General features: G+C 64.5%; 54 protein-coding genes and 1 tRNA gene (2 of these 55 cut by a window edge). 29 read left to right on the top strand and 26 right to left on the bottom strand.

Annotated elements, in window-relative coordinates; translation table 11 throughout:
- Window positions 1-885, top strand: partial view of an amidohydrolase family protein gene (locus tag J2X38_RS08545; RefSeq protein WP_310253165.1) — the 3' portion only. Its footprint begins 423 nt before the window's first position; only the last 885 of its 1,308 coding nucleotides appear in the window; its start codon lies beyond the left edge, outside the window; the stop codon is at window positions 883-885.
- Here the strand turns inward: J2X38_RS08545 and J2X38_RS08540 are convergent.
- Window positions 882-1,643 (bottom strand): HPP family protein, encoded by a 762-nt coding sequence (locus J2X38_RS08540; protein ID WP_310253163.1) that lies wholly within the window; start codon window positions 1,641-1,643, stop codon window positions 882-884. The two genes, J2X38_RS08545 and J2X38_RS08540, sit on opposite strands and share 4 nt — an antisense overlap.
- Before the next feature lie 162 nt (window positions 1,644-1,805).
- Between J2X38_RS08540 and J2X38_RS08535 the strand changes: the two genes are divergently transcribed.
- From J2X38_RS08535 to J2X38_RS08515, 5 genes are all read left to right on the top strand, one after another.
- Window positions 1,806-3,872: a S9 family peptidase gene (locus J2X38_RS08535; protein ID WP_310253161.1), complete on the top strand. Its 2,067-nt coding sequence runs from the start codon at window positions 1,806-1,808 to the stop codon at window positions 3,870-3,872.
- Window positions 3,873-4,041: 169 nt separating this feature from the next.
- The gene (locus tag J2X38_RS08530) at window positions 4,042-6,864 is read left to right on the top strand and encodes a valine--tRNA ligase (RefSeq protein WP_310253159.1); all 2,823 of its coding nucleotides are present in this window, start codon (window positions 4,042-4,044) and stop codon (window positions 6,862-6,864) included.
- A gap of 95 nt (window positions 6,865-6,959) precedes the next feature.
- Window positions 6,960-8,318, top strand: a complete 1,359-nt coding sequence (locus tag J2X38_RS08525; protein ID WP_405053455.1) for an MATE family efflux transporter — start codon at window positions 6,960-6,962, stop codon at window positions 8,316-8,318.
- A 95-nt stretch (window positions 8,319-8,413) separates the two neighbouring features.
- Complete coding sequence (locus J2X38_RS08520) at window positions 8,414-9,586, top strand: sensor histidine kinase (protein ID WP_058538233.1); 1,173 nt, start codon at window positions 8,414-8,416, stop codon at window positions 9,584-9,586.
- Complete coding sequence (locus tag J2X38_RS08515) at window positions 9,586-10,317, top strand: LytTR family DNA-binding domain-containing protein (RefSeq protein WP_056374183.1); 732 nt, start codon at window positions 9,586-9,588, stop codon at window positions 10,315-10,317. The genes J2X38_RS08520 and J2X38_RS08515 overlap by 1 nt, the downstream gene beginning before the upstream one ends.
- A gap of 65 nt (window positions 10,318-10,382) precedes the next feature.
- Here the strand turns inward: J2X38_RS08515 and J2X38_RS08510 are convergent, their stop codons facing one another.
- Window positions 10,383-10,733, bottom strand: a complete 351-nt coding sequence (locus J2X38_RS08510) for a UrcA family protein (RefSeq protein ID WP_310253152.1) — start codon at window positions 10,731-10,733, stop codon at window positions 10,383-10,385.
- 244 nt (window positions 10,734-10,977) lie between these two features.
- Here J2X38_RS08510 and J2X38_RS08505 point away from each other — a divergent pair, with 244 nt between their 5' ends.
- Window positions 10,978-11,466 carry a hypothetical protein gene (locus J2X38_RS08505; protein ID WP_058538085.1) on the top strand — a complete coding sequence of 163 codons (489 nt, stop codon included), beginning with the start codon at window positions 10,978-10,980 and terminating at the stop codon, window positions 11,464-11,466.
- Window positions 11,467-11,470: 4 nt separating this feature from the next.
- Here J2X38_RS08505 and J2X38_RS08500 read toward each other — a convergent pair whose 3' ends face one another.
- Complete coding sequence (locus J2X38_RS08500) at window positions 11,471-11,872, bottom strand: hypothetical protein (protein WP_156419681.1); 402 nt, start codon at window positions 11,870-11,872, stop codon at window positions 11,471-11,473.
- A gap of 182 nt (window positions 11,873-12,054) precedes the next feature.
- On the opposite strand from J2X38_RS08500, the gene J2X38_RS08495 reads away from it, so the two are divergent.
- Window positions 12,055-13,551 carry a BCCT family transporter gene (locus J2X38_RS08495; protein ID WP_310253148.1) on the top strand — a complete coding sequence of 499 codons (1,497 nt, stop codon included), beginning with the start codon at window positions 12,055-12,057 and terminating at the stop codon, window positions 13,549-13,551.
- A gap of 16 nt (window positions 13,552-13,567) precedes the next feature.
- On the opposite strand, the gene J2X38_RS08490 is transcribed toward J2X38_RS08495, so the two are convergent.
- Window positions 13,568-15,646 (bottom strand): M13 family metallopeptidase, encoded by a 2,079-nt coding sequence (locus J2X38_RS08490; protein ID WP_310253146.1) that lies wholly within the window; start codon window positions 15,644-15,646, stop codon window positions 13,568-13,570.
- A gap of 242 nt (window positions 15,647-15,888) precedes the next feature.
- On the opposite strand from J2X38_RS08490, the gene uvrA reads away from it, so the two are divergent.
- The 3 genes from uvrA to J2X38_RS08475 all read left to right on the top strand — a co-directional run bounded on the left by uvrA (window position 15,889) and on the right by J2X38_RS08475 (window position 20,189).
- Window positions 15,889-18,780, top strand: a complete 2,892-nt coding sequence (uvrA, locus tag J2X38_RS08485) for an excinuclease ABC subunit UvrA (RefSeq protein WP_310253143.1) — start codon at window positions 15,889-15,891, stop codon at window positions 18,778-18,780.
- Window positions 18,781-18,864: 84 nt separating this feature from the next.
- The gene (locus J2X38_RS08480; protein ID WP_310253140.1) at window positions 18,865-19,626 is read left to right on the top strand and encodes a hypothetical protein; all 762 of its coding nucleotides are present in this window, start codon (window positions 18,865-18,867) and stop codon (window positions 19,624-19,626) included.
- A 122-nt stretch (window positions 19,627-19,748) separates the two neighbouring features.
- Window positions 19,749-20,189: a nuclear transport factor 2 family protein gene (locus J2X38_RS08475; RefSeq protein WP_310253138.1), complete on the top strand. Its 441-nt coding sequence runs from the start codon at window positions 19,749-19,751 to the stop codon at window positions 20,187-20,189.
- Between the two features lies 1 nt (window position 20,190).
- Here the strand turns inward: J2X38_RS08475 and J2X38_RS08470 are convergent, their stop codons facing one another.
- Window positions 20,191-20,739, bottom strand: coding sequence for a hypothetical protein (locus tag J2X38_RS08470; RefSeq protein WP_310253136.1), 549 nt, complete (start codon window positions 20,737-20,739; stop codon window positions 20,191-20,193).
- A 321-nt stretch (window positions 20,740-21,060) separates the two neighbouring features.
- Window positions 21,061-21,369 carry an antibiotic biosynthesis monooxygenase gene (locus J2X38_RS08465; protein ID WP_310253134.1) on the bottom strand — a complete coding sequence of 103 codons (309 nt, stop codon included), beginning with the start codon at window positions 21,367-21,369 and terminating at the stop codon, window positions 21,061-21,063.
- A gap of 154 nt (window positions 21,370-21,523) precedes the next feature.
- Between J2X38_RS08465 and J2X38_RS08460 the strand changes: the two genes are divergently transcribed.
- The 8 genes from J2X38_RS08460 to J2X38_RS08425 all read left to right on the top strand — a co-directional run bounded on the left by J2X38_RS08460 (window position 21,524) and on the right by J2X38_RS08425 (window position 29,885).
- The gene (locus J2X38_RS08460; RefSeq protein ID WP_310253132.1) at window positions 21,524-23,134 is read left to right on the top strand and encodes a P-loop ATPase, Sll1717 family; all 1,611 of its coding nucleotides are present in this window, start codon (window positions 21,524-21,526) and stop codon (window positions 23,132-23,134) included.
- A 134-nt stretch (window positions 23,135-23,268) separates the two neighbouring features.
- Window positions 23,269-24,330, top strand: coding sequence for a substrate-binding domain-containing protein (locus J2X38_RS08455; RefSeq protein WP_310253130.1), 1,062 nt, complete (start codon window positions 23,269-23,271; stop codon window positions 24,328-24,330).
- 174 nt (window positions 24,331-24,504) lie between these two features.
- On the top strand, window positions 24,505-25,881 hold the full coding sequence (pstC, locus tag J2X38_RS08450) for a phosphate ABC transporter permease subunit PstC (protein ID WP_310253128.1): 1,377 nt from the start codon (window positions 24,505-24,507) through the stop codon (window positions 25,879-25,881).
- On the top strand, window positions 25,874-27,130 hold the full coding sequence (pstA, locus tag J2X38_RS08445; protein WP_310253126.1) for a phosphate ABC transporter permease PstA: 1,257 nt from the start codon (window positions 25,874-25,876) through the stop codon (window positions 27,128-27,130). The genes pstC and pstA overlap by 8 nt, the downstream gene beginning before the upstream one ends.
- A gap of 4 nt (window positions 27,131-27,134) precedes the next feature.
- Window positions 27,135-27,917, top strand: a complete 783-nt coding sequence (gene pstB, locus J2X38_RS08440; RefSeq protein ID WP_058538096.1) for a phosphate ABC transporter ATP-binding protein PstB — start codon at window positions 27,135-27,137, stop codon at window positions 27,915-27,917.
- A gap of 24 nt (window positions 27,918-27,941) precedes the next feature.
- Window positions 27,942-28,661 carry a phosphate signaling complex protein PhoU gene (gene phoU, locus J2X38_RS08435; protein ID WP_058538097.1) on the top strand — a complete coding sequence of 240 codons (720 nt, stop codon included), beginning with the start codon at window positions 27,942-27,944 and terminating at the stop codon, window positions 28,659-28,661.
- Window positions 28,661-29,359 (top strand): phosphate regulon transcriptional regulator PhoB, encoded by a 699-nt coding sequence (gene phoB / locus J2X38_RS08430; protein ID WP_058538098.1) that lies wholly within the window; start codon window positions 28,661-28,663, stop codon window positions 29,357-29,359. Before phoU ends, phoB begins: the two co-directional genes overlap by 1 nt.
- Window positions 29,360-29,555: 196 nt before the next feature.
- On the top strand, window positions 29,556-29,885 hold the full coding sequence (locus J2X38_RS08425; protein WP_197411444.1) for a multidrug efflux SMR transporter: 330 nt from the start codon (window positions 29,556-29,558) through the stop codon (window positions 29,883-29,885).
- Window positions 29,886-30,183: 298 nt separating this feature from the next.
- Here the strand turns inward: J2X38_RS08425 and J2X38_RS08420 are convergent, their stop codons facing one another.
- Complete coding sequence (locus tag J2X38_RS08420) at window positions 30,184-31,548, bottom strand: porin (RefSeq protein WP_310253120.1); 1,365 nt, start codon at window positions 31,546-31,548, stop codon at window positions 30,184-30,186.
- 203 nt (window positions 31,549-31,751) lie between these two features.
- Here J2X38_RS08420 and J2X38_RS08415 point away from each other — a divergent pair, with 203 nt between their 5' ends.
- Together J2X38_RS08415 and J2X38_RS08410 are read left to right on the top strand one after the other, a co-directional pair.
- The gene (locus J2X38_RS08415) at window positions 31,752-32,654 is read left to right on the top strand and encodes an SDR family oxidoreductase (protein ID WP_058538100.1); all 903 of its coding nucleotides are present in this window, start codon (window positions 31,752-31,754) and stop codon (window positions 32,652-32,654) included.
- 236 nt (window positions 32,655-32,890) lie between these two features.
- Window positions 32,891-33,964 (top strand): hypothetical protein, encoded by a 1,074-nt coding sequence (locus J2X38_RS08410; protein WP_310253118.1) that lies wholly within the window; start codon window positions 32,891-32,893, stop codon window positions 33,962-33,964.
- Here the strand turns inward: J2X38_RS08410 and J2X38_RS08405 are convergent.
- From J2X38_RS08405 to J2X38_RS08375, 7 genes are all read right to left on the bottom strand, one after another.
- Complete coding sequence (locus J2X38_RS08405) at window positions 33,942-34,289, bottom strand: DUF2794 domain-containing protein (protein ID WP_310253116.1); 348 nt, start codon at window positions 34,287-34,289, stop codon at window positions 33,942-33,944. The two genes, J2X38_RS08410 and J2X38_RS08405, sit on opposite strands and share 23 nt — an antisense overlap.
- Entirely contained in the window at window positions 34,289-35,005 is a 717-nt protein-coding gene (gene cysE / locus J2X38_RS08400; protein ID WP_058538103.1) for a serine O-acetyltransferase, read from the bottom strand. The genes J2X38_RS08405 and cysE overlap by 1 nt, the downstream gene beginning before the upstream one ends.
- An 83-nt stretch (window positions 35,006-35,088) precedes the next feature.
- The gene (locus J2X38_RS08395; protein ID WP_310253114.1) at window positions 35,089-35,688 is read right to left on the bottom strand and encodes a hypothetical protein; all 600 of its coding nucleotides are present in this window, start codon (window positions 35,686-35,688) and stop codon (window positions 35,089-35,091) included.
- 28 nt (window positions 35,689-35,716) lie between these two features.
- The gene (locus J2X38_RS08390; RefSeq protein ID WP_310253112.1) at window positions 35,717-37,126 is read right to left on the bottom strand and encodes a pyruvate dehydrogenase complex E1 component subunit beta; all 1,410 of its coding nucleotides are present in this window, start codon (window positions 37,124-37,126) and stop codon (window positions 35,717-35,719) included.
- Window position 37,127: 1 nt separating this feature from the next.
- Window positions 37,128-38,198, bottom strand: coding sequence for a pyruvate dehydrogenase (acetyl-transferring) E1 component subunit alpha (pdhA, locus tag J2X38_RS08385; protein ID WP_058538106.1), 1,071 nt, complete (start codon window positions 38,196-38,198; stop codon window positions 37,128-37,130).
- Between the two features lie 261 nt (window positions 38,199-38,459).
- Entirely contained in the window at window positions 38,460-38,786 is a 327-nt protein-coding gene (locus J2X38_RS08380) for a septum formation initiator family protein (RefSeq protein WP_056374132.1), read from the bottom strand.
- Between the two features lie 109 nt (window positions 38,787-38,895).
- The gene (locus J2X38_RS08375) at window positions 38,896-39,477 is read right to left on the bottom strand and encodes a helix-turn-helix transcriptional regulator (protein ID WP_058538107.1); all 582 of its coding nucleotides are present in this window, start codon (window positions 39,475-39,477) and stop codon (window positions 38,896-38,898) included.
- Between the two features lie 98 nt (window positions 39,478-39,575).
- Between J2X38_RS08375 and J2X38_RS08370 the strand changes: the two genes are divergently transcribed.
- Complete coding sequence (locus J2X38_RS08370) at window positions 39,576-40,874, top strand: S41 family peptidase (RefSeq protein WP_310253109.1); 1,299 nt, start codon at window positions 39,576-39,578, stop codon at window positions 40,872-40,874.
- 42 nt (window positions 40,875-40,916) lie between these two features.
- On the opposite strand, the gene eno is transcribed toward J2X38_RS08370, so the two are convergent.
- Window positions 40,917-42,191, bottom strand: a complete 1,275-nt coding sequence (eno, locus tag J2X38_RS08365; protein WP_137887688.1) for a phosphopyruvate hydratase — start codon at window positions 42,189-42,191, stop codon at window positions 40,917-40,919.
- 204 nt (window positions 42,192-42,395) lie between these two features.
- Between eno and J2X38_RS08360 the strand changes: the two genes are divergently transcribed.
- The 5 genes from J2X38_RS08360 to J2X38_RS08340 all read left to right on the top strand — a co-directional run bounded on the left by J2X38_RS08360 (window position 42,396) and on the right by J2X38_RS08340 (window position 44,439).
- A complete protein-coding gene (locus J2X38_RS08360; RefSeq protein ID WP_058538110.1) occupies window positions 42,396-42,944 on the top strand; it encodes a hypothetical protein in 549 nt (182 codons plus the stop codon).
- A gap of 7 nt (window positions 42,945-42,951) precedes the next feature.
- A complete protein-coding gene (locus J2X38_RS08355; protein WP_310253107.1) occupies window positions 42,952-43,416 on the top strand; it encodes a phage holin family protein in 465 nt (154 codons plus the stop codon).
- Window positions 43,417-43,444: 28 nt separating this feature from the next.
- The gene (locus tag J2X38_RS08350; protein ID WP_310253105.1) at window positions 43,445-43,789 is read left to right on the top strand and encodes a hypothetical protein; all 345 of its coding nucleotides are present in this window, start codon (window positions 43,445-43,447) and stop codon (window positions 43,787-43,789) included.
- The gene (locus tag J2X38_RS08345) at window positions 43,770-44,141 is read left to right on the top strand and encodes a hypothetical protein (protein ID WP_310253103.1); all 372 of its coding nucleotides are present in this window, start codon (window positions 43,770-43,772) and stop codon (window positions 44,139-44,141) included. Before J2X38_RS08350 ends, J2X38_RS08345 begins: the two co-directional genes overlap by 20 nt.
- A gap of 82 nt (window positions 44,142-44,223) precedes the next feature.
- Window positions 44,224-44,439 (top strand): DUF4170 domain-containing protein, encoded by a 216-nt coding sequence (locus tag J2X38_RS08340; RefSeq protein WP_310253101.1) that lies wholly within the window; start codon window positions 44,224-44,226, stop codon window positions 44,437-44,439.
- Window positions 44,440-44,536: 97 nt separating this feature from the next.
- Here J2X38_RS08340 and J2X38_RS08335 read toward each other — a convergent pair whose 3' ends face one another.
- The 4 genes from J2X38_RS08335 to J2X38_RS08320 form a co-directional block, all read right to left on the bottom strand.
- Window positions 44,537-44,815, bottom strand: a complete 279-nt coding sequence (locus tag J2X38_RS08335) for an ETC complex I subunit (RefSeq protein ID WP_310253099.1) — start codon at window positions 44,813-44,815, stop codon at window positions 44,537-44,539.
- Window positions 44,816-44,881: 66 nt separating this feature from the next.
- Window positions 44,882-47,344 carry an ATP-dependent helicase HrpB gene (gene hrpB, locus J2X38_RS08330; protein WP_310254826.1) on the bottom strand — a complete coding sequence of 821 codons (2,463 nt, stop codon included), beginning with the start codon at window positions 47,342-47,344 and terminating at the stop codon, window positions 44,882-44,884.
- Complete coding sequence (locus J2X38_RS08325) at window positions 47,344-47,730, bottom strand: DUF1801 domain-containing protein (RefSeq protein ID WP_310253097.1); 387 nt, start codon at window positions 47,728-47,730, stop codon at window positions 47,344-47,346. The genes hrpB and J2X38_RS08325 overlap by 1 nt, the downstream gene beginning before the upstream one ends.
- Window positions 47,731-47,885: 155 nt before the next feature.
- Window positions 47,886-48,899, bottom strand: coding sequence for a polyprenyl synthetase family protein (locus J2X38_RS08320; protein WP_058538117.1), 1,014 nt, complete (start codon window positions 48,897-48,899; stop codon window positions 47,886-47,888).
- Window positions 48,900-49,007: 108 nt separating this feature from the next.
- On the opposite strand from J2X38_RS08320, the gene J2X38_RS08315 reads away from it, so the two are divergent.
- On the top strand, window positions 49,008-49,295 hold the full coding sequence (locus J2X38_RS08315) for a chorismate mutase (RefSeq protein ID WP_310253094.1): 288 nt from the start codon (window positions 49,008-49,010) through the stop codon (window positions 49,293-49,295).
- Window positions 49,292-49,987, top strand: coding sequence for a glutathione S-transferase N-terminal domain-containing protein (locus J2X38_RS08310; RefSeq protein ID WP_310253092.1), 696 nt, complete (start codon window positions 49,292-49,294; stop codon window positions 49,985-49,987). The genes J2X38_RS08315 and J2X38_RS08310 overlap by 4 nt, the downstream gene beginning before the upstream one ends.
- Before the next feature lie 155 nt (window positions 49,988-50,142).
- Here the strand turns inward: J2X38_RS08310 and J2X38_RS08305 are convergent, their stop codons facing one another.
- The 7 genes from J2X38_RS08305 to J2X38_RS08275 all read right to left on the bottom strand — a co-directional run.
- Entirely contained in the window at window positions 50,143-51,447 is a 1,305-nt protein-coding gene (locus J2X38_RS08305) for a HAMP domain-containing sensor histidine kinase (protein ID WP_310254824.1), read from the bottom strand.
- Window positions 51,448-51,552: 105 nt separating this feature from the next.
- The gene (locus J2X38_RS08300) at window positions 51,553-52,215 is read right to left on the bottom strand and encodes a response regulator transcription factor (RefSeq protein ID WP_037510428.1); all 663 of its coding nucleotides are present in this window, start codon (window positions 52,213-52,215) and stop codon (window positions 51,553-51,555) included.
- Between the two features lie 114 nt (window positions 52,216-52,329).
- On the bottom strand, window positions 52,330-52,638 hold the full coding sequence (locus J2X38_RS08295; RefSeq protein ID WP_058538121.1) for a hypothetical protein: 309 nt from the start codon (window positions 52,636-52,638) through the stop codon (window positions 52,330-52,332).
- Between the two features lie 87 nt (window positions 52,639-52,725).
- Window positions 52,726-52,800: transfer RNA gene (locus J2X38_RS08290), tRNA-Val, on the bottom strand.
- A 183-nt stretch (window positions 52,801-52,983) separates the two neighbouring features.
- The gene (locus J2X38_RS08285) at window positions 52,984-53,256 is read right to left on the bottom strand and encodes an HU family DNA-binding protein (protein WP_037510426.1); all 273 of its coding nucleotides are present in this window, start codon (window positions 53,254-53,256) and stop codon (window positions 52,984-52,986) included.
- Between the two features lie 172 nt (window positions 53,257-53,428).
- The gene (gene lon, locus J2X38_RS08280) at window positions 53,429-55,825 is read right to left on the bottom strand and encodes an endopeptidase La (RefSeq protein ID WP_058538122.1); all 2,397 of its coding nucleotides are present in this window, start codon (window positions 55,823-55,825) and stop codon (window positions 53,429-53,431) included.
- Between the two features lie 135 nt (window positions 55,826-55,960).
- On the bottom strand, window positions 55,961-56,004 hold the 3' portion of the coding sequence (locus J2X38_RS08275; RefSeq protein ID WP_058538123.1) for a YbaB/EbfC family nucleoid-associated protein. The gene runs 292 nt beyond the window's last position; 44 of the gene's 336 nt are visible here — the last part of the coding sequence; its start codon lies off the right edge, out of view; the stop codon is at window positions 55,961-55,963.

Raw genomic sequence — 56,004 nt, 5'->3', positions numbered from 1 at the left:
TATCGCGGCCTGACCGACGTCACGCTGCGCAATGCGATCGAGCGCGGCGACGTGCCGGGGCCGCGCATGTGGGTCGCAGGCGCTTATCTCACCATCCCGAAGGGCGGCGGCGAACTCAACGGCGTGGTTCCGAACGAACAGCTGCCCCCCGACATGCGCCTCGGCGTCGCGGCGACGCCCGAGGAAGCGGCCGCGAAGACGACGTACCTGCTCGACCATGGCGCCGACTTCATCAAGACGATCGCGACGGGCGCGGTGCTCGCGATCGGCACCGAACCCGGCGCGCCCGAAATGACCGTCGAGCAGCTGCGCGCGGTCGTGAAGGTCGCGCATGCGCGGGGCAAAAAGGTCACCGCGCACGCGCACGGTGCGATCGGCATCCAGAACGCGATCAACGCGGGGGTCGACAGCATCGAACATGCCAGCCTGGCCGACGAGGCGACGCTGCAGCTTGCGAAAAAGCACGGCACCTGGCTCGCGATGGACATCTACAACGGCACCTATATCGACGAGGTCGGCACGAAAGAGGGCTGGCCCGAGGAATATCTGCGCAAGAACCGCGAGACGACCGATGCGCAGCGCGCCGCTTTCCGCCGCGCGGTCGAGCTGGGCGTCAACATCGGTTATGCGACCGACGCGGGCGTCTATCCGCACGGGCTCAACGCGCGCCAGTTCCGCAACATGGTCAAATATGGGATGACGCCGATGCAGGCGATCCAGTCCGCGACCGGGCGCGCGGCAGAGGAAATGGGGCGCGGCGACGTCGGCGCGATCCTGCCCGGCCGCTATGCCGATTTCATCGCGGTGAAGGCCGATCCGCTCGCCGACATCACCGTGCTCGAAAAGATCGACCATGTGATGAAGGGCGGCGCGATCGTCCGTTAGGAACCGACCTTTTCGGGCTTCCGCTTTTTCGCTTTTTCCGCCGCAAGCTTGCTGCCCGCCAGGGCAAGCTGCGCCTTGGCGACGCGCTCCGCGGCGTGCGCCTCGGCGCGCGCCAGCAGCAAGGCGAGATCTTCGCGGCTGATATCGAACGTTTCGCCCAGATCGGCAAGCGCGCCGTCGATATCGTCCATCAACAGCCCGACCGGCTCCTGCGGCACCGCCTTGCCGTCGACGGGCCGCGCGCGATGCGGATAGCTGTGCCCCGAAAAACGGTGGAACAGCATGCCGACGCCCACGAGGATGAGCGAATTGATGAGCACGGGCACAAGGAAATCGGCGACATGTCCCGAAAAGCTCTGCCAGCCGAGCACCGCGCTGAGCGCGACCGCGCCGCCCGGAGGATGCAGGCAGCGCGCGAGCGACATCATCAAGATGGCGGTCGAGACCGCCAGCGCGGCCGCGAAGGCGGGCTCGCCGATCGCCTGCGCCACGACCACGCCGAAGATGCCCGAAATGACGTTGCCGCCGACGATCGACCAGGGCTGGGCGAGCGGGCTCGCGGGCACGGCGAACAGCAGCACCGCCGACGCGCCGATCGGTGCGATGATCCACGGCATCGTGACCGGGAACATCGCCGCGCAGATCAGGCCGGCAAAGCTGATCCCGACGAGCGCGCCCACGCTGGCGACCACCCGGTCGCGCAGGCTCGCGCCCGCCAGCAGCGGTAAAAAAATCCGACTCGAATCCGGCTTCGCCACAGATATCTCCTTGAACGCGGCCCGATGGCGCATCGGACGCGGCGGCGCCAGAGAGGTTTGATTTATTATCGCCAAGCCCCGATTTTCAGCGGCAGCGGGGAATCGAGGCGATCCCGGTCGGTTCATCCTTGAACCCGCGCGGCGCATCGCTAAACCGCTTTCATGCGAAACCACATCCTGTCCAGCGCGATCGCGCTCGCCGCCGCTCTTTCCACCCCCGCTTTCGCCCGGCCGATGACCGAGGTCGACCTTGCGACCTTGAAGCGCGTCGCCGCGCCGACCGCATCGCCCGATGGGCGATGGGTCGTGTTCCAGATGACCGAGACCGAGGGTGCGACGTACAAGCGTTCGACCGGGCTGTGGCTCGTCGACCGCAATGCGAAGGACGCAAAGTCTGCCCAAATCGCCGACACCGCGGGCAAGAATGAAACCGCGCCCGCCTTCGACAAGGATGGCATCCTCTATTTCCTCTCGAACGCTTCGGGCAAAAGCCAGGTATGGCGGATCGATCCCAAGGCGGGCGCCGCGGCGACGCAGGTGACCGACACCCAGGCCGACGTGTCGGGCTTCAAGATCTCGCCCGACGCGGCGAAACTGCTCGCGTGGGGCGATATCGCGAAGGAATGCACCGATTTCGGCTGCGACGCCAAGGACAAGGGCGCGCTCCCTGGCCCGGGCAGCGGCCGTCTGTACAAGGATGGCGCGGGCTTCGTCCGCCACTGGGACGAGTGGGAAACCCCCGGCACCTATAGCCGCCCGTTCGTTTTCAACCTCGCAGGCGGCAAGGCCAGCGCGGCGCGCCCGGTCGACGCGGGCCTGATCGGCGACAGCCCGTCGAAGCCGTTCGGCGGCGGCGAGGAATTGGCGTGGGGCGCCGACAGCCGCACGGTCTTTTTCACGCTGCGCAAGGCCGACCGGAACGAGCCGATGTCGACCAATCTCGATATCTACAGCTGGCTGGTCGACAGCCGGATGATGCCGACGAACCTGACGCAAGACAATCAGGCGACCGACACCCTCCCCACCCCCTCGCCCGACGGCAAATGGCTCGCCTATGCCGCGATGGCACGGCCGGGGTATGAAGCCGACCGGCAGGTGCTGATGCTGCGCAATCTCGAAAGCGGCGAGACGAAGAAGCTCACCGACGCGTGGGACCGCTCGGTCGGCTCGATCGCGTGGGCGCCCGACGGCAAGTCGCTTTATGTCACCGCGCAGGACACGCTCGACCACCCCGTTTTCCGCGTCGATGCCGCGAGCGGCAAGGTCGAGAAGCTCAAGGCGTCGAACGAGGCCTTCGACGGCAATATCGGCGATGTTGCGCCGCTTCCCGGCGGCGCCCTCCTCTATTCGCGCAACAGCGCGCTCGCGCCGACCGACCTGTTCGTCCGCGATGCCAAGGGCAAGGTGAAGCAGCTCACCGCGGTCAACGCCGCGCGCCTCGCCGAGTATGACGCGGTCGAACTCGACCGCGTCCAGTTCGCGGGCGCGAATGGCGACAAGGTGTGGGGCATGATCGTCAAGCCCGTCAGCCCGGCCCAGAAGCTGCCGGTCGCCTTCATCGTCCACGGCGGCCCGCAGTCGAGCTTCGGCAACAGCTGGTCGACACGTTGGAACCCGCGCGTGTTCGCGCAGCAGGGCTATGGCGTCGTCACCGTCGATTTCCACGGCTCGACGGGTTACGGTCAGGCGTTCACCGACAGCATCAACAAGGATTGGGGCGGCAAGCCGCTCGAGGATCTGAAGCTCGGCCTCGCCGCGGCGGGCAAGCAGGATGCACAGCTCGACATAACCAACGCCTGCGCGCTCGGCGCCTCCTATGGCGGTTACATGATGAACTGGATCGCGGGTCAGTGGACCGACGGCTTCAAATGCCTCGTCCAGCACGACGGCGTGTTCGATCTGCGCGCGATGGCGTTCGAGACCGAGGAGCTATGGTTCGACGAATGGGATCATGGCGGTCCGTGGTGGGAACGCACCGATCCTGAAAAGTGGAACCCGGTCAATCATGTGGCCAAGTGGAAAACCCCGATGCTGGTGATCACCAGCGAGAAGGATTTCCGCATCCCCTACAGCCAGGGTCTTGCGGCTTTCACCGCGCTTCAGCGCCGGAATATTCCGTCGCAGCTGCTCGTCTTTCCCGACGAAAATCATTGGGTGTTGAAGGGCGCGAACAGCGTCCAGTGGCACCAGACGGTGTTCAACTGGCTGGGCAGCCATCTGAAGAAATAGACCAACCTCTCCTTACCTCGTCACCCCGGACTTGATCCGGGGTTCCGCTTTTTCCTTCCAAGACGGAAAAGCGGGATGCCGGATCAAGTCCGGGGTGACGAGAGATAGCGACCGTTTAAGCGATCACCCCCTTGCCGCCTCGCGCCCCGGCTGGCAAAGGCGCCCGGCTATGCCGATGGAAAAAACGTTCGATCCCGCCGCTATCGAGGCGAAATGGGCCCATGAATGGGAAAGCCGCGGGCTGTTTCGCCCCGCGCGTCCCGATGCGACACCCTTCACGATCGTCAACCCACCGCCGAACGTCACCGGCGCGCTGCACATCGGCCATGCGCTCGACAACACGTTGCAGGACGTGCTCGTCCGCTACGAGCGCCTCCGCGGCAAGGACGCGCTGTGGGTCGTCGGCATGGATCATGCCGGCATCGCGACGCAGATGGTGGTCGAGCGCCAGATGGAAGAGCGGCAGGACAAGCGCACCAATTACAGCCGCGAGGATTTCATCGACAAGGTGTGGCAGTGGAAGGCCGAAAGCGGCGGCCAGATCACCGGCCAGCTCCGCCGCCTCGGCTGCTCGATGGACTGGAGCCGCGAGCAGTTCACGATGGACCCGCATTTCACCGCCGCGGTGGTCAAGGTGTTCGTCGACCTCCACAAAAAAGGTCTGATCTACCGCGACAAAAGGCTCGTGAACTGGGACCCGAAGCTCAAGACCGCGATTTCAGACCTCGAGGTCGAGACGCACGAGATTCAGGGCGGCTTCTGGCACTTCAAATACCCGCTCGCCGACGGCGTGACGCTCGACGATGGGCGCGACCATATCGTGGTCGCAACGACGCGCCCCGAAACGATGCTCGCCGACATGGCGGTCGCGGTGCACCCTGACGATGCGCGCTACAAGAGCGTGATCGGCAAGGACATCCTCCAGCCGATCACCGGTCGCCGCTTCAAGGTCGTCGCCGACGAACATGCCGACCCCGAGCTGGGGTCGGGCGCGGTGAAGATCACCCCGGGGCACGACTTCAACGACTTCGACGTTGGCAAGCGCGCGGGGTTCAAGGCCGGCGAGATGCTCAACATGCTCGATGGCGATGCGAACGTCATCCAGACCGCCGACGGGCTGATCCCCGCCGAATATCTCGGCCTCCACCGCTTCAAGCGCGATGGCAAGGACGGGGCGCGCGAACTGGTCGTGCAGCGGATGAAGGAGCAGGGTTTCCTCATCCCGCACACCGACAAGGACGGCGGTGAGCATGACGCCGAGCCGCGCACGATCCAGACGCCGTTCGGCGACCGCGGCGGCGTGGTGATCGAACCCTGGCTGACCGACCAATGGTATGTCGACGCCGAAACGCTGGCGCAGCCGCCTATGGCCGCAGTCCGCGACGGGCGCATCAACATCGTCCCCAAGACGTGGGAAAAGACCTTCTTCAATTGGATGGAAAATATCCAGCCGTGGTGCGTGTCGCGCCAGCTCTGGTGGGGTCACCGGATTCCCGCCTGGTATGGGCCCGTCAAAGACGGCGATGAGCATTACAGCCTAAATCCTTCTTCTGCTGATCGCCGGAAAATATTCGTGGCAGAAAATGAGGCCGAAGCGCTCAATCAGGCCGCCGAATATTATGGGTCCGACGCACAAGTTGTCATCGCTGATGAAGTGAACGAGCCGGGAGACCGGCGGCTTGCGGGCTACATCTCGTATGGCGGTGCGAAAATCGCGCTGCATCGTGACGAGGACGTTCTCGACACCTGGTTCTCCTCCGCCCTCTGGCCCTTCGCCACGCTGGGCTGGCCCGACGACACCGAGCTTCTGAAGCGCCACTACCCCAACGACGTCCTCGTCTCCGGCTTCGACATCCTCTTCTTCTGGGATGCGCGCATGGCGATGCAGGGGATGGAGTTCATGTCTGACGTGCCGTGGAAGACGCTCTATCTCCACGGCCTCGTCCGCGCGCCCGATGGCGCGAAGATGTCGAAGTCGAAGGGCAATGTCGTCGATCCGCTCGGGCTGATCGACCAGTACGGCGCCGACGCGCTGCGTTTCTTCATGTCGGCGATGGAAAGCCAGGGCCGCGACATCAAGATGGATGACGCGCGCCTCGCGGGCTATCGCAACTTCGCGACCAAGCTCTGGAACGCCGCGCGCTTCTGCGAAGCCAATGGCATTTCGGCGTCGACCAGCTTCGAAGCGCCCGCCGCGACGCTGCCGGTCAACCGATGGATCATCGGCGAGGTCGCCGGGACCGTCGCCGCGATGGAGACCGCCTTCGCCGCCTATCGCTTCGACGAGGCCGCGAACGCGATCTACAGCTTCGCATGGGACCGCTTCTGCGACTGGTATCTCGAACTGATCAAGGGCGCGATCGACGACGAGACGAAAGCGGTCGCGGGCTGGGTACTCGACCAGATCCTTGTCATGCTCCACCCCTTCATGCCCTTCATCACCGAAGAGCTGTGGACGGGGCTCGGTGACCGTGCCGATTATCCGCTGATCACCGCGAAATGGCCTGCGCCAGCAGCGGTGCGCGATGCCGACGCCAGCGCCGACATCGACTGGCTGATCAAGCTCGTCAGCGAGCTGCGCACCGCAAAGGCCGAACTCGGCCTGCCCCCGGGCGCGCGCCTCACCGCGCATTTCCCGGCGTCGCTCAAGGGCCGCACCGACAAGCTCGCGGCGCAACTCGATCGCCTCGCGCGCCTCGAAGCCATCAGTTTCGACCCCGCACCCGCGGGCGCATCGGCCCAGCTCGTCGTCGAGGGCGAGACGATCACCGTCCCGCTCGAAGGCGTCATCGACATCGCGGCCGAACGCGACCGGCTGACCAAAGCGCTCGCCGCCGCGGCGAAGGAACGCGACGGCCTTGCGGGACGCCTGAACAACCCGTCGTTCGTTGAACGCGCCAAGCCCGAAGCGGTCGAAAAGGCGCGCGCCGACCACGCCGCCAAGGAGGCCGAGGCCGACCGCCTGACCGCCGCATTGGCGCGGCTGGGTTGAGCGAAGAGGCGCCCGTCACGCCGACTCCGGTCGCCGCGGCGGCCGACCCCGCCGCAGGGCCGATCCCGCCGCGCCAGACCGCGCGCGACGGGCGCATGGACCTGACCCACGGGCCGATCACCAAGACGCTGATCCTCTTCGCGCTGCCGACGCTCGCGTCGAACATCCTCCAGACGCTCTCGGGCTCGGTGAACGCGATCTGGGTCGGGCAGTTCCTCGGCGAAAGCGCGCTCGCCGCAACCGCCAATGCGAACATCATCATGTTCCTGATGTTCGGCGCCTTCTTCGGCTTCGGCATGGCGGCGACCGTGCTGATCGGCCAGTCGATGGGCCGCGGCGATATCGACGCCGCGCGCCGCGCGACCGGCGGCGTGATCGGCCTCGCGCTCATCTTCTCGGTCGTCATCGCGATTGTCGGCTGGTTCGCGTCGGACCAGATATTGCGCTGGCTCGAAACCCCGCCCGAAGCCTTTGCGCTCGCGCATGATTATCTGCGCGTCACCTTCCTCGCGGTTCCCGCTTCGATGCTGTCGGTGACGCTGATGATGGCCTCGCGCGGCGCGGGCGACGCGGTGACGCCGCTCCGCTTCATGATCCTCGCGGTGGTGCTCGACATCGTCTTCAACCCCGTTCTGATCCTCGGCCTCGGCCCCTTCCCGCGCCTCGGCATCGCGGGCAGCGCGCTGGCCACGGCCGTCGCGGGGACGATCAGCCTCGCGGGGATGATCGGCTGGTTCTACGCCAAGAACCACGTGCTGCGCCTGCGCGGACATGAACTGTCCTACCTGCTTCCCAAATGGTCGGAGCTGCGCTTCATCATCGGGCGCGGCCTGCCGATGGGCGCGCAGATGCTCGTGATCTCGGGCGCCGGGCTCGTCATGGTCGGGCTCGTCAATCGCGAAGGGCTCGTCACTGCCGCCGCCTATGGCGCGACATTGCAGCTGTGGAACTACATCCAGATGCCCGCGCTCGCGGTCGGCGCCGCGGTCAGCTCGATGGCGGCGCAGAATATCGGCGCCGGACGCTGGGACCGCGTATCGAGTGTCACGAACAGCGGCATCGCGATCAATCTTGCGATGACCGGCGTCCTGATCGCCCTGCTCCTGGCTTTCGACCGCGCCGCGCTCGCGCTCTTCCTCGGCAGCGAAAGCCCGGCAATCGAGGTCGCGCGCAATATCCAGCTGATCGCGACCTGGACCTTCCTGCCCTTCGGCACGACGATCGTGCTGATCAGTACGCTGCGCGCCAACGGCTCGGTCGTGCCGCCGCTCGTCATCCTGTTCCTGTCGATGTTCCCGATCCGCCTTGGCATCTATTATTTCGGTTATCCGGCGGTGGGCAGCGACATCCTCTGGTGGAGCTTTCCGCTCTCGTCGCTCGCCTCGCTGGCGATGGCGATGGCGATCTACCGGCGCGGCAACTGGCGCCGCGCACTGCCGCAACCGGCGGGCTGACCGGCCTTCTGCTTTCGACCAAGGTGCGCGCAGCTTCGACTGGCGGTCCGGTGCCCGCTAGCCATCGATCGGTATTTGGCGCTAAAGCAGGCATAATGAATATCTCAAACCGCAAGGATGCGCTGCGCGATCAGCGCGCGAAAATGTTGGCAGCGGCGCCCGACTGGCGCGCCTCCGACGCCCGCGTGAACCCCCGGGTCGCGATTGGATCGATCATCGCGATGTGGGCGATCTATTTCCTGATCACCTCGGTGCTCGCGATGCTGACCGGCGTGCCCGAGCAATGGCCGTCCGCCGGCCGCCGCGCGATCGTCGTCGTCGCCGGTATCTTGTGTACCTTTGTCCTTTATCAACTGCTCCAGCGCGCCCAGCCCCAGAGTTTCGGCGCCCGGCTGGCGGCGGCCTTTGGCGCCGCGGTCCCGCTCGTGATCATCTATGCCACGGTCAATCTGATGGTTTTCTATTATTGGTTTCCGGTTTCCGACAGCGCCAAGATCGTCGAGGAAATGCAGTCGAAATATTCGGTCGCGTGGGAAACGATGCTGATCCTCGACAGCTCGATCCGCTGGTATTTCTTCTTTGCCGTCTGGGCCGCGCTCTATGTCGCGTTCGGCTATGCCAACGAGATGCGGGCTCTCGAACGCCGCGCCAACCATTTCCGAATGGAGGCACAGACCGCGCAGCTCCGCGCGCTGCATTACCAGGTCAATCCGCACTTCCTGTTCAACACGCTCAATTCGCTGTCGACCCTCGTGCTCAAGGGATCGAAGAGCGAGGCCGAGACGATGATCATGAATCTCGCGTCCTTCCTGCGATCGAGCCTCGCGGTCGATCCCGAGCAGCTCGTCAGTCTCGACGAGGAAATTGCGCTCCAGCGGCTCTATCTCGACATCGAGCAGACCCGCTTCCCCGATCGCCTGCAGGTCGAAGTCGCCATGCCGAAAGAGCTGGAAAACGCCTGCGTTCCCGTGCTGATCCTGCAACCGATCATCGAGAATGCGATCAAATATGGCGTCGCACCAAGCAAGGGGAAGATCGCGGTCCGCCTCACCGCCAGCGCCGAATACGGCCTGCTGGTGCTGCGCATCGAAAACGACATCGATCCGAAGGCACCCGCCCCCGCCTCGGGAACCGGCCTCGGCCTCGGCAATGTGCGCGAACGCCTGCTGACCCGCTATGGCCCCACCGCAGGATGCGAATGGGGTCCTTCGGACAACGGCGGCTTTGTCGTATCGCTGTGGCTGCCATTAGCTCGGGAGGCTTGCTGATGATCCAGACTCTTCGCACCCTGATCGTCGATGACGAACCGCTGGCGATCGAACGATTGCAGATATTGACCGGGCAACAAGACGGCGTCTCGCTCGTCGGCACCGCGAGCGACGGCGCCTCGGCGCTCCGCATGGTCGATGCCCTCGCGCCCGACCTCGTGCTCTGCGACATCGCGATGCCCGATCTCAACGGGCTGGAGGTCGCCGCGGCGATCGAGGGGCTCGACAACCCACCCGCGGTCGTCTTCGTTACCGCCTTCGACCGTTATGCGGTGGCGGCGTTCGACGTTGCCGCGGTCGATTATCTGCTCAAGCCCGTGTCGCCCGACCGCCTCGCCCGCGCGCTGTCGCGCGTGCGCGAATGGCGCGCGACCGAGCGTGCGCCGGCGCAAAAAAGCAGATGGATCAATGAATTCTGGGTCCAGAACCGCGGCGAGATGCTGCGCATCGATGCCGGACAGGTCGATTTGATCGAGGCCGAGCGCGACTATATGCGCCTGCATGTCGGCGGCCGCAGCTGGCTGATCCATCAGACGATCAAATCGCTGGAAGCGCGCATGAACCCCGATCAGTTCATGCGCATCCACCGGTCGAAAATGATCCGCCGCGAAGGCATCGTCGGATTGAAGCACCATGGCGACGGCGCGTGGAGCGTCGACCTGGGCGAAGGCGGCGTCCACCGCATCGGACGCACCTATCTCCACGATGTAAAGGCTATCATGCACGCCTGAACAAAAAAAGCGGCCATGCCGCAAGGGCATGACCGCCTTTCGGGACAAACATACGGCGGGGTTGGTCAGGGCGCGGCGGCGACGACAATCCGGCCGCGATCGGCCAGGCGGGCGCTTTCGCCGTTGAACAGGCCGGCCAGTTTCACATCGGCGTCGGCCATCGCGCTGTCCTCGCAGCGATTGGCAACGGCACGTTCGCGAAGGCCCTGCCGGTAGTGCAGACGGGTGCCGCACACTTTCTGAACGGCAAATTTGACGCGGGCGTTCAGCCGCTCGCGGCCGTCGGCGCTCGACAGGTTCAGGTCATCGTAACGCACGACGACGGTATGCCGCTCGCCATCGTCTTCGGCCGCGGCCGGAACCGCAAAACCGCCCAGCGCAACCGGCGCTGCCAGCAGGAAAGAAAATTTCGCCATGGGGGAGTCCTCTCTTCAAAAAGGATGCGGGATACCGGTTGGCGGACCGGGGAGACCGTCTTCCGATATCCCGCAAAGGGGTGATACCCCCTGGACGTCATGAGAATCGCCTTTGGATCGATCGGGGCGGACAGCCGCTCGATTGACAGACGAAGCGCGTCGATCCGTCGACGAATGGCCGGCTGCGGGGCAATATCATGGCGCCGGGCTTGCATCCGGCGCATGTTCATGGCCAAATTGACCGATGGCGAGGAAATTATCTTTCGCTGCGAGTCGCCGCACGGGTGCGCGCCTGTTCCGTTGGTGGGCGCTCGCGCTCGCCGGGGTGACCGGCGGGGCTTTGCTGGGCGAAATGGCCGTCGGGACGCGATTGGGCCGCGGAACCGGCGAGCCCGTATCCTATTCGAACCTCAGCGCCAATCCGGACGCGCTGGCGCCGCAGGGCAGCGGGGCCGCGCCGTGCCTCGACTGCGCGGACAGCTACGGCGTCGCGATGCGGCTGCGGGCGCATCGCGACGACAGGATGCGTGATGACGCTTTTCGCGAACTGGGGGCGATCGACGTCGACCCGCCGATCCTGGCCGATGCCGACGACGACTATCGATATGGCGGCCGTTTTCCCGACCCGGAGCCACCCGCAGCGGCGATGGACGAAGGCCGACTCGCCGCCGCGCCAACCGGCGATCCCTCACCGCCCGACACGACAGCGGAACCGGTGCCCGCCGAATATTGACGCCTTAGCGCGGCGGCGTTGTCGTCGGCGCGGCGCAGCGGGTCGTGTCGCCGGCCTTGCACGCAGCAGCGTCGGCTTCCCATTTCATCCGCTCTTCGGCCGACATCGCGGCGACGCGCGCCTTCTCAGCCTCATAAGCGGCGGTTTCCTCGGTGAACACTTGCTGGTCGTGTGCGACCTGCTGCTGCGCCGCCGACACTTCCTGTGCATAGACCGTGTTGTCGGACCTGGCGCGCGCGGCCTGTTCGGCGTTGAGCCGGGCGGTGTTCGACCGTTCTTCGGCCGTGGTGCCGTCCTTCATCGGTTTCGCCGTCGTCGCCGTATCGGCCGGCGTCTGGAAGGCCGCCGCCTGACCCGAGGCGAGCAGCGCGAGCGCGGCGGTGGCCGCCATCAAATTTCTGGTCATCGAAGCTTCTCCTTCACATCACATCTCTGCCGATCCAACGCTTTGCCCGATGGGCCGTTCCCGCCCCGAATTGACCTCCCCGATTTGACCTCGAGCGGGGCAAACGTCATGCTGATCCTCCTGACCATGTCCGATCGGCCGATCATTTGCCAGCATCTCCGAAGCATCCCCTCAATCGCCCGGTGTTTTTCACGCCGCTCGCCGTGCTTCTCGCCGCCGTTGTCCTCAGCCTTTGGCAAGGGGCCGCTGTCGTCGCGGCCGAGACGGCGATCAACGACTGGATATTGCGCTATTTCTCCCCGCTCTTCGCCTGGGCGGGGATCGGCTTTCTTGCGCTCCTTGCGGGCATTGCCGTTTCGCCGCTCGGCGGGCGGATCATTGGCGGCCCAGCCGCAAAGCCGATATTGACCCGATGGCGCTGGTTCGCGGTGACGCTCTGCACGACGATCGCCACCGGCATCCTCTTCTGGGGCGCCGCCGAACCCCTCTTCCACCTCAACGACCCGCCCGCGATGCTGGGGCTCGAGGCGGGCAGCGATGCGGCGGCGACCTTCGCCATGTCGACGATGTTCCTGCATTGGACGCTGACGCCCTATGCCATCTACACCGTCGCGGGCCTCGCCTTCGCGCTCGTCTATTATAACCGCCGCGAACCCTTCAGCCTGTCGTCGCTGTTCGTTCCGCTGATCGGCCGGCGCGCGCATGGCCCGGTCGGCACCGGCATCGACATCATCTGCCTTTATGCGCTGGTCGCGGGCATGGCGGCGTCGCTCGGCGCCGGCCTGCTCGCGCTCGCGGGCGGGGTCGAGGGGATCGGCGGCTTCGACGGCGGCACGCCACTACGCTGGGCGATTGCAGGAGCGATCGTCGCCAGTTTCCTGATTTCCGCCGCGACGGGCCTGCAAAAGGGCATCGCAGGCCTCTCGGTGCTCAACACCTGGCTGTTCTTCGCGATCATCGCCTTTGTTCTGATTGCGGGGCCAACCGCCGAGATGATCGGCCTGTCGCTGCGCGGCACCGCCGACTATTTCCAGACCTTCATCCCTCGCAACCTCGGCCTCGACGTCGATACCGGCTGGCACCGGCAATGGACGATCTTCAACTGGGCCAACTGGTTCGCGTGGGCGCCGGTGACCGCGCTTTTCCTTGGCCGCCTCGCGGTGGGGTACAGCGTCCGCGCCTTCATTATGTACAACCTCATCCTGCCGTCGCTGTTCGGCGCAGTGTGGATGACGGCGATAGCCGGTGCGACGATCGCGTTCGACCAGCAGAGCGGCGCCAGCCTCTATGCCATCCTGACCGCGCAAGGCCCCGATCCGGTGTTGTTCCGGCTGTTCAGCGCGCTCGGCGGCGGCCCCGTCGTTGCCGGGATCGTGCTGTTCGCGATCTTCCTGTCCTATGTCGCGGGCGCCGACGCCAATGTTTCGGCGATGAGCGCGCTGTCGACGCATGGCATTACGCCCGACGCGCCCGAGGCCCCGCTGTGGGTTCAGGCGGTGTGGGGCATCACCGTCGGCTTGGTCGCAATCGTTCTGGTCGCGGGCGGCGGGATCGACGGCATCCGCATGATGTCGGTGCTCGGCGGCTTTCCCGCGCTGTTCGTCATTGTCGGCGCGGCGCTGTCGCTGGCCGTGATGGCGGTACGGGGACGGCACGAAGCCGCCCCCGCCCAATCCTGAGAAAGGGGTCTCAGGACTACCAGATCCGCGTGCGGTCCTCGGGCTTCAGATAATATTTGGCGCCCGCGGCGACGCTGAACGCCTTGTACCACGCATCGACGTTGCGCACAGGTCCAATGATGCGCCAGCGTGCGGGGCTGTGCGGATCGCTCGCGACCTGCTGTTTGATCGCGTCCTCGCGCTGCTTCGTCCGCCACGCCTGCGCGAAAGCGAGGAAGAAGCGCTGGTCGCCGGTCAGCCCGTCGATCACTGGCGCAGGCTTTCCCCCGAGCGACCGGCGATAGGCGTCATAGGCGACCTCGAGCCCCGCCAGATCGGCGATATTCTCACCCATCGTCAGCTCGGGGTTGATGAACGACCCCGGCGCCGCCTCATAAGTCGCATATTGCGCGCCGAACGCCTTGGCCTGGGCGTCGAAACGCGCCGCATCCTCGGGCGTCCACCAGTCGCGCACCGCGCCCTCGGCGTCGATCTTGCGCCCCTGATCGTCGAAGCCATGCGTGATCTCATGGCCGATGACGGCGCCGATCGCGCCATAGTTGACCGCATCGTCGACGTTCTCGCTAAAGTACGGCGCCTGCAAGATACCCGCCGGGAAGACGATCTTGTTCTCGAGCCCACCATTATAGGCGTTCACTTCCTGCGGGTTCATCGACCATTTCTTGCGATCGACCGGCTTGTTGAGATCCGACAGCGCATAGGCATATTCGAACGCCGCGCTGCGCTTCACATTGCCGTAGAGGTCGGCGGGATCGATCTTCAGCCCCGAATAGTCGCGCCATTTGTCGGGATAGCCGACCATCACGTCCATCTTCGCGAGCTTGGCTAACGCCGCGTCCTTGGTCGCGGGCGCCATCCAGCTGTTGTTCCGGATGCGGTCGCCCATTGCGAGTTTCAGGTTGGTGACGAGCACCTCCATCTTCGCCTTCGCGCTCGCGGGGAAATATTGCTTCGAATAGGTTTCGCCGACCAGCTCTCCAAGGCTGCCATCGACCAACGTCAGCCCGCGCTTCCAGCGCGGACGCAGCTCGCCGACGCCGCTCAGCGCCTTGGTATATTCGAAGCGGCTGTCGACGAACGCCTTCGACAGATAGGGCGCGGCATTGTCGGCGACATGGAACTGCTGCCACAGCTTGATCGTGTCGAGCGGGGTCTTGGCATAGAGCGCCGCAATGTCGCGGACCGCGGTCTTTTCGTTGACGATGATGCGTTTCTGCGGCGCGATGCCCGATCCCGCGAACCACGCCTTCCAGTCGAGCCCCGGGGCATAGGCCGCGAGCTCATCCGCCGACATCGGATTGTTGATCTTGCCGATGTCGCGGCGGTCGGCGATCGCCCAGCTGACCTTCGCGATCTCGGTTTCGAACGCCATGATCGCATCGGCCGCCTTTTCGGGATCGGCATTGCCCGCCATCTTCATCGTCCGCGCGATATAGGCGCGGTACGCGTCGCGCTGCGGCTTGAAGCTGTCGTTCAGATAATAGTCGCGCTCGGGAAGGCCGATCCCCGCCTGCCCCAGCCACAGCACGTTGACGGTTGGGTCGGCGGTGTCCGCGTAAGGCCCGCCGCTGACGATCGTCGAACCGAACGTCCCCTGCGTGCCGCCCATGAAGCGCGCCATCTCGCTCTTGTCCTTGATCGCCGCGACTGCGGCGATGTCGGCGAGCAGCGGCCTGGCGGCGAGCGCCTCGACGCGCGCCTCGTCCATGAAGCTCTGATACAGGCCGCCGACCTGGCTCGCCGCGGGCGCCCCCGCGACGACCGCGCGGAGCTGACGCTGGGTCAGGTTATAGACATCATAGTCCACCCCCGCCGAGGCCTGATCCGACGGAATCTCGGTGCGCGCAAACCAGCCGCCATTGGCGTAGCGGTCGAAATCGTCGCCGGGCTTCACCGACGGATCGCGCGCGTCGAGGTCGACACCCCATTTGCCGAAGGTCAGCGCCTTCAGCGATCCCGCCGACGAAGCGTCACCCTCCTCAGCCGCCGCAACCAATAGCGTTGCATTGACGCCCACTTCGCTCGCCACCGCCGGTACAGCGGCCAGCGCAGCTACCATCGCCATTCCCGCGGCGCCCCAAAAAAAGCTCTTCATTTCCCCAGTCTCCCGATTGCCTGCGCCGTCGGGTCGAGACGGCGCACATGGTCATTCTTGTCCGCCTGTGACGCCAAGCGGTCAAGCAAGCGACACGACGCTTGGTCGAAGCCTTTGGGATGTTGGTGGAAAGGCTGGTCAGCGCACGCGCATTGCGGTGCGGCTCTTGCCGCCCTATCTATCGTGCAACCGCGCAAAACCGCACTTGCGCCTTTAGAACAAATCTGGAACAAACCCTCCCCATGAGTCTCACCCATATTTCCGTACGCGGCGCGCGCGAGCATAATCTCAAGGGCGTCGACGTCGACCTGCCGCGCGACGCGCTGATCGTCATCACCGGCCTGTCGGGCAGCGGCAAATCGTCGCTCGCTTTCGACACCATCTATGCCGAGGGCCAGCGGCGCTATGTCGAGAGCCTGTCGGCCTATGCGCGCCAGTTCCTCGAAATGATGCAAAAGCCCGACGTCGAGCATATCGACGGGCTGTCGCCGGCGATCAGCATCGAGCAGAAGACGACGAGCCGGAACCCGCGCTCGACCGTCGCGACGGTCACCGAAATCTACGATTATATGCGCCTGCTTTGGGCGCGCGTCGGCATCCCCTATTCGCCGGCGACCGGCGAGCCGATCAGCGCGCAGACCGTCACCGACATGGTCGACCGCGTGATGGCGCTGCCCGAAGGAACGCGCGCCTATCTGCTCGCCCCCGTCGTGCGCGGGCGCAAGGGCGAGTATAAGAAGGAACTCGCGCAGTGGCAGAAGGACGGCTTCACGCGCGTCCGCATCGACGGCGAATTCTACGAAATCGGCGACGCGCCGGCGCTAGACAAGAAATACAAGCATGACATCGAAGTTGTCGTCGACCGTATCGCGGTGCGCGAGGGGCTCGGCACGCGGCTCGCCGACAGTTTCGAGACGGCATTGAAGCTCGCCGAAGGGCTCGCCTATGTCGACCTCGCCGATGGCCCGGTTCCGGGGCGCGAGGAGGAAGATACGGGCGGCGCGATGAAGGGCGCGGGCATCCCCGCGAACCGGCTGATCTTTTCCGAAAAATTCGCCTGCCCGGTGTCGGGCTTCACGATCGCCGAGATCGAACCGCGGCTGTTCAGCTTCAACGCGCCGCAGGGCGCGTGCCCCGCGTGCGACGGGCTCGGCGAGCGGCAGGAGTTCGACCCCGACCTCGTCGTCCCCAACCATGCGCTCAGCCTGAAAAAGGGCGCGGTGGTGCCGTGGGCCAAATCGAACCCGCCCTCGCCTTATTATATGCAGGTGCTCGAAAGCCTCGGCAAAGCCTATGGTTTCGACCTGACGACGCCGTGGCAGGACCTGCCGGGCGAGGTTCAGCTGATCATCCTCTACGGCAGCGGCGGCAAGCCCGTCGAACTGACCTTCAAGGACGGCAAGCGCAGCTACACGACGCACAAGGCGTTCGAGGGCGTGATCGGCAACCTCAACCGCCGCCTGCTGCAGACCGAAAGCGCGTGGATGCGCGAGGAACTGAGCAAATATCAGGCGCCGCATCCGTGCGAGACGTGCCACGGCGCGCGGCTGCGCCCCGAACCGCTCGCGGTGAAGATCGCGGGCGAGGATATCAGCATGTCGGCACAGCGCAGCGTCGCCGACGCGCTCGGCTGGTTCAGCACGCTCGACGAAAAGCTGAACGACACGCAGAAACAGATTGCCAAGGCGATCCTGAAAGAGATCAACGAGCGGCTCGGCTTCCTCAACAATGTCGGGCTCGATTACCTCAACCTCAACCGCACCTCGGGCACGCTCAGCGGCGGCGAGAGCCAGCGCATCCGCCTCGCCTCGCAGATCGGTTCGGGGCTGTCGGGCGTGCTCTACGTCCTCGACGAGCCGAGCATCGGCCTCCACCAGCGCGACAACGACCGCCTGCTCGCGACGCTCAAGCGCCTCCGCGACCTCGGCAATACGGTGATCGTCGTCGAGCATGACGAGGACGCGATCCGCCACGCCGACTATGTCGTCGACATGGGCCCCGGCGCGGGGCTGCACGGCGGCGAGATCGTCGCCGAGGGCACGCTGGAACAGGTGCTCGCGAACACGAAGAGCCTCACCGCGGCCTACCTCACCGGTGCGAAGAAGATCGAAGTGCCCAAGCACCGCCGCAAGGGCAATGGCTTCGACCTCGTGCTCAAGGGCGCGCGCGCCAACAATCTTCAGAATGTCACCGCGAAGATCCCGCTCGGCACCTTCACCTGCGTCACCGGCCTGTCGGGCAGCGGCAAGTCGAGCCTGATCATCGACACGCTCTATGCCAGCGCCGCGCGCGTGCTCAACGGCGCGCGGATGATCGCGGGGCCGCACGACAGTCTGAAAGGGCTCGAGCATTGCGACAAGGTGATCGACATCGACCAGTCGCCGATCGGCCGCACCCCGCGCTCGAACCCCGCGACATATACCGGCGCCTTCACGATCATCCGCGACTGGTTCGCAGGGCTGCCCGAAAGCCAGGCGCGCGGCTACAAGCCCGGGCGCTTCAGCTTCAACGTCAAGGGCGGGCGCTGCGAGACCTGCACCGGCGACGGGCTGATCAAGATCGAGATGCACTTCCTGCCCGACGTCTATGTGACGTGCGAGACGTGCCACGGCAAACGCTACAACCGCGAAACGCTCGAGGTGAAGTTCAAGGGCCACAGCATCGCCGACGTGCTCGACATGACGGTCGAGGATGCAGCCGAATTCTTCAAGGCGGTGCCGTCGATCCGCGAAAAGATGGCGATGCTCGTCCGCGTGGGCCTGGGCTATATCAAGGTCGGGCAACAGGCGACGACGCTGTCGGGGGGCGAGGCGCAGCGCGTCAAGCTCGCCAAGGAACTGTCGCGTCGCTCGACCGGACAGACGCTCTACATCCTCGACGAACCGACCACCGGCCTCCATTTCGAGGATGTCCGCAAATTGCTCGAAGTGCTCCAGGCGCTCGTCGATCAGGGCAACAGCGTGATCGTGATCGAGCATAATCTCGACGTCATCAAGACCGCCGATTATATCCTCGACCTGGGGCCCGAGGGCGGGGTCAAGGGCGGCGAAATCGTCGCCGCGGGCACGCCCGAACAAGTGGTGAAGGAGAAGCGCAGCTTCACCGGCCAGTATCTGGCGCCGTTACTGAAGTAATTGCCGTACTCCTACTGGATTGACAGGGCACTGACAGCCCTGCAAGTAATCCTTGGCCGCACTCTGCGGCTTGGGGGAAAATGGATGAATTACCTGAGGGGCGCGGCCGCTTTTGCGGCCTCTTTTACCATGCTTTCGATTTCGGTTCAGGCGCAGGAAGCCGCGGCACCGGCCGTGACGGCCGAGCCCGCCGCCGTCGCCGAACCTGCCGCCACGCCGGCTGCGGTTCCGGCGGTTGTCGCCGCACCCGCGCTCGCCGTCGCGGCGCCGGCGCCCGGCCTGATGCTGCCCTCCTATACCGAAGTGATCCTGACGCCCGACGCCGAGGCGAACAGCAAGAAGTTGCGCGAGGGGCACACGATCCCGATGCACACCGTCTTCGACGTGATGCACAATGGCGTCGTCGTGATCCCGAAGGGCACGCGCGGCATGGGCACCGTGACCTGGCGCACCGGCAAGGGCGCGTTCGGCAAGTCGGCGAAGATGGAAGTCACCTTCAACGAACTGACGCTGCCGAACGGCCATCGCCTGCCGCTGGCGGGCATGCACCGGCAGGAGGGTGAGGGCAACACCGGCGCCGCGATCGGCGCGGCGATCGCGGTCGGCGTGTTCGGCGCCTTCGTCACCGGCAAATCGGCGATCATCCCGAACGGCCAGCATCTGATGGCACGGACGAACGAGGCGCTGGCCTATTCGATCCCGGCGGGTGCGGTGATCATCCCGACTGCACAGCTGGCCCCCGCGGCGAGCGTTGCGGTGGTGGCGCCCGCCGCGGCGGTGACGCCCGCAGCCGAAGCGCCGGCCCTGGCCGCGCCCGCGGCCGGCAGCACCCCGACCACCGACTGAATGGACCGAAGAATGGGGGTCCCGAACGAGATTTCGGGACCCCTCTCTTCGCGACTCCCGCTGGAGAAACCGCGCAGAGGCGGCTAGGCTGCGCACATGATTTGCGGCGGGAGTCTCATGCAATGCCGATCGATCCTGTACGCCTTGCCCTTCCCTTTGCTGCGGCGCTGTTGACGGCGGGACCCGCATTGGCGGCGCCAGCGCCCTCCTCACCCGAAGCCGCGCTCGAAGCCTATGTCGACGGGCTGCGCACCGGGCGGGTCGAGCGGCTGCAGGCGCTGTTCCTTCCCGACGGGCAATTCTGCACGCTGGCGAAAGACGGCGCGGCGGCGCCAGTCGATTGCAAGCGCTTCGCCGAAGTGCTCGGCGGCTGGGCGGCGCGGCCCGATCCCGCTGCGACCGGGCGCGTCCTCGACCGCCGCGACGCGACGCCGTCGATGAGCGCGGTCACCTATGAACTGCATTTCGGCGGCGACCGTTACGTCGACCAGCTCCTGCTCTATCGCACCGATGCCGGATGGCGCGTCGTCGCCAAGACCACCGCGGTCACCGTCGCCCGGTAAATCAGTGCCACACCGCCGAGAGCGGGTAGAGCGCGATCAGCCAGATCAGGCAGGCGCACGCGATGCGCCGGTCCTTTGCCGCGATCGCGAGCAGCGCGACGGGGAAGAAGGACCAGGTGATCACGATGTTGCGCGGGTCGACGGGCGGGGACTTCGCAAGCACCACAACAGTGGCGAGCAGCGCGATGTTGCAGAACAGGATGCCGCCGAGGACCTTGCGATAATGTTTGTCGAAATGCGCGCTGAGATCGCCCCATGCCTCGGCATCGTCGGGAAAGACCAGGCTCGCCGCGAGGAAATAGATGGCGGTGACAATAAAGCCGCCGAACAGCACCGGCCAGCTCAGCGGCAACAGGTCGCGCATCGCCCAGCCGTACATCCAGAAGGTGACGACGTCGCCCGACACGAACAGCCCGAGCAGCGCGGTCGGCCATCCGATGCGGACGCGGTGGCTGGCCTTCAGCGCGCGTGCCAGCCCGCCAAGCCCCTCGGCCAGCGCGAGGCCGAGGATCAGCCCGAACAGCGAAAAGATGAATTCGAACCCGCTCATATGCCCCCCGGCTATTCCCCGAACCGTCGCCCTGCCCCGCTTAAAGCCACAAAAGCCCCGCATGCGCGACGCGATTTTGTGTCCTTTGTGGCTTTAAGCCGCCGCGCCGACGGCGCCCGCCGACACATATTGCCGTGGCGCGCGCATCGCCCAAAGGAAAGGTCCAAGCGATGGTGGCACGGCAAAATATTGTAGGACAGCGGTTTTTTAAGCCCCTCCCGCTTGCGGGAGGGGTTTGGGGAGGGCCTGTAAACCAACCCGTCCCGCCTTCCTGGAACATACCCTCCCCCAACCCCTCCCTGAAGGGAGGGGAGTATCAGGTCACCCCATCAGCTTCGCGGTGATATCCTCGGCGACATAAATCCGGATCACCGGCGGCTGCGGCGACAGCGCGCGCATTTCGGCGACGAAGGCGGCGGACGCGGGCACCGTGAAATGGGCACGGACCGCGTCGATGCTCTCCCACTCCTCGACAAAGACGAGCCGCATCGCATCCTCGACATCGACATGGCAATGATGCGCCAGACACCCCGCCTCGCCGCGCGACCGCGCGCTATGCTCGGCGCCGAGCGCTATCATGCGCTTGGCGTGTTCGGGGGTCATGATCACGTGGCCGGTAATGAGGACCATAAGAAAACTCCCAAGCAATGTACGGAATGACACTAATCCTAGTTGGCCTAGCTCTATACCGGCGACGTCAATTCGTACCGCAAGACTGATTTACGCGTGCATTGAGACGAGATGGGCGCTACCCATTCTAAAACACAGCAAGGCGAGCTCATCTATGCCCTCGGAATCAGATAAAAATAATAGCAATACGAGCAAAAGACGGAGGAGGTGGCGTGCAAATCGCCGCGATCGCACGGCTGTAGCACAGGAAAATGCAGTAGAGATTCGCAATATCGATATCGGCGAACCCGATGCGAATGCAGAGTATTACATCGCTCAGAAAACAAAAAAAAGCCCTCTATACTTGAGAGCGTTCTACGAGTGGCAGGGGGGTGTCACAAATGAAATATCCGAAGGAAGCAAGTTTATCCTATTTGGGCAAAAGGGAACTGGAAAAACCGCAATCCTGAGACATTTAGAAAACTCAACATCTCAAACAATTCCAACTTCATTTGTAGTATTTAGAAAAGAAATAATCGAAGAAGCCAATCTTGCGAATTTGGCTACTACATTTGCTGCCAGCCTAGTCGTGGATGAAGAAAAAATAAAAGACTCAAAATTTTACTATCATGCGATGAAACGCCTCCTTCTTACCTTCCTTCTTTCAAAATGCTCTGAATTGGACCAGGCTCCCGATGATGTAAGCTGGTTTACAAAACTTTACAACGACTTGAAAGGGTCTGGAATAGGCCAGATTGCTGCACTCGTAACCGATTCCGTTATTGGAAGCATCCAATCTCTGGAAGTAGATGTCGGCGCCATTAGTGGGGGAACCGTCTCCGTTAACGCTTCGAAGGCAATCAAAAGAAGCAACGACGCTTTCCAAAAATATGCATTTGAGCAATTTATAAAGAAAAATCTTAGGGCAAGAATATTTCTGGACGAGATGCATTTTGCATATCGAGACACAGAAGGACTCAGTGCCGATGCCTCACTAGTTCGAGATACCATACTTGCCGTTAGAGAGATTAACGAACGGCTTATTGAAAATGGCATTGATGCACTGGTAATAATTTCTGTACGCTCAGAGTTTTTGGAGCACCAAGAAATCGCGGTCGCCGACGTCGCCCACACTATTGAGTCCTATGGCATAGAGCTCAGCTGGGAAAACGCGCCCTATGATCGCAACCACCCGATGTTTGAGATGATGGCTGAACGCCTAAAAGTGTCACTAGGTGAAAATTTCGACAAGCAAACGATGATAGCAAATTTTATCCCCATTGGCCTTGCCAACGATTTTCTCGAGTATACTTGGGGAAAACCGAGAGATATTGTGCGCTATTTCAAATCACTCAAAGCCACCTTCCCGTCTAGATCATCAATAAAGAAGGGAAAAGAATATTCTTCTGTAATTAGGAGATACTCTCAAGCAGCCTGGCAGGATCAAAAAGCCGCCCTCGCCTCCTTTGTACCGAAAAACTGCATTCCAAAGCTGGAAGAAGTTCTGCAAGAAATTTCGAATAGAAACTTTGATAACAGCAAGAAATACAAGAAAAAAGATATAGCTATAGAACTTAAAGACGCTTTTGACGAAATGGTCAAATCTGGAATAAGTTATGATATAAAGGAATTAATAAAACTTCTTTACATTGTAGGAGTTTTTTCGGTTCGATACCGAGATGCCGGCCAGCAAGAAATCATTCATCAATTTCATCGCGGCAATCGCCACCCTTACACCGATGGATATTATTATGTGCATCGGGCAGTAGCGAAGGCTCTCTCCTAAGCATCCACAGTCATGACACTTATATGACACTCCCTGTCACATACACGTCACACAACGCGCCCAAATGGCCCTCAGCGAGTCGCCGCGGGGGTGGTGGCTTGGATCGGTAACGACCCCCACCACAGGATTATCCCATGCTGCAGAAATTCGCTCCCCGGTTGCTTGGCGTCGCTGGTGCCGCGACGTGCGCGCTGGCGCTTTCCGCGTGCCAGGATCAGGCGTCTTCGGGCGGCGGGGCGCGCGATTATATCAGCGCGGTCGGTTCCTCGACCGTCTATCCCTTTGCCACCGCGGTCGGCGAGAAGTTCGCCGAAGCGACGGGCAACAAGACCCCCAAGATCGACAGCACGGGCACCGGCGGCGGCTTTGAGCGCTTCTGCTCGGGCGTCGGCGGCGATACCCCCGACATCGCGAACGCGTCGCGCCGTATCAAGAAGAAGGAATTCGACACCTGCGCCGCGAACGGCGTCAAGGAGATCGTCGAAATCCAGGTCGGCATCGACGGCATCGCACTGGGCGAAGCGTCGCGCGGCCCCGGCTTCAAGCTGACCGAGGAAGATGTCTATAAGGCACTCGCGGCGAACCCCTATGGCAAGCCGAATAGCGCGAAGACGTGGAAGGACGTGAACCCGGCGCTTCCCGCGGTCGCGATCTCGGTCTTTGGCCCGCCGTCGACCAGCGGCACGTACGATGCGTTCAAGGAGCTGATCCTCGGCCGTGGCTGCGACGCCAATGCCGAGATGAAGGCGCTGAAGGACAGCGACAAGGAAAAGCACGAAGCGACCTGCACCACGCTGCGCGGCGCGCCCTATTATGTCGAGCAGGGCGAGAATGATAACCTGATCATCTCGAAGCTCGACAAGAACCCGACGAGCCTCGGCATCTTCGGCTTCAGCTATCTCGATGCCAACAAGGACAAGATCAAGGCGGTTCCGGTGCAGGGCGTTTCGCCGACCTATGCGGCGATTGCCGATGGCAGCTACCCCGGTTCGCGCCCGCTGTTCATCTATGTGAAGAAGGCGCATGTCGGCGTCGTCCCCGGCCTCGCCGAATATGTCGCCGAGTTCCTGAAGGGTGCCGGCGAAGGCGGTTATCTGAACGCCAAGGGCCTGATCGTGTCGCCGAAGGCGATCGCGGACACCGCCGCGGCGAACGGCAAGGGCATGACCGCGCTGAACGGCGCCGAGCTGAAGTAACGCAATTAGACGGCTCTCCCCCTCTCCGTTCGTGTCGAGCTTCACCGCCTCTCCGTTCGCATCGAGCGAAGTCGAGATGCCCCGAAGTCCGGCACTGCCGATGGGTGTCTCGACTTCGCTCGACACGAGCGAAAATGGGATGCTCGATGCGAACGGAAATTTTTGGACTGAGAAGTGACCTTCAACGCCGCCGCCCTTTTGCTTTTGATCGCGGGTCTCGCGCTGATCGGCTGGCTCGCCGGTCGCGCGCGGTCGAACCTGCTCGCCGGCCGCGCGGGGACAAAGCTCCATTCGCGCCCGCAATATCATGGCTGGTATGTCGCGCTGTGGCTGTTCGCCCCCGCGGCGCTGTTTCTTGCCGTCTGGTCGTCGGTCTCGCCGGCGCTGATCACCAATCAGGTGCTCGCGACCGAGGCGGCGCAATCGCTGCCCTCCTTCGGGTTCGAGCGCGGGGCGATCCTGTCGGATGCGCGCGCCGTGGCGCAGGGCAAGCAGGCCGACGTGCGGCTGCCCGCCGCGGCGCCGCTGGTGAAACCCTATGCCGATGCGAGCCACAAATATGCGTGGATCGGCATCGCCGCGATGCTCGCGCTGGCGCTTGCGGGCGGGCTTTATGCTTTCACGCGGATCAAACCCGATTTCCGCGCGCGGACGCGGGTCGAAAAGATCGTGATGCTGGTGCTGCTGCTCGCGTCGCTCGTCGCGATCCTCACGACCTTTGGCATCGTGCTCTCGCTGCTGTTTGAATCGATCCGCTTCTTCCGCCTTGTCTCGCCCGCCGAGTTGCTGTTCGGCACCGAGTGGGCACCGACGAGCGGGGCGCCGCAGCCCGACACCTTCGGCGGCATTCCCTTGTTCTGGGGCACGATCCTGATCGGCGCGATCATCGCGATGATCGTCGCGATCCCGATCGGGATGATGACCGCGGTCTACCTCACCCAATATGCCGCACCGACGGTGCGCAAATGGGTGAAGCCTTTGCTCGAGATTCTCGCGGGCGTGCCGACCGTCGTTTACGGCTATTTCGCCGCGCTGACGGTTGCGCCGGCGCTGCGCGAGTTCGCGGTGATGCTCGGTATTCCGAACGCCTCGACCGAAAGCGCGCTTGCCGCGGGTATCGTGATGGGCGTGATGATCATCCCCTTCGTCTCCTCGATGGCCGACGACAGCATCAACGCGGTGCCGCAGGCGATGCGCGACGGCAGCCTCGCATTGGGCGCGACGCCGAACGAGACGATCCGCCAGGTGCTGATCCCCGCCGCGCTTCCGGGCGTGATGGGCGGCATATTGCTCGCGGTCAGCCGCGCGATCGGCGAGACGATGATCGTGGTGATGGCGGCGGGCCTGTCGGCCAACATGACCGCCAACCCCTTTGCCAGCGTCACCACGGTGACCGCGCAGATCGTGAAATTGCTCACCGGCGATCAGGAGTTCGACAGCGCGAAAACGCTCGCCGCCTTCGCGCTGGGGCTCGTCCTCTTCATCGTCACGCTGCTGCTCAACATCGTCGCGCTGCGCATCGTCAAAAGATATCGTGAAGCTTATGAATAGGCAGACCGCCCCCACCGACTGGAAAGGCTCCGTGATGCAGTCCCGCATCGCGAAGCGCTACGCCGCCGAACGCCGCTTCAAGCTGATGGGGCTGGGCGCGGTGCTGCTCTCGGGCGCTTTCCTCGCTTTCCTGCTCTTCGTGATGGTCGGCAACGGCGCGCGCGGCTTCATGTATACGCATGTCGCGGTGCCGGTCGATTTCAAGGCGATGCCGCTGACGATCGACACGGCGCGCCTCGGCGATGCGGACGCCGATCAGGTGATCGCGAGCGCGGGGCTCGCCGACATCGTCGCCTTTGCCGCCGACGAGGCGCTGGGCACCGACGGGTCGAAGCTGATTTCCGAAAATGCATGGAAGGAAGTGCGCAGCGCGATCAAGGACGATCCCGAATTGCTGAACGGCAAGACGGTGTTCGAACTGCCCGCCGCGTCCGAAGTCGACATCGCTGCCAAGGAAGGCGCCAAGGGCGCACTCGGCGCGAAGGTCGATGCGCTGGAGAAGGACGGCAAGCTGTCGACCGGGATCCACTGGCCCTTCTTCAAGAATGCCGACGCGACCGACCCCGCGGTCGCGGGCATCTGGGGGGCGCTCAAGGGATCGGTGCTGACGATCTTCATCGCTTTCCTGATCGCCTTCCCGACCGGGGTGCTCGCGGCGCTCTATCTGGAAGAATATGCGCCGAAGAACCGCTGGACCGACCTGATCGAAGTGTCGATCAACAACCTCGCCGCGGTGCCCTCGATCATCTTCGGCCTGCTCGCGCTCGCGGTGTTCATCAACTGGTTCGGGCTATGCCAGGCGAGCCCGCTCGTCGGGGGCTTGACGCTCGCGCTGATGACGATGCCGGTGATCGTGATCGCCAGCCGCAACGCGATCAAATCGGTGCCGCCTTCGATCCGCGACGCCGCGCTCGGTGTGGGCGCGAGCCCGGTGCAGGTGGTGTTCCACCATGTGCTGCCGCTTGCGCTGCCCGGCATCCTCACCGGCACGATCATCGGCATGGCGCGCGCGCTGGGCGAGACCGCGCCGTTGCTGCTCGTCGGCATGCGCGCCTTTATCGGCGACGTTCCGGGCGGCATCTGCTCGCCGTCGACCGTGCTGCCGATGCAGATCTTCCTCTGGTCGGACGAAGTCGACCGGGGCTTTGTCGAGAAAACCTCCGCCGCGATTATCGTGCTGCTTATCGTGCTGCTGTCGATGAACGCCTTTGCGATCTATCTTCGCAACAAATTCGAAAAACGCTGGTGACCCCATGACCCAAGACGATCTTACCATCGCCGACCCCAAGATGAAGGCGCACGGCGTCAATGTCTTCTATGGCGAGAAACAGGCGATCAACGACGTGTCGATCGATGTCGGCACCGACCTGGTCACTGCCTTCATCGGCCCGTCGGGCTGCGGCAAGTCGACCTTCCTGCGCTCGCTCAACCGCATGAACGATACGGTCGCCAGTGCCAAGGTCACCGGCCAGATCGAACTCGACGGCGAGGATATCTATGCGCCGTCGATGGACGTCGTGCAGCTGCGCGCACGCGTCGGGATGGTGTTCCAGAAACCGAACCCCTTCCCCAAGTCGATCTATGACAATGTCGGCTATGGCCCGCGCATCCACGGGCTCGCGCCGAACAAGGCCGACCTCGACGTGATCGTCGAGCGCGCGCTGGTGCGCGCCGGCCTGTGGGACGAGGTCAAGGACCGCCTCGCCGAAAGCGGCACTGCCTTGTCGGGCGGCCAGCAGCAGCGCCTGTGCATCGCGCGCGCGATCGCGGTCGATCCCGAAGTCATTTTGATGGACGAGCCCTGCTCGGCGCTCGACCCGATCGCGACCGCGAAGATCGAGGAGCTGATCCACGAACTGCGCGGCAAATATGCGATCGTGATCGTCACGCATAACATGCAGCAGGCGGCCCGCGTGTCGCAGCGCACCGCCTTTTTCCACCTCGGGACGCTGGTCGAATATGGCAAGACCACCGACATCTTCACCAACCCGAAGCAGGAACGCACCAAGGACTATATCACTGGCCGCTACGGTTAAGCCGCAGCCAAAAGGACAAGAGTGATGGCACTAACGAACGATCATACGGTCAAAGCCTTCGACGAAGACCTGAACCGCCTCCGCGGGCTGATCAGCGAAATGGGCGGCCGCGCCGAACAGGCGCTGCTCCAGGCGATGACCTCGCTCAGCAAGGGCGATCTCGACCTCGCGGCGCAGGTCGTGCGCGACGACAAGAAGATCGACGCGCTCGAGGCCGAGGTCGAACAGCTCGCGGTCCAGACGATCGCGCTCCGCGCGCCGATGGCCGACGATCTGCGCGAAATGATCGCGGCATTGAAGATCGTCTCGGTGGTCGAGCGCATCGGCGACTATGCGAAGAATATCGCCAAGCGCGTCGCGCTGATGGACCAGACGCGCTCGATCGAGGCGATCCCGCTGCTGATTTCGATGTCGAACATCGTCGCCGAACTGATCCACGACGCGCTCGACAGCTTCGCGGCGCGCGACGCCGAACTCGCGGTGCGGGTGACGGTGCGCGACAAGAATGTCGACGATTTCTACAACAGCATCTTCCGCACGCTCGTTACCTTCATGATGGAAAATCCCAAGTACATCACCGAAAGCGCGCACCTGCTGTTCGTCGCCAAGAACCTCGAGCGCATGGGCGACCATGCGACGAACATCGCCGAGATGGTCTATTATGTCGTCACCGGCGACCATATGGAGGAACGCGAGCGCGGCGAGCAGCCCGAAGATGGCGCCGCGGAGCAGGAGCAAGGCTGATGCCGCAGCCCGACCTGCTGCTCATCGAGGATGACGAGGCGATCGCCGAACTCATCGTCTGGCATTTCGCCCGCGAAGGCTTTTCGGTCCGCCAGACCCCCGACGGCGAGCAGGCGCTCGTCCTCGTCGAGGAACGCGTCCCCGACATCGTCCTGCTCGACTGGATGATCGAAAGCCTGCCCGGGATCGAAGTTTGCCGCCGCCTCCGCCGTAACCCCAAGTCGGCGAACGTCCCGATCATCATGCTCACCGCGCGCGGCGAGGAAGAGGACCGCATCCGCGGGCTCGAGACCGGCGCCGACGATTATGTCACCAAGCCGTTCAGCCCGCGCGAACTCGTTGCGCGCGTCCAGGCGGTGCTCCGCCGCCTGCGCCCCGCGCTGGCGGGCGAGATGCTGACCTATGCCGACATCGAGCTCGACTCGGTCGCGCACAAGGTCGTGCGCAACAGCCAGATCGTCGCGATGGGTCCGACCGAGTTCCGCCTGCTCCGCCACTTCATGGAGCATCCGGGCCGCGTCTTTTCGCGCGGGCAATTGCTTGACAGCGTGTGGGGCCAGGACAGCGATATCGAACTGCGCACCGTCGACGTCCATATCCGGCGTTTGCGCAAGGCGATCAACCTGCCCGGCACGAGCGACATCATCCGCACCGTGCGCTCGGCGGGTTATGCGCTCGATTCGGGCAAGAGCGTCTGACGTCGAACGGCGCCGGCCCGGTTGATTCTCACCGTCAGGCCGGATAGGTCCGGCGTGCCGAGAATAGAGTAGCAGGCTGGTATCTCCTGCGCCCGTTTAGCGGGTTCTTCTCCGCCACGGCGTCGACCAGCCTTTTGCGGCGGGTGGCGCGGAATTGCAGTTGCCGCCCCGCCGCTACCGACGACGGAGCATCGCCATGCAATATATCTACCTCGCCATCGCCATCGTTGCAGAGGTCGTTGCGACCAGTTTCATGAAACAATCGGAAGGCTTCACGAAGCTCGTCCCGTCGCTGATTACCGCCGGCGGCTATATTGTGGCCTTCTATTTCCTCTCGCTGACCCTGCGGACCTTGCCCACGGGAATCGCCTATGCGATCTGGTCCGGCGTCGGGATCGTGCTGATCGCGGCGATCGCGTGGGTGTTTCAGGGCCAGAAGCTCGATACGCCCGCCATGGTCGGCATGGCGCTGATCATATGCGGCGTGGTGGTGATGAACGGCTTTTCGAACAGCACCGCACACTGATCGCCGGATTCGACGGATGCCTTCGGGTCCGATGAGATTGCTGCGCTTCGCGGCAAGCTCCTTTTCCGACCAGAAGCCCCGGAAGTCCGCTAGCGACCGGAAGCGGACCCCCATCCCCATAACCCGTTCGCATCGAGCGAAGTCGAGATGCCCCTCGGGACAGCGCCATTACGATGGGCGTCTCGACTTCGCTCGACACGAACGGCATTTGAGAACGGCTTGAACCAACCCTCCCCTTCTTCGTCACCCCGGACTTGATCCGGGGTCCACAGCTACCGTTGCGCTAATGGATCCCGGATCAGAAATCGATCTGCGTGCGCAGCCCGAACGTGTCGGCCGAATAGCTGCGGTCGCCCGTCGCGGTGGCGACGCGCGCATCGTCGAGCCAGACTTTGCCGTAGTTGGCAGTGATCCGGACATAGTCGATCGGCGCCCAGGCGAGCCCGATCAGCGCCGTCTTTTGCTGCCCGCCACGCACGCCCGCGTCGTTGAGGTCGAGATAGTCGTAGCGCGCATTGACCTCGATCGCGCCGATCCCGCCGGCGGTGATCGGCTTCGACGGCTTGAGGCGGTCGAACGCGCCATCCCTGTACGCGCGCGCGTCGCCGCCCGTCAGTACCATGCCGACTTCGGCATAGCCGCCGAAGAAGGTCGGGTCGGCGGCGGCGGTGCTGCGCTTGACGCTCTGCCAATAGGCTTCGCCCGCGGCGTGGAACGGCCCGGCGATCACCGCGCCTTCGAGGCCGAGGCCGCGCTCGCTCGATATGTCGATCAGCCCCGTGTCGACCAGCCGCACGTCGGTCGTGTGGACGAAAGGACGCGCGCGGTAGCGGTTCGTCGCCGCGGGGTCATTGGGGTCACGGTAATGGGCCGATGCGGCAAGGTGAAGCTGCGCGTTGCCAAGCTTCGGCATGAACACGACGCGGCCGTCGACGCTGAGGCTGTGGTTGCTGTCGGTGAGGTCGGCGGCATTGTCGCTGAACACCCCGCCCTGCAGCAGCAGCGCTTTGCCCTTATATTGCGCTGACAGGCCGACACGGCGTTCGAAACCGAATGCCTGGATAAAGGCGGCGCGCTCGGTGAAGCTGGTGAACAGATCGCTCGTCATGTCGTCGAGCGACCAGAAAGGCTTGACCTGGCCCGCGGTGATCAACAGCGGCCCGGTGCCATAGGCCAGGTAAATATCGGTCAGTTCGACCTCACTGTTCGCGAGGTCGGCCTCGACGCGGTACGAAAAGCCGCCCGGGATTTTACCGTCGACGCCGAGGTAGATACGGCGGAACTCGGTCGCGGTGCCGCCGCGGATGCCCGTCACGCCCGCCGGCGTGTCGATGCCCGCGACGTCGAGCTGGACGCGCCCGCGCGGCTTGAAGCTCCAGCCGTCGGCGGTCTTGATCTCGGGGGCGCCCTTCCAGCTGATCTCGGTCGCGGGCTTCGCTGTGACCGAAGGCGGCGCGGGCGGCGGCACCGGAGCCGGTGCGGGCGCCGGCTGCGCGGTCGCGGTATCGAGCCGCGTTTCGAGCGTCTGCACCTTCGACTTCAGCGCCGCAAGCTCGGCGCGCAGCTGCGCCGCTTCCTCGGCGGTCATCGCCTGAGCGTGGGCGGCGGTCGGCAGGCTGAACATCGACGTCGCCAGCAGAGCGGCGGTCAGGGCGTGGCGCATGAGGGATTTGCTCCGTTGCGAAAGGTTACAAGCTCGGGGCGCTGCTATGACGCTTGCGTGACATATGCACGTCATTTGCGTGACATTTTTGTTTCATCCAGCATTTTCTCTCCCTCTTGCCAGCAAGGAGCGAACGGCTAAGGACGTTCCAGTTTTTTCGGGCAACCTTTCTTCGGGGAGGCCGCCCTATCCGGGAGACCATCATGACGATCAAATTTGACGGCCGCGTTGCTATTGTCACCGGCGCCGGCGGCGGTCTTGGCCGCGCCTATGCGCTCGAACTCGCGCGGCGCGGGGCAAAGGTGGTCGTCAACGACCTCGGCGGATCGCGCGACGGCACCGGCCATTCGGACGCGGCGCTGCAGGTGGTCGAGGAAATCCGCGCCGCGGGCGGCACCGCGATCTCGAACGGCGGCAGCGTTACCGAATATGACCAGATGGTCGAAATGGTCGCACGTGCGAAGGAAGAATGGGGCGGTGTCCATGTCCTCATCAACAACGCCGGCATCCTGCGCGACAAGAGCTTTGCCAAGATGGAGCCCGCCGATTTCGACCTGGTGCTGAAGGTGCATGTGAGCGGCAGCGCCAATGTCACCAAGGCGTGCTGGGACCTGATGCGCGAACAGGCGTACGGCCGCATCCTGATGACCGCGTCGTCGACGGGCCTCTACGGCAATTTCGGCCAGGCCAATTATGGCGCGGCAAAACTCGGCCTCGCGGGGCTGACCAAGACGCTTCACCTCGAAGGCGCGAAATACAACATCCGCTGCAACACGATCGCCCCGGTCGCGGGCACGCGCATGACCGAGGATATCTTCCCCGCAGAGCTGTTCGAGAAGTTCACCCCCGAGAATGTCGTTCCGGCGGCGCTCTATCTGGTCAGCGAAGACGCCCCGACCAACATGATCGTCGGCGCGGGCGCGGGCGCGTTCCACGCCGCTTATGTCACGATGACCCCCGGCGTCGCGCTGCCCGAGGGCGAGCGTACCCCCGAGGGCGTCGCCGCGGCGTGGGAGAAGATCATCGACCGCAATGGCGAAATCGTCCCGCAGTCGGGCAGCGAGCAGTCGATGAACGTCATGAAAGCGTTGATGGCGCTGGGGTGACCGAACCAATCCTCCCTGTCGCGCAGCGATGGGGAGGTGGCAGCGCGCAGCGCTGACGGAGGGGCTTTGGCGCGACGCCGCTGCCCCTCCACCACCGCCTACGGCGGCGGTCCCCCTCCCCATGCCTGCGGCACGGGGAGGATCGGCTTTCACTACCGCCACGCTGTATTGACACACTAACACGCCCATGCCATAACCATCGCGGGGCAAGGGGATCGGACAGAAGGACGACCCCGATGTATAGTGAAACCGACCTGCAAGCTGCGGTCGATGCAAAGGTACTGACGCCGGAGGCCGCGCTGGCTTTCCGGTCGCATATCGCATCGGTGCGCGCCGCCCCCGGAGCGGATGAGGAATCATTCCGCCTTATCACCGGCTTCAACGATATTTTCGTCAGCATCGCGGCGGTGATCCTGCTCGTCGCGGTCGGCTGGATCGGCGCCTCGATCCATACCGCGCTCGGCGGCGCCTTCGTCGCCGGCTCGGCATGGTTCCTCGCCGAATATTTCACCCGCAAACGCCGGATGGCGCTGCCCAGCATCGTCCTCGTCCTCGCCTTTGCCGGCGGCGTCTTTGCGACGATGGTCGGTGTCCTCGTCGAGCATGGCGAGGCCATCTTCGGGAGCGATCCCGGCGAAACCACCGGCGCGATCCTCATCGGCGCGATGGCGCTCGTCACCGCCGCGGCGACCTGGGCGCACTGGAAGCGCTTCATGGTGCCGATCACCGTCGCCGCCGGAACCGCCGCGCTCGCCGCCACCGCGGTCGCGCTCGTGCTCGCCATCACCGGGATGCCCAGCCCCGACGGCACGCTGCCGATGGTGCTCGTGCTGATCGCCGGGCTCGGCGTCTTCGCCCTCGCGATGTGGTGGGACCGCAGCGACCGCGTGCGCCAGACGCGCCGCAGCGATGTCGCCTTCTGGCTCCACCTGCTCGCCGCGCCGATGATCGCGCATCCGATCTTCCACCTGCTCGGCGTCACGCGCGGCGACGACATCGGCAGCGCCGCGGCGGTGATGGTGATCGGCGTCTATATCCTGTTCGGCCTGATCGCGCTCGCGATCGACCGCCGCGCCCTGCTCGTCTCGGCGCTCGCCTATGTGCTGTTCGCGATGACGCAGCTGTTCAACACCTTCGGTGCGGTCGAACTCAATGTCGCGCTCACGGCGTTCGTGATCGGTTCGGCGTTGCTGCTGCTCTCGGCCTTCTGGCAGAATGCGCGGGCGGTGGTGGTCGGCTTCCTGCCGGACAATCTGGCGAACCAGCTGCCCGCGACGATCCGTCCGGTCAGTCTCCAACCAGCTTCATAAGCTTGCGTTCGACGGGGGCGAGCACGTTCGACAGCTCGTCCCCGCGCTTCAAAATCGCCCCGGCTTCGGAGACAAGGGCCCACATGCCCTGCCGGCTCCGCAAGGCGGGGCGTTTTTCTATGCGGTATTCGGGGCGCTCGGCGGCGCGGCGAAAGGCCGAGAAGATCGCGGCGTCGCGGTGGAAATCCATCGCATAATCGCGCCAGTGACCCGCCGCGACCATCCGGCCGTAGAGGTCGAGGATACGCATGAGTTCGGGACGCTCGAATCCGGTCTGCTGCGGCGTCGTCCTATTTCCGAACGACAGAGGCGTGACCGTTCCCATCAGGCGCCGGTCCGGCTCCCTTTGCGCCGCGGCGCTTCATCCTCGGCCGCGAGTTCGCGTTCGTCGAGCAAGGCCTTCAGCTGCTTCTGCATCAGGTCGAGCTGGCATTGCAGCAGTTCGACCTTCTGCGTCGCGGGGTCGAAATTCTCGCTGCACGACGTGCCATACGGCACGAACTCGCGGGCATATTCGGTCGCGTCGAGCAGGGTCGAGCGCGCGGGAATGCCGACCATCACCGCGCCTTCGGGCACGTCCTTAGTCACGACGGCATTCGCGCCGATGCGCGCGCGCGCGTTGACGGTGACGGGGCCAAGAATCTGTGCGCCTGAGCCGACGATCACGTCATCGGCGAGCGTCGGATGGCGCTTGCCGCCGATGCCGTTCGCGGGGTCGGTGCCGCCCAGCGTCACGCCCTGATAGATGGAGACATTATCGCCGATCTCGGCGGTCTCGCCGATCACGACGCCAAAGCCATGATCGATGAACAGGTGGCGGCCGATCGTCGCCCCCGGATGGATGTCGACCGCCGTCAGGAAGCGCGACAGGTGATTGACGAAGCGCGCGAGGAAGAACAGCCGCGCCTCGAACAGCCAATGCGCGATGCGGTGCATTCCGACCGCCACAAGACCCGGATAGAGTAGAATTTCCCAACGCGACCGCGGCGCCGGATCGCGCGCCTTGATCGAATCGAGATAGGCGACCAGCCCGTTGAACATATAATGTCCCCTGCGACCCTATTTTGTACCGCACAAGATAGATGTTCGGGCGCGGCATTTCCACCCCCGGCGCATTTTTATCGTCAGCGGCCGAACAGGCCGAGGCGCAGCAGCAGCATTCCCTCGCTACGCAAATGCCGCTCGCCATCGTGGCTCGCGATCATGCCGGCCCAGCGGTCGAGCATCAGAAGCGGCCGGTTTCGGCCAAAAACCCTGCGCGACGGCGCATCCAGCGCCTTCGCCTGATCGAGCAAATCGCGGGCTTCGGCCTCGCCTTCCTCGACGCCCGCGCCCCAGACCAAACCCCAGCGCCGTCCGCCAGCTTCGCCGCCGCCGGACAGCGCGAAAAGCTGTCCGCCAAAGCTTTCGGAGGCCGCGCGCCGATCGCCGTCGCTCTCGGCGAGCAACATCGCTTCGGCGGCGTCGACGAGCGCGTCGAGGCCGCCCTGCCCCGCCCATGTTTCCTGAAGCTCGGCGAGCAGCGGCTCGCCCTTCGGCAAGGCGCCCGGATCGCTGGCGATCATCGCCGCCATGTCGCGCCACCAGGCGAGCTTGATCTGCCCGATCAGCGGCTCGCGCGCATCGAGCAACAGCTTGGTCAGCCGCGCGGCCAATCCCCAAAGCGCCGACAACGCCGCGCGCCGCGCGTGCGGTACGGAGACCAGCACGCGCGGATCGCGCATATCGGGATAGAAAGCCGCCTCCGGATCGTCAGGCGCGATTGCGGACCGCCTTCACGGCGGCCACGACGCGCGGCGTATCGATCAGCGCGGCCTTTTCGAGATTATGCGCATAGGGCAGCGGCACATCCTCGTTGCACACGCGCATCACGGGCGCATCGAGGTCGTCGAAGCCATGCTCCATCGCGACCATCGCGAGTTCGCTGGCGATCGAGCAGACCGGCCATCCTTCCTCGACGATGACAAGATGGTTCGTCTTCTTGAGGCTGGCGAGCACCGTCGCGATGTCGAGCGGACGGATCGTACGAAGATCAATGACCTCGGCGTCGATGCCCTCGCCCGCGAGCTGGTCGGCGGCTTCGAGCGCGAGCCCGACGCCGATCGAATAGCTGACGATGGTGACGTCGCTGCCCTGCCGCATGATCCGCGCCTTGCCGATCGGCAGGACGAAATCGTCGACCTCAGGCACGTCGAAGCTGCGGCCATAGAGCAGTTCGTTTTCGAGGAAGACGACGGGGTCTTCAGTGCGGATCGCGGCCTTCAGCAGCCCCTTGGCATCGGCCGCGTCATAGGGCGCGATCACGATCAGGCCGGGGACGCTGGCATACCAGGGCGCGAAATTCTGGCTGTGCTGCGCGCCGACGCGCGCCGCGGCGCCGTTCGGTCCGCGGAACACGATCGGGCAACGCATCTGGCCGCCCGACATATAGTTGGTCTTCGCCGCCGAGTTGATGATGTGGTCGATCGCCTGCATCGCGAAGTTGAAGGTCATAAACTCGATGATCGGACGCAGCCCGCCCATCGCGGCGCCCGCGCCGAGACCGGCGAAGCCATATTCGGTGATCGGGGTGTCCACGACGCGCTGCGCGCCGAACTCCTCGAGCAGCCCCTGCGTGACCTTGTAAGCACCCTGATACTCGGCGACTTCCTCGCCCATCACGAAGACGCGGTCGTCCTTCCGCATTTCCTCCGCCATCGCGTCGCGCAAAGCTTCGCGGACCGTCAGGCGAACCATCGCGGTGCCTTCGGGGATCGCGGGGTCCGATGCGCGTTCGGCGGGTGCCGCCTTCTCCGTCGTCCCAGCGGGAGCCGGGACCGCGGGCGTGGGAGCGCTGGCGACAGCGGCCCCAGCTTCGGCTGGGGCGACGTCTTTGGCAGGTGCGGCGGCCGGTGCCGGCGCCGGTGCGGCCGCTTCCTCACCCTCGCCCGTGATCGTCGCGATCACGGTGCCGACCTTCACATTGTCGGTGCCCTCGGCAACGAGGATCTGGCCGATCGTGCCTTCGTCGATCGCTTCGAATTCCATCGTCGCCTTGTCGGTTTCGATCTCGGCGAGAATGTCGCCCGACTTCACCGCGTCGCCTTCCTTGACGAGCCACTTGGCGAGCGTGCCTTCTTCCATCGTCGGCGACAGTGCCGGCATTTTCAATTCGATGGCCATCTCAATATTGCTCCACCAGCACGTCGGTATACAGTTCATGAAGTTCGGGTTCGGGCGCGCTTTCCGCAAAGTCGGCGGACTCGGCCACGATCGCGCGGATTTCCTTGTCGATTTCCTTGAACTTGTCCTCGGTGATGCCCGCATCGGTCATCAGCTTCTTCAGATGTTCGATCGAATCGCTCTTGTCGCGCACCGCCTGCACTTCCTCGCGGCTGCGATATTTGGCGGGGTCGGACATCGAGTGACCGCGATAGCGATAGGTCTTGAGTTCCATCAGCACGGGCCCCTTGCCCGCGCGCACCCATTCGAGCGCCGCTTCGGCGGCGCCGCGCACCGCGAGCACGTCCATGCCGTCGACCTGCATGCCCGGGATGCGGAAGCTTTCGCCGCGACGATAGAGCTGGTCCTCGGCCGAGGAGCGGTTGACCGAGGTGCCCATCGCATATTGGTTGTTCTCGATCACGAAGATGATCGGCAGCTTCCACAGCTCGGCCATGTTGAAGCTTTCGTACACCTGGCCCTGGTTCGATGCGCCGTCGCCGAAATAGGCCATCGCCACGCCGCCGTCGCCGCGATATTTGTGCGCGAAGGCGAGGCCGGTGCCGAGCGACACCTGCGCGCCGACGATGCCGTGACCGCCATAGAATTTATGCTCGACGCTGAACATGTGCATCGAGCCGCCCTTGCCCTTCGAGATGCCGGCCTGGCGTCCCGTCAGCTCGGCCATGATGACCTTGGGGTCGATGCCGTAGGCGAGCATGTGGCCATGGTCGCGGTAGCCGGTGATCACGCTGTCCTTGTCGCCGTCGAGCGCCGACTGCAGGCCGACCGCAACGGCTTCCTGCCCAATATAGAGGTGACAGAAACCGCCGATCAGGCCGAGGCCGTAAAGCTGCCCCGCCTTTTCCTCGAAGCGGCGGATGAGCAGCATCTCGCGATAGAATTTTTCCAGCTCTTCGGGCGTCGCGTCATAGGGAACGGGATCGCGCGGTTGCTCGCGGTTGCTCGCGGCGGCCGGGGTGGATGCAGTCTTTTTTGGCGCGGGGGAGGTGCGCGCGGGTGCTTTGGCCAAGGCGGGTTCCTTTGCAGTTAGCCGTTACGGCAAGCGCTCCCTATAGGAGAGCCGCGCGCCACTTGGCAACGCCCACCATGGGCGGGCGCGATGCCAACTTACGTATGCAGCAAGAGACGCGCTTACGCCCCATCCTCGTCATTCCCGCGAAGGCGGGAATCCCGCTTTTCCGAACCAAGAGGGAGGCCGATGCTGTGCCCGCAAAAAAAGGGAAGCGGGATCCCCGCCTTCGCGGGGATGACGGGAAAGCAGATGACAAGCTTAGCGCTTCGCGTCGGGTTCCATCGGAATGATCACCTCGTCGGGGTGATAGGCGCCGAGCTTCTCGCGGACATATTCCTCGGCCAGATCGGGATCGACGCGGCGCCGGTCAAGCAGGTTGACGCGGTTCTGCAGCTCGGTCTGCTTTTTCGTCAGCTCGCTCAGGATGACGCGCTGCTTCTCGACCGACTGGCCGTAATCGCCCCAGGCGTACAGGCCGGTCGGACCGAAAATGATGTAGCCGATCATCGCCAGCACCACCATCACCGCGATGGCGGGACCGGCGGCCCGGTGCATCGATTTGCGGAATTTGTGGCGCTGCGTCATTCCGGCCCTTGAATCAGAGTTGATTCGCGGCGTCAAGGCGCCCGGTGCGGGTTTTGCACCCTTTTCCATTTCAAAAACCATCAGCGGGACCATGGCCGACGCGACGGTGCTAGAGGACCACGCATCGGACGAAACGAACGGGCGTCGGCTGTCTGTTGATGAATGTGCAGGAGGAAGCGCTTGAGAATATCTTGAAATCGCCGCCAGCGACATGAAACTCGTCATTGCCGAATTCAATTATCAATAGGCCGTCGACAACAAAAATCATCTCGTGGCCTATCTCCGAATGCGCTTCCGACCGATAGCTGTCGCCGGGACCAAGCGACCACAGCCACAATTCGGTCTCCTTCGTCGACGGGGCGGTTCCCAGTAATCTGGCCTCGCTGCCCGCGGCCTTCCCCTGCCACGCAAGGCTGTTCACCCGCCTGCCATCGGCAGCATCTGGCGGCCGAACAATCTCGGAAAACGTGACCGACATCGCTGCGGCCAGTCGATCGATGCTGGACAGGCTGACGTTCGTCTCTCCGCCCTCGATGGCGGAAATCATTCGCCGGCTGAGTCCCGACATCTGGGCCAAGGCGGTTTGGCTCAAATCCCTTTCATCGCGCAATCTGCGCAGGTTTTTCCCAACATTGGCAAGCACATCGGACCTGTCCGATACATGACGTTGACTGCGCAATATATTGCTCATACTAAAGCCGACCACTGGATAATTGGGATAGCGCGGTTTGCCACCAACGACCAACCGGGAAAGTGATTGATATGCACGGTCGCCCCATGATTTTAGCAATGATGCTCGTCCCGGGCCTGTGCTTTTCCCAGGTCGCGGCGGCCGAACCGGTAGCAGAGGCACCGGTAACGGCACCCATCCTGACCACCGCAACGCGCGACGCGGCGCTGCAAGCCATCAAGGCCCGGCTAACCCGGGCCTATATCGATCCCGAACGCGTTCCCGCGATATTGGCACGGCTCGATTCGTCGAAGGCGCGCTATCGGACCGACGATCCGACGCGGTTTGCGGCGCTGATTACCGCGGACATGCAGACGGTCGCAAACGACACGCACCTCTATTTACGGTTCGAGCCCGAATGGTATCGCGCGGCGACGGCCCCGCCCGATCAGGCCGCGATCGCGGCATCCAATGCCTTCGAAGCGCAGCATGCGCGCGACTTCAATCACGGACTGGTCGAAACCCGGCTTTTGCCGGGCAATATACGGTATCTGAAGATCGTCGGCTTCTTCTGGAACGAAGCCGAGACAGCGCGGGCTTATGACGACGCGATGCGCTTCTTGAAAGGCGGGCGAGCGATCATCATCGACCTGCGCAGCAATCAGGGGGGCGACACCAACGCGCTCGACTATCTGCGGAGCCATTTCTTCGCCCCCGATACGCTGATGACCACCCTGATTACCCCCGGCAGCGCCGACGTACAGGTCCGATCGCAGCTCAACCTTCCGAGCGGGCGGCTAACCGGCATTCCCCTATATGTGCTGATCAACCATCGCTCGCGCTCTGCCGCCGAAGCATTTGCTTATACGATCGGGCAATTCAAACTCGGCGAACTGGTGGGCGAACGCACCGAGGGTGCGGCCCATTTTTCGGACGATACCGCGGTGCCGCCATTCTTCCGACTCTCGGTGCCGCTCGGATATACGCAGGATCCCATCGGCAAGCGCGACTGGGAAGGCACGGGCGTTTCCCCGACCGTCGAGGTTCCGGCGCCTGAGGCGCTGGAAACCGCCTACGACCTCGCCCTCGCCCGGCTGCTGCCGGTCACGCCCGCCGGGATCGAAAAGGATTTTCTTGTCTGGGCACGCGACCGGCTGGCGGCGCAGCGCACCGGTTATGCGCCGACCCCGACCGAACTCTCGGCCTTCGCGGGCCAATATGGCGCCGCGAAGATCGAACTTCGCGGTTCGGCCTTATGGCTGATCCGGCCCGACCGCGAGCCGCGGCAACTCAAGCCGCTCGGCGCCGGGGGATTGTTCGAAGCGGAAGACGATGACACCTTCCGCGTCAAAATCGGGAATGACGGCTTATATTTGTTGCGCCCGGGAAGCCCGCTTACCCTCGATTATCCGCGTTGACGCCTCAACGCCGAGCCAACGGAACCGGCACGCTTCGCTCGCTCAGCCGAAAATCGAAGCCCCCGGATAACGCGCCATGTCGCCCAGCTCTTCTTCGATGCGGATCAGCTGGTTGTACTTCGCAAGCCGGTCCGAACGCGCGAGGCTGCCGGTCTTGATCTGACCGCAGTTGGTCGCGACCGCGAGGTCGGCGATTGTCGAATCCTCGGTCTCGCCCGAGCGGTGCGACATGACGGCGGTGTAGCGTGCGCGGTGCGCCATATCGACCGCGTCGAGCGTTTCGGACAGCGTGCCGATCTGGTTGACCTTGACGAGCAGCGAGTTGGCGAGCCCGTCCTTGATCCCCTGTTCGAGACGCAGCGGATTGGTCACGAACAGGTCGTCGCCGACGAGCTGACACTTGTCACCGACCAGATCAGTGAGCGCCTTCCAGCCCACAAAATCATCTTCGCTCATGCCATCTTCGATCGACTTGATCGGATAGTCGTTCACGAGCGCGGCGAGATATTCGGCCATCTGTTCGGGGCTGAGCGACAGGCCTTCGCCGCTGATCTCATATTTGCCGTTCTTGAAGAATTCGGTCGCGGCGCAATCGAGCGCGAGGACGACGTCGGTGCCGAGCTTGAAGCCCGCCTGATCGACCGATGCCGCGATGAAGTCGAGCGCGGCGCGCGTCGAGGCGAGGTTCGGGGCGAAACCGCCTTCGTCGCCGACCGCGGTCGCGAGGCCCTTTGCCGAGAGGCCCTTCTTCAGCGTGTGGAAAATCTCGCTGCCCCAGCGGACGGCTTCGGCGATGCTGCCGGCGCCGACGGGCATGATCATGAATTCCTGCACGTCGATCGGATTGTCGGCATGCTCGCCGCCGTTGATGATGTTCATCATCGGAACGGGCAAGGTGCGCGCCGAGACGCCGCCGACATAGCGATAGAGCGGCAGGCCGCGTGCGTCGGCCGCGGCCTTGGCAGCGGCGAGGCTGACGCCGAGGATCGCGTTGGCGCCGAGGCGGCTCTTGTTCGGGGTGCCGTCGAGGTCGATCATCGCCTGGTCGAGTTCGCGCTGGTCCTCGGCATCGAGGCCGATCAGCGCCTCGGCGATATCGCCGTTCACCGCGGCTACCGCCTTGATCACGCCCTTGCCGAGATAACGGCTCTTGTCGCCATCGCGCAGTTCAACGGCTTCGTGCGCGCCGGTCGAGGCGCCCGAGGGCACCGCCGCGCGGCCGAAGCTGCCGTCTTCGAGCAGGACATCGACTTCAACGGTCGGATTGCCGCGGCTGTCGAGGATTTCGCGGCCGTGGATGTCGATGATGGCGGTCATGGATTTTGTCCTGCTGAAGCCCTGTCGACAGGGCGTAGGGAAAGGCGCCCGCCTGTTATCGGCAGGGTGACCTTAGTGCAACCGCTGCATAGGAATTTTGCGGAGGGATGGAACCATTCGGTCCGCCTTGCTATATATTGAGGCAGGACCAAAAGGGGACGCCCGCTGATGCGGCGCCCGTATAAGAAGAAGAGGACAAAGCCGATGGCCAAAGCCGCTACTCCCGCGACGAAGAAAGTTGCCGCTCCCCGTCCCAAGGCGCCCGTGAAGGCCGCCGCCACCAAGGCGGCGCCGGCACGCAAGCCGGCCGCCAAAAAGGCGAACGCCAAGGATCACCCGATCCGCGACCAGATCGCCGCGACGCGCGACACCATCAAATCCGAAGCGTCAAAGAAAGCGGCCTCGCTGAAGCAGGAAGCGACGACGCTGAAGAATCAGGCTTCGACCAAGGCCCGCGACGCCGCGAACAAGGGCAAGGACAAGGCCGCCGAAGCCGTCGGCAGCCTCGCCAAGCTGCTCGAAGACAGCGCCGGCACCGTCGACACCAAGTTCGGCAAACAATATGGCGACTACGCCCGCTCGGCCGCGACGACCGTTGCCGGCCTTGCCACGACGCTCGACAAGAAGGATCTCGACGAGCTCGCCGCCTCGACGCGCGACATGGTCAAGAAGAACCCGGCGATCGCCGTCGGTGCCGCCACGGTGATCGGCTTCGTGCTCGCCCGGATGCTCAAGGGCAGCTCGAACGATTGACAGGGCATTGGCATCTTCCGATCCGAATACCCCGCCGGCGCCCGACGCGCGCAGCTTTGACGGCATAAGTCATGGTTATGCGCCCGACGGACGTCCGGTCACGCCGCCGCCCGTTCCGCTCGAAACGATTGTCGGCGACGTCGTCGACAATCTCTCGGCGACGGCACGGGCGGAACTGGCGCTGCTTGAGGCCCGCAGCGAACTGGCACTACACGGCGCGTCATGGACCGCGGCGTGGGGCGCGGTCGCGGCAACTGCCTTGGGCATCGCAATGCTTGCACTTGCGTTCGGGGCGATCCTCGCGCTCGCGCCGCATGTCGGGCCATTCGTTGCGACACTGATCGTCGTCGCGGTGCTGCTCGCCATCGCGGGCTTTGCCGGATGGCGCGCGCAGCTCAGCTATGGCGACATCCGTACCGCGCTCCGCCGCGACCTGACGAACGAGGGGATCGACGATGCCGCGGACGCGTAATCGCCTAATCGCCGCCGCGCGCCGCTCGATGCTCCAGCGGGGCGAACTGCACCGCCGGCTCGACGTCGCGCGCGCGGCGCTGAGGCCCAGTGCGCTCGTCGATCGCGGCAAATACCGGATTGGCGAGGCCGTCGACGACACCGCGCATGCCGTGCAGCAGCAGTTTCGCGACAACAAGCTGCCGATCGCGATCGCAGCGGCAGCCGGCCTCGCTTGGTTGCTACGCGAACCGATCAAGGAACATGCGCCCCGCCTGATGCAAAAGATTCAGGACCTGGCGACCGACGTCGCCGATCATTTTCGTTCCGCCGATGAACGGGCGGACGAGGATGACATCGAAATAGTGGAGGAAGATGATGAAGCCATTCGGTGAAACCGCCCGCGAGACGCGTGCAAAAGCGAGTGAACTTGCGGAGAAAACCGCCGAAAATGCGCGGCTGACCGCCGAGGCGGCAAAAGCGCGCATCCAGGACGGCTACGGCCGCGCCCGCGCCGCGACCGAAGACCTCGCAGCCAAGGCAAGCGAACAGGCCGGCGTCGCCCGCGAAGCCGCCGGCGAAGTCTATGAAAAGGGCAAGGCGCAGGCCAAGCGCGCGAACAGCAAGCTGAAGGATGCGGCCGAGAAGCAGCCGCTGGCCTTGGTCGCGGGCGCGGTCGCGATCGGCGCGCTGCTCGGCTCGCTGCTGCCGAAGTCCGGTTCGGGGGGCCGCAAGGGCGAGGATTGAGCCGCACTTGCCGTAAGGGCAAAGCGCTGGTAGGGGGCGCGGCTTCTCCCCTCCCCAGCGCTAGCCCGCAAGGAAAGCAGCCATGAGCAAATTGCATCTCGTGTTCGGCGGACGCGTCGCCGATCCGCAGGGTCTCGACTTCGTCGACCTGCACAATCTCGACGTCGTCGGCCTCTATCCCGATTATAAGTCGGCCGAAAAGGCGTGGCGCAGCGCAGCGCAGCGCACGGTCGACGATGCCGAAATGAAATATGTCGTCGTCCACCTGCACAAATTGTTGCAGCCCGACGCGGAGTAAATCTCAAGAACGTCGCCCCCGCGAAGGCGGGGGCCGTTATCGTCCTTACGTTACATCTCCAGCGGCCCCCGCCTTCGCGGGAGCGACGTTTATGGGCTTACCGGAAATTGTCGGCGTAGGCCTGGATCTTTAGCGTGCGAACGGGGGGCGCAGAGACCTCCACGTCGATCCCATTCTTCTCCGCATAGGCCACCGCCTCTTCCTGACTCGCGAAACCCAGGCGCAGCTGGCGCTGCGTGTCGCCGCTGCCCGCCCAGCCCATCAGCGGATCGGCCTTGCGCGCTTCGGCGGGGGCGAATTCCAGCATCCAGCGCTGCGTCCCGGCACGCCCCGACTGCATCGCATTCTTGGGCTTCTGGAAGATACGCGCTTTCATCGGAATGTCCTGTAACTGGTGCCTGTTCCGCCGCCTTAGCGCCAACCCCGCCCCACGAAAAGAGGTCTATTGCGCATCGCGCCGCGCCTGCGCCGCTTTGGTCATCAAGCTTGGCCGCGCGTTCGCCGGATCGTCGGGCCAGTTGTGCTTGGGATAGCGCCCGCGCATCTCGCGCGCGACATCGTGCCAGCTGCCGCTCCAGAAGGAGACGAGGTCGCGCGTCGTCTGGATCGGCCGGTGCGCGGGCGAGGTCAGCGCGAGTATCAGCGGCACCGGCGGATCGCCGATCGTCGGGTGGCGCGCCAGCCCGAACAATTCCTGCACGCGCACGCTGACCGTCGGCCCGCCGTCGGCGCCATAGTCGATCGGATGCCGGCTGCCGACGGGCGTCGCATAATCCGCGGGCGCATGTTTTTCGAGCAGCTGGCGCGCCGGCCAGTCGAGCGTCGCCATCAGCGCCTCGGCCAGCTTGCGATCGCCAATGTCGCGGAGGCCGCGGCACCCCGCGAGCAGCGGCTCCAGCCAGAGCTCGAGACTGTCGGCGAGCGCGCCAGTCGAAAGCCCGTCGATCCCCGCGTAAGAAGCGCGCTGGCGCAGCGCCTGCGCCGCCGCCCCCCAGCCGATCAGCCCCAGCCCCTTGCTGCGCACCGCCGCCATCCGCACCGCGATATCGTCCCCGGCATTTTCGCTGCGCCCCGCCTGCCCGCTCGTCAGCGCGATCGCGCCGAGCCGTCGTTCGCGGCGATGGTCGACGCGGTCGTTCGTGCTGTCATAGCTGCTCGCCGAATGCTGAACGATGCGGTCGGCGAAGAGTGCCTCGACCTCGGCCTGTGCGATCGGCGCGGCGGCGAGGATGCGTACGCCCGCAGCATGGCCTTGCGCATCGGCGATCGCGAGCCACTCGCTACCCGCGAGCGGATCGACTGCGTCAATGCGATAGGCGCGGCCGCCGACGCTCAGATATTCGCCGCGCTGCCCTGCCCGCTGCCGCGCGACGCGGTCGGGCCAGGCGGTCGCGATCCAGCCGCCGATCGAGCGCGGCTCGACATCGCCCGCCTCGGCCGCCAGCTTCTCGCCGATCGTCCCCAACCGCCGCGCGAGCCGCCACGCGCCTTCGCTGCGCTCGTTGCGCTGCCCGCGCCAGCGCCCGAGCCGCGCTTCGACATCGACGCCGCGCCCGCCGAGCCCGGGTTCGGTGAGCAGCACCGCGAGCCGCCCCGCCATCTCGGCTTCCCCTGCGCGCGCCGCGTCGAGCAGCATATGCGCGAGCGGCACCGGCAGGGGGATTGCGGCGAGTGCCTTGCCGTGCGCGGTGATGCGGCCGTCGCCGGCGAGCGCGCCGATCGCCTGAAGCCGCGCTTTCGCTTCGGAGATCGCGGCGGGCGACGGCGGGTCGAGCCAGCCCAGCTGGCGCGGATCGACGATGCCCCAGCTCGCGCAATCGAGCACGACGGGCATCAGGTCATTCTCGTGGATTTCGGGCGGATCGAACGGCGGCATGCCCGCCGTCGCCGCGGCCTCCCACAATCGGTACGCAACGCCCGGCCCCTGCCGTGCTGCGCGGCCGGCGCGCTGGGTTGCCGACGCCTGGCTCGCGCGCTCGGTGACAAGGCGCGCAATGCCCGCGGCCTTGTCGAAGCGCGGACGGCGCGAGAGCCCGGCGTCGATGACGATGCGTACGCCATCGATCGTCAGGCTGGTTTCGGCGATGCTCGTCGCGAGGATCAGCTTGCGCCGCCCATCGGGGTCGCGGACGAGCGCCTTGCGTTGCAGCGCCGGGTCGATCTGGCCGTGCAGGCGGTGGACCGCGAGCGGCAGCCGCGCCTCTTCGACCGCGGTCGCGGCGCGTTCTATGTCGGCCGCACCCGGCAGGAAGGCGAGGATGTCGCCGTCGGCCTCGTCGGCCATGGCCTGCCGCACCGCGCCGAGCACCGACGCCTCGAGCCGGTCCTCGGCGCGGCGACCGATATGGCGGAGGTCGAGCGGCCAAATCTTGCCCTCGCTCTTCACCACCGGCGCATTACCGAGCAAAGCGCCGAAGCGCACGCCGTCGAGCGTCGCCGACATCGCGACAAGGCGGAGGTCGTCGCGCAGCCCCTGCTGCGCGTCGATCGCCAGCGCGAGCGCGAAATCGCCGTCGAGACTGCGTTCGTGAACCTCGTCGAACAGCACCGCCGACACGCCATGAAGCTCGGGATCGGCGAGGATTCGGTTGCGGAACAGGCCCGGCGTCATCACGAGCAGCCGCGTCGCCGCCGATTGCTTGCTGTCGAGCCGCGTCGCATAGCCGACGCGGCCGCCGACCGCTTCGCCCATCTCCTCGGCGATCCGCTCGGCCGCCCCGCGCGCCGCAAGCCGGCGCGGCGAGAGCAGCCACACCGCGCCCTTGCACCACGGCTGGTCGAGAATCGCGGGGGCGACGCGCGTCGTCTTGCCCGCGCCCGGCGGCGCAACGACAACGGCGTTGGGTTTCAGCACCAGCGCCGCCATGATATCGGGCAGCACGACATCGATCGGCAGCACCTGCATCATGTTCGCGCCGCGGGGTTGCCCAATTCGGTATTGAGGCGAAAAGCGTCGGCGGCGAGGCGCGACACCGCATCGGCGGTGACCTCAGTCGCTTCGGTCATCACCAGATTGCCCAATTCATATTTGCCGCTCGCCTTGATGCGCGGATCGAGGTCGCGCAGCCTTTTGCCCCGCCAGAAGCCAAGCAGCACGCGATGCTCCTCGGCGCGGATCAGGATGCACGGACCATTCGCCATGAAGACGAGGTTGGTCCATTTGATCGTCTCTTCGAAGGGCGCCGCGCGCCGGATCGCCGCGCGCATCATTTCGCAGCGTTCGCGCTGCCAGCCCGACAGTGCAGCGATATAGGCGTCGGGGTTTTCGGCTGCTGGACCCATCATCGCCATATGTCGTTCCCGATATGCTGGAAAGCCGATCTATTATCCTCGTCACCCCGGACTTGATCCGGGGTTCCGCTTTTCACCGTCGCTAAGCGGGACCCCGGATCAAGTCCGGGGTGACGAAAGGATGGTGTCGCCGATCTTCCCTCAAAAGTGGAGCGTCAATAGGCGCGCGCGACGGCGAAGGCGACCGCTTCGGTCAGCGCCGACTTCGCCTGGCTGGCGCTGAAACCCCCGATCGCATCGACCGCGCGCTGGCCGTAATGGCGCGCGCGCGCGAGCGTGTCGGCGATCGTGTCGTGCTTGTGGAGCAGGCTCGTCGCGTAGCCAAGATCTTCGTCCGACGTGCGGTGCCCCGTGATCGCGAGCTTCCAGAACTCGCGCTCCTCGGCGCTGCCGCGCGCATAAGCGAGGATGACGGGCAAGGTGACCTTGCCGTCGCGGAAGTCATCGCCGACGCCCTTGCCCATCGTTTCGGCGTCCGAAACATAATCGATCGCATCGTCGACGAGCTGGAACGCGATGCCGAGGTTGCGGCCATAGGCGTCGAGCGCGGCTTCGGTCGCCTCGTCACGCTCGGCGACGACCGCGGCGATCTTGCACGCCGCGGCGAACAGCTCGGCGGTCTTGGCGTTGATGATCGCGAGATACTGGTCCTCGCTCGTCTCGATCCGGCGCTGCGCCGAGAGCTGGTTGACCTCGCCCTCGGCGATCACGGCCGAAGCGCGGCTGAGGATCTTGAGCACCTTCAGCGAGCCGTCCTCGACCATCACCTCGAACGCACGACTGAACAGGAAATCGCCGACGAGCACCGAGGCGCTGTTGCCCCAGATGAGGTTCGCGGTCTTGCGCCCGCGGCGCAGGTCCGATTTGTCGACGACATCGTCGTGGAGCAAGGTTGCGGTATGGATGAACTCGACCGCGGCGGCGAGCTTGCAGTGGCGGCGCCCCGGATAGTCGAGCAGCTTTCCGCACGCGAGCGTCAGCATCGGCCGCATGCGCTTGCCACCGCCAGCGATCAAATGACCGGCAAGTTCGGGGATCAGCGGCACTTCGGACTGCATGCGGTCGAGAATGACCGAATTCACCTCGTTCATGTCGGCGGCGACGAGCGCCATCATCGGGTCGAGCGAGGGCGGCCGGTCGCCGTGGAGCTGATGGATTTCCGCAGTCATAACGCGGCGAGCCTTGGCGCCGTGCCCACGATTTTGCAACGACTTTCGGCTTGCTTTGAAGCCCCGCACGGTGCCAAGCGTGCCGGAGAAGAGAGGAATCGCGCACCCATGGACGACCAACTGAGCCGTTACCGCCAGAGCATCGACAATATCGACGCGGCGCTCGTCTATATGCTCGCCGAACGGTTCAAGGTGACCAAGGCGGTCGGCGAGCTCAAGGCGCGCGAAGGCCTGCCCCCCGCCGACCCCGGCCGCGAGGAGCGCCAGATCGAACGGCTGCGCGAACTGGCCCGCGATGCCGACCTCGACCCCGATTTCACCGAGAAATTCCTGCGCTTCATCATCGACGAAGTGATCCGCCATCACCAACAAGCCAAGCGCGAGCAAAGCGTATGAGCGTCGACCATCCGATCTTCGCGCGCTGGCCCGCGCAGCACCCCGACCGGATCCAGCTTTTCTCCGCGCCGACGCCGAACGGGGTGAAGGCGGGCATCATGCTCGAGGAAACCGGCCTTGCTTATGAACCGCACCGGATCGACATCATGGCGAACGAGAGCCATGATCCGGCCTTCCTCGCGCTCAATCCAAATGGCAAGATCCCGGCGATCTACGATCCGCAAGGCCCGGGCGGAAAGCCGCTCGCGCTGTTCGAATCGGGCGCGATCCTGATCTATCTCGCCGACAAGAGCGGGCAGTTTCTTTCGGCCGACCCGGTAACGCGCTACGAAACGATCCAGTGGGTGATGTGGCAGATGGGCGGGGTCGGGCCGATGTTCGGCCAGCTCGGCTTCTTTCACAAATTCGCCGGCCGCGAATATGAGGACAAGCGCCCGCGCGACCGCTACGCGGCCGAATCGGCGCGATTGCTCGGTGTGCTCGACGAGCGACTGGCGACCCGCGAATGGGTGATGGGCGCAGACTACAGCATCGCCGATATTTCATTGCTCGGCTGGGTCCGCAACCTGATCGGATTTTACGATGCGCGCGAGATCGTCGGCTTCGACCGGTTCACGCATGTCCAGCGCTGGCTCGATGCGGGCCTCGCTCGCCCCGCCGTACAGCGCGGGCTGGAAGTGACCGCGGCGTAAAGGCGATCGGGCGCTTTCGACCGAATCCTGTCATTCCCGCGAAGGCGGGAATCCCGCTTTTTTCTTCGCCGTCGCCAAGCGGGATCCCCGCCTTCGCGGGGATGACGAAGAAGTGGGCTACCTCCGCTTCCCACCCCAAAGCAGTCATTCGGCCGCTACCCCGCCGGCAGCCTCAGCCGCACGAGCAATCCGCCGAGATCCTCGCTCTCCTCGAGTGCGATGCTGCCGCCGTAGATTTCGGCAACGTCGCGCACGATCGCGAGTCCCAGCCCCGTCCCCGGTTTGCCGCTGTCGAGGCGGACGCCGCGGTCGATGACGCGGTCGCGGTCGGCGGGCGAGATTCCAGCGCCATCATCCTCGATCAGGATTTCCGCCATTCCGTCTTCGCGGCCGACGGTAACAAAGACACTGCCACCGCCATATTTGGCCGCGTTTTCGAGCAAATTGCCGACGAGTTCGTCGAGATCCTGCCGCTCGACGCGCACAACGACGGTCTTGTCGCCGGCCGCATCGAGCCGCGCATCGGGATAGAGCGCGGCGACCGCGCGCGACACGCTGTTCACGCTGTCCCAGACGGTCGCACGCGCCTGTGCCGCGCCGCGACGCCCGACCGCGCGCGCGCGGGCGAGGTGGTGGTCGACCTGCCGCTGCATCGTCGCCGCCTCGCGCCGCACGGTGTCGGCGAGTTCCGTATCCGAGCTCGTCGCGCTGTTCACGAGCACGGTGAGCGGCGTTTTCAGCGCATGCGCGAGATTGCCCGCGTGCAGTCGCGCTTCCTCGGCCTGTTTCTCGTTATGCGCGAGCAGCGCGTTGAGTTCGTCGACCATCGGCTGCACTTCGAGCGGCAGGGGCGCATCGACGCGGCGGTTCTGCCCGCCGCGCATCGCCGCGATCGCGCGGCGGATGTGGCGCAGCGGCCACAGGCCGTAAAAGGTCTGGAGCGCAGCGAGGATGATGAGGCCGAGGCCGAGCAGCGCAAGGCTGGGGATCAGCGTCGCACGCACCGCGCGATTCTGGGTGTCGAGCGCTTCGCGCGACTGGGCGATCTGGAACCGCCAGTTGGTCTTGCTGCCCGGCAGGATGACGTTGCGTTCGAGCACGCGCAGTTCCTCGTCGGGAAACTGGGTGCTGTCATAGGTGTGGATCTGGTTGTCGACATGCGGCGTCGGCGCCTTCAGCGACCGTTCCCACAGCGAGCGCGAGCGATAGGGTTCCTGATTACCGCCGCTGATCTGCCAGTAAAGCCCGCTGTACGGTTCGAGGAAACGCTGGTCGCCGAGCGGCTCGACCAGCCGCACTTCGCCATCGGGGCCGATCTCCGACGAGCGGATCATCGCGATCAGCACATATTCGAGGCTCGAATCGAAGTTGCGCGTGATCGCACCGGTCAGCACGCGGTCGAGCGCAAAGCCGCCGCCGATCAGCAGCACCGAAATCCACAGCGCCGCGATCGCGATCATGCGCCGCGCGAGCGAACCGGTGATGCGGCTGGTCAGCGCCGCCGGTTTGTCCGCCGCGTCCGGGTCTTCTACGACCGCCGGGGCGACGTCGGCCTCTCTCACGGCTTATTGCGGATCGTCGAGCTGATAACCGAGGCCGCGGATCGTCGTGATGATGTCGGCACCCAATTTCTTGCGGATGCGCGTCACGAACACCTCGATCGTGTTCGAATCGCGGTCGAAATCCTGATCGTAGATATGTTCGATCAGCTCGGTGCGCGACACGACCTTGCCCTTGTGATGGAGCAGGTACGACAGCAGCTTATATTCCTGCGCCGTCAGCTTCACCGGCTCGCCGGCCAGCGTGACGCGGCCCGAGCGCGTGTCGAGGCGCACCGGACCCGCCGTCAGCTCGCTCGACGCATTGCCCGCGGCGCGGCGGATCAGCGCGCGCAGGCGGGCGATCAGCTCTTCGGTCTGGAATGGCTTGGCGAGATAGTCGTCGGCGCCCGCATCGAGCCCCGCCACCTTGTCGGACCAGCTGTCGCGCGCGGTGAGGACGAGCACGGGAAAGTTGCGCTTTTCGCGGCGCCAGCGGTCGAGCACCGTGAGCCCGTCGATTTCGGGCAGGCCGAGATCGAGGATTGCGGCGTCGTAATTTTCGGTCGAGCCGAGGAAGTGCCCGTCCTCGCCATCGGTCGCGAGATCGACGGCATAGCCGGCCCCCTCCAGCGTCGCCTTCAGCTGCGGGCCCAGCGTGGGTTCGTCTTCGACAATCAAGATCCGCATTCAGGCGCCTTTCCTTTGCGCACCGGGCAACCCGGCCGCATGTTTCGACTGTGTATCAAGTCCGAACGATCATCGCAAAATCTCGTTGCGACGAAAGGTCGGTTCACGGGAATGTCAGGGTTTGCGTCCCACGATCCGGCCGGTGCGGGCATCGACATAGACAACGACCACCTGGCTGCCGTCCATGAATTTCAGGGCATAGATCATCCGCCCCGCATCGAACTGCGGGCCGCCGAGATAGGTCATCTCGCTATAGGGCGCGCGCGAACGGACGTCGGCGATCAGCTTGTTGAGCGGGATAACCTGTCCCTGCGCCGCCGCTTCGCGCAGATTGTCCTGGTCGCGGTTGCCGCGGGCGGTCGCGGGCGCGCCTGCCGAGAGCAGCAGCGCGGAGATGAGGGAGAGGGTCAGTGTACGGATCATGGCCGTTTCTCTAACGCGAAAGCATTGAATAGGCGATGAATGGCCGGGTCAGCTCCGGTTTCGGTTCGTGCCATGGCCGGAGGGCCATGGTGGGCGCGACAGGGATTGAACCTGTGACCCCACCCGTGTGAAGGGTGTGCTCTACCGCTGAGCTACGCGCCCGATCGGTGCATGCCGGAAGCCCGGTGTCCGAAAGTCGGACGTCCATAGCCGCTGCGACGGTGATTGCAACGGGCATTTGCTCAATCTTCACGCACAAATCGCATGGATCCCACCGGCAGATACAAATCGGGCCGCAGCTTGCGCCGCGGCCCGAGATGGTTTCACCAGAAGGCGCCTGTCAACTTAGTTGACGGCGTCCTTGAGGGCCTTGCCGGCCTTGAACTTCGGCTGGTTCGACGCCGCGATGGTCATCGTTTCGCCGGTGCGCGGGTTGCGGCCGGTCGATGCCTTGCGCTTGCTGACTGCGAAGGTGCCGAAGCCGACGAGACGGACTTCGCCGCCCTTCTTCAGCGAACCCGTGATCGCGTCGAACACGGCTTCAACCGCTTTGCTCGCGTCACCCTTGGTCAGGCCGCTCGAGTCAGCGACGGCGGCGATCAGGTCTTGTTTGTTCATGCCTAAGGAACCCCTGCAATATGGTTGGTTTAATGATTCTCATGGCCCGAAGCCATGGCGCGTCACTAACGATGTTTAGCCCCGCCTTGTCAAAGCAAAAAAGGGCGCAAAACGCCCCAAAACGTCGATTTTGCGACGAATTTGGGGCGAATTGCCGTCAAGCGGCGATGACTCAGTGCCGAATCGTCGTTTCGGGGTCGGTGCCGGAGTGAACCGGGGGCGACGCGGCAAGCTCGTCGGCCTCGGTCCATTCGATCGGAACGACCGGCGAAACCAGGGCCACGGCGAGCACTTCGTCGACGTGGCTGACCGGGATGATCTTCAATCCGGTCGTGATATTCGCCGGGATTTCAACGAGGTCTTTCTCATTCTCTTCGGGGATCAGCACGGTCTTGATGCCACCACGAAGAGCCGCGAGCAGCTTTTCCTTGAGGCCCCCGATCGCCAGAACGCGGCCACGCAGCGTGACTTCGCCGGTCATCGCGACGTCGCGGCGCACCGCGATCCCGGTCAGCGTCGAAATCATCGCGGTGACCATCCCGACACCGGCCGAGGGGCCATCCTTCGGCACCGCGCCTTCGGGCAAGTGGATGTGGATGTCCTTGCGCGCGAACAGGCTGGGCTTGATGCCATAGGCCGGGGCGCGCGCCTTCACGAACGACAGCGCCGCCTGCACCGATTCGGTCATCACTTCACCGAGCTTGCCGGTGGTGCGGACCTGCCCCTTGCCCGATGCGGTCACGGCTTCGATCGTCAGCAATTCGCCGCCGACCTCGGTCCATGCCAGCCCCGTGACGGCGCCGACCTGATCTTCCAGATCGCCCATGCCGTGGCGGAATTTGCGCACGCCCGCGAATTCGGACAGATTGTCGGGCGTCACGGTGACGCTTTCGGCCTTGCCTTCGAGAATGCGGCGCAGCGCCTTGCGCGCCAGACGCGCAATCTCGCGCTCAAGCGTGCGGACGCCGGCCTCGCGGGTGTAATAACGGATCAGGTCGCGCAGCCCTTCTTCGGTCAGCTCGAACTCGCCGGCCTTCAGCCCATGCGCCTCGATCTGCTTCGCGATCAGGTGCAGCTTGGCGATCTCGACCTTTTCGTCCTCGGTATAACCTTCGAGCCGGATGATCTCCATGCGGTCGAGCAGCGCCTGCGGCAGGTTGAGCGAGTTCGCGGTGGTGACGAACATGATGTCGCTGAGGTCGACGTCGACTTCCAGATAATGGTCCTGGAATTTGCCATTCTGTTCGGGGTCGAGCACCTCGAGCAGCGCCGATGCCGGATCGCCGCGGAAATCCTGGCCGAGCTTGTCGATCTCGTCGAGCAGGAACAGCGGGTTCATCGTGCCGGCCTTTTTGAGGTTCGTCACGATCTTGCCCGGCAGCGAGCCGATATAGGTGCGGCGGTGGCCGCGGATTTCGGCTTCGTCGCGCACGCCGCCCAGCGACTGGCGAATGAACTCGCGCCCCGTCGCCTTGGCGATCGATTTGCCGAGGCTGGTCTTGCCGACGCCCGGAGGGCCGACGAGGCAGAGGATCGGCCCCTTCAGCTTGTTGGTGCGCGCCTGAACCGCGAGATATTCGACGATCCGGTCCTTGACCTTTTCGAGTGCATAATGGTCGTCGTCGAGGACTTCCTGCGCCTTCGCGATGTCCTTTTTCAGCTTCGACTTCTTGCCCCATGGCAGGCCGATCAGCGTGTCGAGATAGTTGCGGACAACGGTCGCCTCGGCCGACATCGGCGCCATCGCACGCAGCTTTTTCATTTCAGCCTGCGCCTTGGCCTTGGCTTCCTTCGACATTTTGAGGCTGTCGATCTTGAGCTGAAGTTCGGCCAGGTCGTCGCCGCCCTCGCCATTGTCGTTGCCGAGCTCGCGCTGGATCGCCTTCAACTGTTCGTTGAGATAATATTCGCGCTGGCTCTTTTCCATCTGGCGCTTCACGCGGCCGCGGATCTTCTTTTCGACCTGCAACACGCCAAGCTCGCCTTCCATGAAGGCGAAGACCATTTCGAGCCGCTTCGACGGCGCGTCCTCGACGAGCAACGCCTGCTTGTCGGAGACCTTGATGTTGAGGTTGCCCGCGACCGAATCGGCGAGGCGCGAGGCATCCTCGATCTGCGACAGCTGCACCGCGGTTTCGGCGGGCATCTTCTTGTTGAGCTTGGCGTAATTTTCGAACTGATCGACGACCGAGCGCATCAGTGCGGCGGTGTCGACGCTGTCATCGATCGTGTCGCCGACCGGCTTCACGCTCGCCATCACGGCCTTGTCTTCGTTGGTGAGCGCGAGCAGCTTCGCGCGCTCCTTCCCTTCGACGAGCACGCGGACGGTGCCGTCGGGCAGTTTCAGCAGCTGGAGCACGGTGGCGATCACGCCGACGTCGTACAGATCGTCGCGCTGCGGGTCGTCCTCGCCCGGATCAAGCTGCGCGACGAGGAAGATTTCCTTGTCGCTTTCCATCGCGGTTTCGAGCGCGGCGACCGAGCGGTCGCGGCCGACGAACAAGGGCACGATCATGTGCGGGAAAACGACGATGTCACGAAGCGGAAGAAGAGGATAAGATTGCGTCATTACGGCTCCTGGACGGGCCCCGCGACCGGGCGCACCGCCCTTCTTATAGGTGGTTCTTCGCTAATATGGCGTAACTTGGCACGCATTCAATGTCGCTGTGCTGAACAGCGGGGCCCAGAGGGATTTGGGGCTGGCTCAAAATGGCAGCTTGAAGCCCGGGGGGAGCGGCAGGCCGCTCG

The sequence above is a fragment of the Sphingopyxis sp. BE235 genome (assembly GCF_031457175.1).
Classification (GTDB): Bacteria; Pseudomonadota; Alphaproteobacteria; order Sphingomonadales; family Sphingomonadaceae; genus Sphingopyxis.
The sequence above is the reverse complement of the archived record's forward strand: the minus strand, read 5'-3'. Positions and strand labels throughout refer to the sequence as shown.

Coding starts and splice junctions, on each gene's coding strand:
- J2X38_RS08480 (WP_310253140.1), top strand. CDS start 18,865: ATGAATTACCTGAGGGGCGCGGCCGCTTTTGCGGCCTCTTTTACCATG.
- J2X38_RS08455 (WP_310253130.1), top strand. CDS start 23,269: ATGCTGCAGAAATTCGCTCCCCGGTTGCTTGGCGTCGCTGGTGCCGCG.
- J2X38_RS08515 (WP_056374183.1), top strand. CDS start 9,586: ATGATCCAGACTCTTCGCACCCTGATCGTCGATGACGAACCGCTGGCG.
- J2X38_RS08420 (WP_310253120.1), bottom strand. CDS start 31,548: ATGCGCCACGCCCTGACCGCCGCTCTGCTGGCGACGTCGATGTTCAGC.
- J2X38_RS08490 (WP_310253146.1), bottom strand. CDS start 15,646: ATGAAGAGCTTTTTTTGGGGCGCCGCGGGAATGGCGATGGTAGCTGCG.
- J2X38_RS08320 (WP_058538117.1), bottom strand. CDS start 48,899: ATGACTGCGGAAATCCATCAGCTCCACGGCGACCGGCCGCCCTCGCTC.
- J2X38_RS08350 (WP_310253105.1), top strand. CDS start 43,445: ATGCTCCAGCGGGGCGAACTGCACCGCCGGCTCGACGTCGCGCGCGCG.
- J2X38_RS08375 (WP_058538107.1), bottom strand. CDS start 39,477: ATGAGCAATATATTGCGCAGTCAACGTCATGTATCGGACAGGTCCGAT.
- J2X38_RS08380 (WP_056374132.1), bottom strand. CDS start 38,786: ATGACGCAGCGCCACAAATTCCGCAAATCGATGCACCGGGCCGCCGGT.
- J2X38_RS08415 (WP_058538100.1), top strand. CDS start 31,752: ATGACGATCAAATTTGACGGCCGCGTTGCTATTGTCACCGGCGCCGGC.
- J2X38_RS08360 (WP_058538110.1), top strand. CDS start 42,396: ATGGCCAAAGCCGCTACTCCCGCGACGAAGAAAGTTGCCGCTCCCCGT.
- J2X38_RS08300 (WP_037510428.1), bottom strand. CDS start 52,215: ATGCGGATCTTGATTGTCGAAGACGAACCCACGCTGGGCCCGCAGCTG.
- J2X38_RS08535 (WP_310253161.1), top strand. CDS start 1,806: ATGCGAAACCACATCCTGTCCAGCGCGATCGCGCTCGCCGCCGCTCTT.
- J2X38_RS08460 (WP_310253132.1), top strand. CDS start 21,524: ATGCCCTCGGAATCAGATAAAAATAATAGCAATACGAGCAAAAGACGG.
- J2X38_RS08340 (WP_310253101.1), top strand. CDS start 44,224: ATGAGCAAATTGCATCTCGTGTTCGGCGGACGCGTCGCCGATCCGCAG.
- J2X38_RS08325 (WP_310253097.1), bottom strand. CDS start 47,730: ATGGCGATGATGGGTCCAGCAGCCGAAAACCCCGACGCCTATATCGCT.
- J2X38_RS08475 (WP_310253138.1), top strand. CDS start 19,749: ATGCCGATCGATCCTGTACGCCTTGCCCTTCCCTTTGCTGCGGCGCTG.
- pstA (WP_310253126.1), top strand. CDS start 25,874: ATGAATAGGCAGACCGCCCCCACCGACTGGAAAGGCTCCGTGATGCAG.
- J2X38_RS08285 (WP_037510426.1), bottom strand. CDS start 53,256: ATGAACAAACAAGACCTGATCGCCGCCGTCGCTGACTCGAGCGGCCTG.
- J2X38_RS08390 (WP_310253112.1), bottom strand. CDS start 37,126: ATGGCCATCGAATTGAAAATGCCGGCACTGTCGCCGACGATGGAAGAA.
- J2X38_RS08530 (WP_310253159.1), top strand. CDS start 4,042: ATGCCGATGGAAAAAACGTTCGATCCCGCCGCTATCGAGGCGAAATGG.
- J2X38_RS08500 (WP_156419681.1), bottom strand. CDS start 11,872: ATGACCAGAAATTTGATGGCGGCCACCGCCGCGCTCGCGCTGCTCGCC.
- J2X38_RS08465 (WP_310253134.1), bottom strand. CDS start 21,369: ATGGTCCTCATTACCGGCCACGTGATCATGACCCCCGAACACGCCAAG.
- J2X38_RS08520 (WP_058538233.1), top strand. CDS start 8,414: ATGAATATCTCAAACCGCAAGGATGCGCTGCGCGATCAGCGCGCGAAA.
- phoU (WP_058538097.1), top strand. CDS start 27,942: ATGGCACTAACGAACGATCATACGGTCAAAGCCTTCGACGAAGACCTG.
- J2X38_RS08315 (WP_310253094.1), top strand. CDS start 49,008: ATGGACGACCAACTGAGCCGTTACCGCCAGAGCATCGACAATATCGAC.
- J2X38_RS08425 (WP_197411444.1), top strand. CDS start 29,556: ATGCAATATATCTACCTCGCCATCGCCATCGTTGCAGAGGTCGTTGCG.
- J2X38_RS08370 (WP_310253109.1), top strand. CDS start 39,576: ATGATGCTCGTCCCGGGCCTGTGCTTTTCCCAGGTCGCGGCGGCCGAA.
- J2X38_RS08410 (WP_310253118.1), top strand. CDS start 32,891: ATGTATAGTGAAACCGACCTGCAAGCTGCGGTCGATGCAAAGGTACTG.
- J2X38_RS08405 (WP_310253116.1), bottom strand. CDS start 34,289: ATGGGAACGGTCACGCCTCTGTCGTTCGGAAATAGGACGACGCCGCAG.
- J2X38_RS08525 (WP_405053455.1), top strand. CDS start 6,960: ATGGACCTGACCCACGGGCCGATCACCAAGACGCTGATCCTCTTCGCG.
- uvrA (WP_310253143.1), top strand. CDS start 15,889: ATGAGTCTCACCCATATTTCCGTACGCGGCGCGCGCGAGCATAATCTC.
- cysE (WP_058538103.1), bottom strand. CDS start 35,005: ATGTTCAACGGGCTGGTCGCCTATCTCGATTCGATCAAGGCGCGCGAT.
- J2X38_RS08310 (WP_310253092.1), top strand. CDS start 49,292: ATGAGCGTCGACCATCCGATCTTCGCGCGCTGGCCCGCGCAGCACCCC.
- pstB (WP_058538096.1), top strand. CDS start 27,135: ATGACCCAAGACGATCTTACCATCGCCGACCCCAAGATGAAGGCGCAC.
- J2X38_RS08295 (WP_058538121.1), bottom strand. CDS start 52,638: ATGATCCGTACACTGACCCTCTCCCTCATCTCCGCGCTGCTGCTCTCG.
- J2X38_RS08305 (WP_310254824.1), bottom strand. CDS start 51,447: ATGATCGCGATCGCGGCGCTGTGGATTTCGGTGCTGCTGATCGGCGGC.
- lon (WP_058538122.1), bottom strand. CDS start 55,825: ATGACGCAATCTTATCCTCTTCTTCCGCTTCGTGACATCGTCGTTTTC.
- J2X38_RS08345 (WP_310253103.1), top strand. CDS start 43,770: ATGATGAAGCCATTCGGTGAAACCGCCCGCGAGACGCGTGCAAAAGCG.
- J2X38_RS08505 (WP_058538085.1), top strand. CDS start 10,978: ATGGCGAGGAAATTATCTTTCGCTGCGAGTCGCCGCACGGGTGCGCGC.
- J2X38_RS08335 (WP_310253099.1), bottom strand. CDS start 44,815: ATGAAAGCGCGTATCTTCCAGAAGCCCAAGAATGCGATGCAGTCGGGG.
- hrpB (WP_310254826.1), bottom strand. CDS start 47,344: ATGCAGGTGCTGCCGATCGATGTCGTGCTGCCCGATATCATGGCGGCG.
- J2X38_RS08470 (WP_310253136.1), bottom strand. CDS start 20,739: ATGAGCGGGTTCGAATTCATCTTTTCGCTGTTCGGGCTGATCCTCGGC.
- phoB (WP_058538098.1), top strand. CDS start 28,661: ATGCCGCAGCCCGACCTGCTGCTCATCGAGGATGACGAGGCGATCGCC.
- eno (WP_137887688.1), bottom strand. CDS start 42,191: ATGACCGCCATCATCGACATCCACGGCCGCGAAATCCTCGACAGCCGC.
- J2X38_RS08510 (WP_310253152.1), bottom strand. CDS start 10,733: ATGGCGAAATTTTCTTTCCTGCTGGCAGCGCCGGTTGCGCTGGGCGGT.
- J2X38_RS08395 (WP_310253114.1), bottom strand. CDS start 35,688: ATGCGCGATCCGCGCGTGCTGGTCTCCGTACCGCACGCGCGGCGCGCG.